A 56,388-nucleotide genomic window follows, 5' to 3' on the forward strand; every position below is an offset into this window, starting at 1 on the left:
GTCAGCCACCTCCGCCGGCTCCGCGACCGTCGACCGGGTCTGGGAGCGGCGCCGTCGAGCCGAGACACGGTCTCGGTGGTCTCGGCCCGCGTTGGGGGCGTTCGTCACGCTGGCCTTCGTGGTGATCGCCCGCCCCGACCTGCTCCCGGGCGGAATCCCGACCGCTCTCGCGGCAGTCGGCATCATCGCCGCGGTCGCGGTGACGGGGAGCGTCCTCTGGGCCCGGAGATCGAGCATCCGCGGACACAGCGGCAGCATCGAGGCCCCGCCGTCCCCCGGGCACCGCTGGTGGCGCAGCCCCGCCCTCGCAGGCCCGGCCCTGTACGCCCTCGCGTTCCTCGGCACCCTCACCGGGCTCTTCGACCACTGGCCGGTCGTCCTCGGGTGCGCGGTCGCAGTCGGCGTGGCGACCGCCACTGGCCTGGTGCCCCGCTACGAGTCCTCTGACCACGTCCACGGCGCCCGCCTCGAGTACCCGCCAGTGCTGACGGCCGGTGCGGACGCCGCTCTGGCGGACGGGGAGCTGACGCCGGACGTGCTGGAATTACTGGTTCTGCAGCATCACACCGGCGAGCGGCGCATCTCGTGGTGCGCGGACGTGCTCGGCACTGACGTGGACGACATCCGCGCCCGCATCCGCCGCGGCCGGCGCTGGCTCGAACTGCCCGCCACCGAGGTCCACGATCCCCCCACCGCGAACTGGGTCCGGCTCAGCTCCGACGGCCGCACGGCGCTCGGCTACCTCTGACCGACCGCCCACCGCCTCGGTGGCCATCGCGTCCCACCAGCGGTCTTGCCTCCTGCGGGGCTCGCGGCCGCTCCTGCCCCTGTCGTCTCGCTCCTGCGGATGGCGTCCCGCGCGCGAACCTGCCCGCCCAGAAGACAGCCGCGCGCGAACATGGCGTCTCGCGCGCACTTCGGGGAGGGCGAGACGCCATCGCGGGGAGCGGCTGCGTTGTGTGCGCGCATCAGCGGGAGCGAGACGCCATCGCGAGGAGCGGCTGCGTTCGACGCGGGCGGGCGCGGGCGGGCACCGGCGGGCGCGGGCGGGCTCGGGCGGGCACCGGCGGGCGCGGGCGGGCGCGGGCGGGCACCGGCAGGCGCACGAGCGGACTCCCGCGGCGGAGCCGGATCAGGCCGGAGCCGGATCAGGCCGGAGCCGTCACTCCCACTCGATGGTCCCCGGCGGCTTGCTCGTCACGTCCAGCACCACGCGGTTGACGTCCGGGACCTCGTTGGTGATGCGGTTGGAGATCAGCGCCAGCGTCTCGTACGGCATGCGCGTCCAGTCCGCGGTCATGGCGTCCTCGGAGCTGACGGGCCGCAGCACGATCGGGTGGCCGTAGGTGCGGCCGTCGCCCTGCACACCGACCGAGCGGACGTCGGCCAGCAGCACCACCGGGCACTGCCAGACGGTCGCGTCCAGCCCGGCGGCCGTCATCTCCTCGCGGACGATCGCGTCGGCGGCCCGCAGGGTGTCCAGCCGCTCACGGTCCACGGCGCCGACGATCCGGATACCCAGCCCGGGGCCGGGGAACGGGTGGCGGCCGACGATCGCCTCGGGCAGGCCGAGCTCGCGGCCCACCGCCCGGACCTCGTCCTTGAACAGCAGCCGCAGCGGCTCGACGAGGGTGAACTCGACGTCGTCCGGCAGACCGCCCACGTTGTGGTGGCTCTTGATGTTGGCCGTACCCGAGCCGCCGCCCGACTCCACGACGTCCGGGTAGAGGGTGCCCTGGACGAGGAAGTCGACCGAGGCCGCCTCGTCGCCGGAGCCCTGGAGCTCGAGCGCCTGGCTGACGGCACGCTCGAAGGAGCGGATGAACTCGCGGCCGATGATCTTGCGCTTGGTCTCGGGATCGGTGACGCCGGCGAGGTGACCGAGGAACACCTCCGAGTCGTCGAGGGTGATGAGCCGGGCGCCGGTGGCGGCGACGAAGTCGTTCTCCACCTGCTCACGCTCGCCCGCCCGCAGCAGCCCGTGGTCGACGAACACACACGTGAGCCGATCACCGATCGCGCGCTGGACCAGCGCGGCGGCCACGGCCGAGTCCACGCCTCCGGACAGGCCGCAGATCGCGTAGCCGTCACCGATCTGCTCGCGAACCGACTCCACCAGCTGCTCGGCGATGTTCGACGCGGTCCACGTGGGCTCGAGCCCGGCGACCTCCGTGAGGAAGCGGCTCAGCACCTGCTGCCCGTGCGGCGAGTGCAGCACCTCCGGGTGGTACTGCACGCCGGCCATCCGGCGCTCCGGGCACTCGAAGGCGGCGACCGGGGCACCGGCCGAGCTGGCGGTCACGGTGAAGCCCTCCGGGGCGGCGGTCACGGCGTCGCCGTGGCTCATCCACACCGGGTGGTGCTCCGGCAGACCGGCGTGGAGCACCCCGCCGGACACCGTCACGTCGGTGCGCCCGTATTCGCGGCTGCCCGTGTGGGCGACCTCGCCGCCCAGCGCGCCCGCCATCGCCTGGAAGCCGTAGCAGATGCCGAACACCGGCAGGCCCAACTCGAACACGGCCGGGTCGAGCCTGGGCGCGTCCTCGGCGTACACACTCGACGGGCCACCGGAGAGCACCAACGCCACCGGGTCCTTCGCCCGGATCTCCTCGACGGTCGCGGTGTGCGGGATCACCTCGGAGTAGATCCGCGCCTCACGCACCCGGCGGGCGATGAGCTGCGCGTACTGGGCGCCGAAGTCGACGACGAGCACGGGTCGCGGTGCCGCTGCCTCTGCGGTGAGCTGGGAGCTGGTCTGTACGTTCTCGGCCACGCGCCCGAGTCTATGCCCCGGACCCCGTCGACCGAACACCACCACTTCCCCCGCACAGGGGTCCACAATGAACTCCCACCACGTCGCCGGCCCGACACCGGGCTCAACGAGAGCGGGAGGGCCCCGATGGAACGCATGACCGGATTCGACGCGAGCCTGCTGTACCTCGAGACCGCCCCGCAGACCCTCGTCGTGGGTGCGGTCCTGTTCATCGACGTCTCCGGGCTGGAGGTCGAGTACTCCTTCGGCCGCCTCCGGACCGAACTCGGCCGCCGCATCAAGGAACTCCCCGAACTGCGCCGCAAGATCTACGACTCCCCGCTCAACCTCGGCCACCCCGCGTGGGTCGAGGAGTACGACCTCGACATCTCCGCCCACGTCCGCCGCGTCCAGGTGGACCCGCCGGGCGACGAACGCGCGGTGTTCGAGATGTGCGGCACCCTCGGCAGCCGCCCCCTCGACCGCACCCGACCCCTGTGGGAGATGTGGATCCTCGAGGGGCTCGACGCCCCCGACACCGTCGCCGTGTACTTCCGCGCCCACCACGCCGTCCTCGACGGGGCCAACGGCGCCGACGTCCTCCGCAAGCTCAGCACCGCCGGACGACCCGACTCCCCCCGCGACCTCGAACTGGTGCGCGTCCAGGCCGGCAGCGCCAACCCCGTCCGGCTCCTCGCCGGCGGCCTGTGGGACTTCACGGTGCGCCGCCCGCTGACCCTGGCGCGGCTCGTCCCCGAGGTCCTCACGCTGCCCCTGGCCCTGCACAAGGCCTCCGCAGCCACAGCCCCCGACGGTTCCGCCCCCGACGAAGACAGCCCGGGCGGCGAGAACGACGACCTCGTCGTCGTCCCCAGAGCCGCGCCGTTCACCGCACCGCGGACCCGCTTCAACGCCACGATCACCCCCCACCGCGCCGTCTGGGGCACCTCGCTCGACCTCGACGAGATCACCGAGATCAAGGAGGCCTTCGGCGTCACCGTCAACGACGTCTACCTCGCCGCGGTGGGCGGCGGACTACGCCGCTACCTCCGCGCCCACGACGACCTGCCCGACCCACCGCTCGTCGCGGTGGTGCCCGTCTCCACCCGCGACGCCGACGGCACCCACGGCAACAACCGCGTCACCGTCCTGTTCGCGTCCCTCGGCACCGACATCGCCGACCCCCTGGAACGCCTCCGCGCCATCTCCGCACGCACCCGCCGCGGCAAGAAGCAGACCAGGAGCGCCATGCGACCGGACCTCATCCAGGACGTCGCCGAGCTCGCCCCGGCGACCGCCCTGCAGTGGTTGATGCGGATCTACGGCGACTTCCACCTCGCCGACCTGCACCCCGTCGTCCACAACCTCGTCGTGTCCAACATCCCGGGCCCCGCCGATGAGCTCGACTTCCTCGGCGGACGGGTCACCCGCATGTACCCCTTCGGGCCGCTCATGCACGGCTCGGGCCTGTCCGTCACCGCCATGTCCGTCGACGGTCAACTCGACGTGGGCATCAACGCCTGCGAGCACCTCGTCCCCGACCCCGACCTCGTCGCCACCGGGATCCGCGAGGCCCTGGACCGCCTGCTCGAACTCACCCGCGAGCGGGCGCCCCGCCGCTAGAGACCTCCACGATCGGCAGACGCAACGCACCCGGCGCGTCCTCGGGCACCACCGGGCGCACCGGCCGGACCGGCGACAGCCGGCGGTAGGCCTCGCCCTGCGCCGGACGGGGATCCGCCTCGCCCTTGTTGGGCCACAGCGACATCGCGCGCTCCGCCTGGGCCGTGATGCTCAGGGCCGGGTTCACCCCGAGGTTCGCCGAGATCGCCGAGCCGTCCACGATGTGCAGGGTCGGGTAGTTCCACACCCGGTGATACGGGTCCACCACCCCGGTCTCCGGGGAATCGGAGATCGCGCAGCCACCGAGGAAATGCGCCGTCAGCGGGATGTTGGCGATCTCCCCCCACGTGCCGCCCGCCAGCCCGCCGATCTCCTCGGCGATCTTCCGGGTGGCCTCGTTGCCGGCGGGGATCCAGGTGGGATTGGGCTCACCGTGGCCCTGCTTGCTCGTGACGTACCGGAACGGACCGATCTTCTTGACGTAAGTCTGCAGTGAGTTGTCCAGGTTCTGCATGACCAGCGCGATCACCGACCGCTGGCTCCAGCGACGCAGGTTGAACAGCTGCAGGAACACCTTCGGGTCGCGACGGACCTCGTCGATCAGCACACGCCACCGTGGCAGCGGACCGTCACCGTCCGTGAGCAGGGTCTGCAGGATGGCGATCGCGTTGGACCCCTTGCCGTACCGGACCGGCTCGATATGCGTGTCGGGCCGGGGATGGAACGACGACGTGATGGCCACGCCCTCGGAGAAGTCCTGCTCCGGCTCGTAGTTCGGGCGCATCGCCCCGAGGATCGCCTCCGAGTTCGTGCGGGTCAGCCGGCCGAGCGCGTCCGACAGCCGGGGCAGGGAGCCGGAATCCTTGGCGTAGTGCAGCAGGTGCTGCGTCCCCCAGGTGCCGGCGGCCACCACGACCTGCTGGGCGGTGACGGTGGTGGTGCGCTTGCCGAGCCTCGTCCAGGCGCCGGTCCGCTCCAGCGTGACCTCCCACGTACCGTCGGCCCGCTCGCGCAGGTCGCTCACCGTGGTCCGGTCCATGATCCGGGCGCCCGCGCGCTCGGCCAGCGCGAGGTAGTTCTTCATCAACGTGTTCTTGGCGTTGTGGCGACACCCGGTCATGCACTCACCGCACTCGATGCACGCGTTGCGGTCCGGGCCGACGCCCCCGAAGTACGGGTCCGGCACCCTCTCCCCCGGCTTGCCCGTCCCTCCCGTCTTCTCGCCGAAGAACACGCCGACCGGGGTGTAGACGAAGGTGTCCTCCGCCCCCATGTCGCGGGCCACCTTCTTCATGACCTCGTCCGAGTGGGTGTGCGTGGGGTTGGTGACCACGCCGAGCATGCGGCGGCCCTGGTCATAGAACGGGGAGAGCTCCTCCTCCCAGTCCGTGATGTGCGCCCACTGCCGGTCCTTGAAGAACGGGCCGGTCGGCTTGTACAGCGTGTTGGCGTAGTTGAGCGAGCCCCCTCCGACACCCGCGCCGGCGAGGATCATCACGTCACGCATCATGTGGACGCGCTGGATCCCGAACAGCTTGAGCTTGGGCGCCCACACGTAGCGGTGGAGACGCCATGACGTCTTGGGCAGGTCGGCGTCCTCGAAACGGCGACCGGCCTCCACCACCGTGACCCGGTACCCCTTCTCGGTCAGCCGCAGGGCCGTCACGCTGCCGCCGAAGCCGGATCCCACCACGAGGACGTCGGTATCGGTCGCCCCGTCCGGGGCGTGGGTCGGGGACGACTGTGTGCGCGACGTCATGATGCAACTCCCAGGGGTGGTCGATGTTGTGGGTCACACTACCCGAGCAAGCCTAACTTACCCGACAGTAGCCCTCGATTTGTCCAGGGATGTGGCGACGCCCGCGCGGGTCAGACGCGGACGGACAGGTCGACCTTCTGGAACCCCTTGACGTCGGAATATCCGCACTTGGCCATCGCCCGGCGCAGGCCACCCATGAGGTTGCGGGTGCCGTCGGGGACGCTGGTCGGCCCCTGGAGCACCTCCGCCAGAGGCGCCAGGCCGGTCTCGTCCTCCACCTCCGCGACGTGCGCACGCGGCACCTTCGGATGCGCGGAGACCGAGTTCCAGTACACCCCGCGGCCCGGCGACTCCAGGGCCCCGGCCAGCAGCGGCCCCAGCACGACGGCGTCGGCGCCGCACGCCACCGCGCGGGCGATGTCCCCCGAGGTGTAGATGTCCCCGTCGGCGAGCACGTGGACGTAGCGCCCGCCGGTCTCGTCGAGGTAGTCGCGTCGCGCGGCGGCCGCGTCGGCGATGGCCGTGGCCATGTGGACCTCCATGCCGAGGACCGGCCCGGTGGTGGTGACGCCGTCGGCGCCGCCGTAGCCCACGATCACGCCGGCCGCCCCGGTGCGCATGAGGTGCAGGGCCGTCTTGTAGTCCACGACCCCTCCGGCGATCACCGGCACGTCCAGCCCGCCGATGAAGTCCTTGAGGTTGAGCGGGGCGTCCTCCCCGCTCACGTGCTCGGCCGAGATGATGGTGCCCTGGACCACCAGGAGGTCGATTCCGGCGGCGACCAGACCGGGGGTGAGCTCGCGCGCGTGTTGCGGCGAGACCCGCACCGCGACGGTGGCGCCCTCGTCCCGGATGCGGCCCACCGCCGCGGCGAGCAGCTCGCGATCGATCGGCGCGCGGTGCAGCTCCTGCAGACGGGCGACCGCGCGATGCCCGGTCACGTCGTCCAGAGCGAGCTCACGCAGGTCGGCGATCACCGCCTCCGGGTCCGCGTGGCGGGCCCACAGCCCCTCGCCGTTGAGCACGGCCAGACCGCCGAGCTTCGAGAACTCGACGGCCGAGGACGGGGACACCACCGCGTCCGACGGGTGGGTCATCACGGGGATGTCCATCTGGTAGGCGTCGATCTGCCACGAGGTCGACACCTCCTTGGAACTCCGCGTCCGGCGGGAGGGGACGATGTCGACCTCGCCCAGCCCGTACATCCGACGGGCCTCCCGGCCCATGCCGATCTCCACGACGTTGCGCACGCGCCCTCAGTCCTTGACGTTGTAGTTGGGGGCCTCGACGGTCATCTGGATCGCGTGCGGGTGGCTCTCCCTCAACCCCGCGGCCGTGATCTGGACGAACTGGGCGTTGTTCATCTCCGGGATCGTCGCCGACCCGGTGTATCCCATACCCGCCCGGAGCCCGCCGTTGAGCTGGTGCAGGACCTGCGCGACGTCGCCCCGGTACGGGACGCGCCCCTCGATCCCCTCGGGGACCAGCTTCTCCTCGGAGAGCACGTCGTCCTGGAAGTAGCGGTCCTTGGAGAACGACTTCTCCTGGCCGGGCTTGCCGCGTCCGCGCATCGCCCCCAACGAGCCCATGCCGCGGTAGACCTTGTACTGCTTGCCGTCCACGAAGATCAGCTCGCCCGGCGATTCCGTGCACCCCGCCAGCAGCGAACCGAACATGCAGGCCGACGCGCCGGCGGCGATCGCCTTGGCGACGTCGCCGGAGTACTGCATCCCGCCGTCGGCGATCACGGGGATGCCGGCCTTCTTGGCCGCCACCGACGCCTCGAGGATCGCCGTGATCTGCGGTGCCCCCACGCCCGCGACGACGCGGGTGGTGCAGATGGACCCGGGGCCGATACCGACCTTGATGGCGTCCGCGCCCGCGTCGATCATCGCCTGGGCCGCGCCGCGGGTGGCGAGGTTGCCGCCGATGACCTGCACGCGGTCACCGAGCTCACGCTTGACGCGCGCGACCATGTCGAGGGCGTTGCGGTTGTGCGCGTGCGCGGTGTCGACGACCAGCGCGTCGACACCGGCGTCCGCGAGGGCACCGGCACGTTGCCAGGCGTCCTCGCCGGTGCCGATGGCCGCGGCCACCCGCAGGCGCCCGTCGGAGTCCTTGGTGGCGTCCGGGTGCTTCTCGGTCTTGACGAAGTCCTTGACCGTGATGAGGCCGGTGAGTCGCCCGTCGCCGTCCACGATCGGCAGCTTCTCGATCTTGTGCCGGCGCAGCAGGCCCAGGGCGGCCTCGGCGGTGACGCCCTCGCGGGCCACGACCAGGGGCGCGCGGGTCATGACCTCGTCGACGCGGCGCGACTTGTCCATCTCGAACCGCATGTCGCGGTTGGTGATGATGCCCACCAGCTCGCCGCGCTCGTCGGTCACCGGCAGCCCGGAGATCCGGTAGCGGGCGCACATCTCGTCGACCTCGGCGAGGGTGTCGGAAGGGGCGCAGGTGACCGGGTCGGTCACCATGCCGGCCTCGGAGCGCTTGACCGTCTCGACCTGGGCGGCCTGATCGGCGACGGACAGGTTCCGGTGCAGGACCCCGATACCGCCCTGGCGGGCCATCGCGATGGCCATCCGCGCCTCGGTGACGGTGTCCATCGCCGAGGAGATCAGGGGCACCCGGAGGGTGATCTCCCGGGTCAGCCGCGTACTGGTGTCGACCTCACTGGGGACCACCTCCGAGGCCGCGGGGAGCAGGAGAACGTCGTCGAACGTCAGGCCCACCATCGCGACCTTGGTCGGGTCGTCGCCGCCGGTGCGCACGGGGCCTTGCGACTCGCTCATCTGCCGTCCTCCTGAGGGATCGTCTCGGTGCTGGGTTCGAGGATAGTGGGTCCGGGGGCCGTGGCTCGAACCGTCGGCCCCGTGAGACCGTGGTCACGGGTACGGTGGAGCATGTGAACGATCCCCTTCGGCACGGTATGCCGCCCGACCCGTTCGCCGGCGATCCGGATGACCCGGCCGCGGAGCTGGCCGAGCTCGATCCCGTCGACGACGGAATCCCCTCGGGCCCTCTCGACGCCGACGAGCGATGCGCGATCGAGGAGGACCTCGCGGACCTCGCGGAGTTCCGTCGACTGCTGGCCCCGATCGGGGTCAAGGGCGTCGCCGTCCAGTGCGAGGACTGCGCGGAGGAGCACTACCACGAGTGGGACATGCTGCGCGCCAACCTCATGCAGTTGCTCGAGGACGGCTCGCTGCTGCCCCACGAGCCGGCCTTCGACCCGATCCCGGACGACTACGTCACCTGGGAGTACTGCCGCGGTTACGCGGACGCGGTCCGCGCGCTGCGTCCCCGCCGCCTCAACTGGCGCCGCTGACGCGGATCCGCCGGACGACACCGGATCCCCGCCTCCCGACCCGGGAGGCGGGGATCTGTTCGTTCCGGTGAGCCGTCAGCTGGTCGGCGGCGCGGACGGCGGCGTCTGCTGCGGCGAGCTGGGCGGCTGCTGGGTCGGGGTGGGGACCTGGGTCACCGTCGTGCGGGACGGGGACGGCGGCCCGTCCAGCTGATCCTGTCCGACGTCCCCGCTCGGCCGCCCGGTGGTGGGCGCCAGGAAATCCTGGATCCGCTGCGTGTCGATCGGGATCTGGAGGGTCGTGGAGATGCGCAGACCGTCCAGCGGGAGCGGGATGACCGGCATCCCCGCGGGCGGCGGCGGGATGAGATTCGACGGCAGCGGCACCGGGACGCCCGGCACCAGGGTCGCCGCGCCGGGCGCGGGGGCCGGCGCCGGTGCGGGAGCGGGCTCGGGGGACGGGACCGTGCTCGGGGTCACCCGGCTGAGGTCACGCTTGATGGCGTCGCGACGCTTCATCAACTCCACGCGCTCCGAGGCGTCGGTCACCTCGTCGAGTCGCTCGCTCACCTCGTCGAGCAGCCGCTCGGCCTCCCCCCGGTCACCCTCGCGGGCGGCGAGGTCGGCGGCGGAGAGGAACTCGGTGAGGTCGTTGACCAGCTCGACGTCACCGGCGCGGTCGGAGAAGATCGTCTTGGACACGCCCCAGAGCGGGTCGCCGGGCATGGCGCTGTGGGCGGCGACGGACAACCCGCCGACGATCACGGCGGCCACGGCGGCGGCACCGGTCACCGCCTGCCAGAGCGCGGGGCGCCGTCCGTGGTGGTGGTCCCCGGCGGAGACCCACCCGCGCCGCGGCCACAGTCGGGACACGTTCGGGGCCAGCGCGACCTCGATCTCCTCGTAGCTCGGGAGAGCGGGGAGCTCGACGGCGTCGGTCTCGGCGCGCCAGTCGGCGAGCAGGGCGAGCAGCGGATCGTCACCCTCGGGGCGCTCCCCGCGTCCCAGGGCGTCGAGGAGAGCGTCGTCGCGGTCCACCTCCGGGTGGTCCGCGTCGGGCACGTCGAGCGAGGCGGCGTCGTCCCGTCGGCCGGGATCGACATCGTCGTCGTTCATCGCCATCGCTCCTCTCCATCCTGCTCGATCCGCGCCCGGAGCTGCTTCATCGCCCGGTGTTGGGCGACCCGCACGGCTCCGGCCGTACTGTCGACGATCTCCGCGGTCTCCTCCGCCGAGAGCCCGACCACGACACGTAGTCGGATTATCTCCCGTTGCTTCTCCGGCAGGGTGTCGAGAAGGCGGCTCACCGCTCGCGACACCTCGCCGTCGAGGACGTGGTCCTCCGGGCCCGTGTCGGTGGAGAGCACCTCGGGGAGGTACTCCACGGGATCGGACTTGTTCCGCGCGGCACCCCGATGGGCGTCCGCGACCTTGTGGGCCGCGATCCCGTACACGAAGGCCATGAAGGGGCGTCCCTGATCCCGGTATCCCGGCAGAGCCGAGAGGACCGCGATCAGCACTTCCTGGGCGACATCGTCAGCAGACAGGTTGGCCCTCTCCGAGCCACCGACGCGGGAGCGGCAGTACCGCACCACACCGGGTCGCACGAGCTCCAGCACCCGCGCGGCGGCGGTGCGGTCACCCTTGACCGCATCGGCCACGGCGAGTTCCAACTCGTCTGCTGTACCTGTCATCGGATTAGGAGGGCCACGCGTTACACGGCTGTGTTACGGGGCACGGCCTTTCTCTCGGGGCGCGACACTGGTCGCGACGGGTCCCACGCGCCGTCCCGGGGCGGGAGGCGCGGTCCGCGCTCAGAATAGGCGGGTGACCGGTGTGTCGGGGGCGTACTGCTGCGCGCCCAGCGTAACCGTTGCCGGTCGCGCGGGACCACACGACGGGCGCCGGACGGGGACGGGCCCCGCCCCCCGACGGTGCGGGGGACGGGGCCCGTGAGTCGCTCAGGCTCAGTGGGAGTGACCGGCGTGCGAGTGCGCGCCGGCGTCCTTCTCCTGCGGCTTCTCGACGATCGCGGTCTCGGTGGTGAGCACCATCCGCGCCACCGAGCAGGCGTTCACGACGGCCGAGGAGGTGACCTTCACCGGGTCGATGATCCCGGCGGAGACCAGGTCGCCGTACTCCCCCGTCGCGGCGTTGAAACCGTCGCGGGGGCCGAGGTCGGTGACCTTGCTCACGACGACGGAGCCGTCCTCGCCGGCGTTGGCGGCGATCCAGAACAGCGGCGCCGACAGCGCCTTGCGGACCACGTTCACGCCGACCGCCTCGTCGGAGTCGGCGGTGTCCGCCGCGAGCCGCTCCAGCGCGGCGGCCGCCTGCACCAGAACGGAGCCGCCACCGGCGATGATGCCCTCCGCCACGGCGGCCTTGGCCGAGTTGACGGCGTCCTCGACGCGGAGCTTGCGCTCGGTGAGCTCGGTCTCGGTGGCCGCACCGACGCGGATCACGGCGACGCCACCGGCGAGCTTGGCGATGCGCTCCTCGAGCTTCTCGCGGTCCCAGTCCGAGTCGGTCGCCTCCGCCTCGCGGCGCAGCTGCGCCACGCGGGCGTCGACGTCGGCCTGGTCGCCGGCGCCGTCGACGATGATCGTCTCGTCCTTGGACACGGTGACCCGGCGGGCCTGCCCGAGCACGTCGAGCCCGCACTCGGACAGCTTCATCCCGAGGTCCGGGCTGATGACCTGACCCTTGGTGACGATCGCGAGGTCCTCCTGGAACGCCTTGCGGCGATCACCGAAGTAGGGGGCCTTGATCGCGACGACCTTGAGGGTCTTGCGGATCGAGTTCACGACGAGGGTCGACAGCGCCTCGCCGTCGACGTCCTCGGCGATGATGAGCAGCGGCTTGCCGGTCTCGGCGACCTTCTCCAGCAGCGGGAGCAGGTCCGGCAGGGAGCTGATCTTCTCGCGGTGGAGCAGGACGAGGACGTCCTCGTAGATGGCCTTCTGCTCGTCCGGGTCGGTGACGAAGTACGGGGACAGGAAGCCCTTGTCGAAGGCGATGCCCTCGGTCACGGCGACCTCGGTGTGCAGGCCCTGCGACTCCTCGACCGAGACGACGCCGTTGACGCCGACGGCGTCCATCGCCTCGGCGACCATCCGTCCGATCTCGGGGTCCCGGGAGGACACGGTCGCGACCTGCGCGACGGCCTCGGAGCCCGAGACGGGCGTCGCGGCCGAGCGGAGGAACTCCACGACGGCGGAGGCGGCCTTGTCGATGCCCTTGCCCATGGCCATCGGGTTGGAACCGGCCGCCACGTTGCGCAGGCCCTCACGGATGAGCGCCTGGGCGAGCACGGTGGCGGTGGTGGTGCCGTCACCGGCGACGTCGTTGGTCTTGGTGGCGACGCTCTTGACGAGCTGCGCACCGAGGTTCGCGAACGGCTCCTCGAGCTCGATCTCGCGGGCGATGGAGACGCCGTCGTTGGTGACGGTGGGTCCGCCGAACGCCTTGGCGAGGACGACGTGGCGCCCCTTGGGGCCGAGCGTGACCTTGACGGTGTCGGCGAGTTCGTCGACACCGGCGAGCATGCCCTTGCGGGCCTCCTCGTCGAACGCGATCAACTTGGACATTGATGGAACTCCTGGAGGGAAGTGGGTGGTCGGGACGATCAGGTCCTGGGTGAGACACCTCCGCCCCGGCGGTGCCTGGCAGTGGCCGGCGCCGCCGGGGCGGGGTCGTCAGTGGTTCACGTCAGTCGATGACCGCGAGAACGTCGCGCGAGGAGAGGATCAGGTACTCCTTGCCGTCGTACTTGATCTCGGTGCCGCCGTACTTCGAGTAGATGACCTTGTCCCCCTCCTTGATGTCCATGGGGATGCGGTCGCCGTCCTCGTCGAACCGGCCGGGGCCGACCGCGACGACGGTGCCCTCCTGGGGCTTCTCCTTGGCGGTGTCCGGGATGACGAGGCCGGACGCCGTGGTGGTCTCGGCCTCGAGGGCCTCGACGAGAATCTTGTCCTCAAGCGGCTTGATCGCCACGATGATCCTCCCGTATGGGGTGTGGCCGCCCGGAACCCGGGCGACTCGGAGTGTGGTTCGAAGTACCGGGACGCCGGGGGCGTCCCGTGGATTCTGTACGACCCGGCCCGCCGCGTGCGCCGTCGCGGGTGACGCCCTCGGAGCACCGTGTCTATTGGCACTCTACACAGGCGAGTGCCAGCACTCAAGGAAACCGCGTGCAGGGTCCGCGGCGTGCCGACCTCCGGGGCGGGCCCGCCCGGCGGTGGGACCCCGGCCGGAGCCGGTCCCGTTGCGGTTCCCCCACCCGCGGGTAGGCTCGCCCGCACGAACGGACCCCGGCCACCACAACACCTCAGCCCGAACCGATCCCCCGTCGAGGACAGCGAGGCCCCCATGACCGCAGTCGCACCCCCCGAGATCGTCGCCGCGACGGTCGACGCGGGCGAACAGAAGGCCCTCGTCCCCGGCTGGCAGCTCGCGCTGCGTGGCTTCCTCGCCGTCTACCTGCTCGGTGCGGCCACCACACTCGCCGTCATGGCCTCCGACGCGACCGGCGTGGAGATCGTCGGGGCCGTGCTCTTCCCGATCGGCCTCACCCTGGTGGTCCTGCTCGGCCTGGAACTCGTGACCGGTGCGTACGGTCTCGTGCCGCTCGCCGCGCTCGAGGGACGGGTCCGGGTGCGGGACTGCCTGAGGGTGTTCGGCTGGATGATCCTCGGCCACACGGTCGGCGGCCTGGCCGCGGCGTGGATGATCACCTCCGTCCTCACCGGGATGGGCACGGAACCGGACGCCACCGGCGCCCAGGCCCTGGCCGACCTCGCCGTGGAGAAGACGGTCGCCTACAAGGAGGCCGGGCTGGTCACCGGGCTGGGCTGGGTGACGCTCAGCGCGGTGTTGTGTAACTGGCTGGTGGCGCTGGGCGTGATCATGTCCTTCTCCTCCTCCAGCACCTCGGGCAAGATCCTGGCGATCTGGCTGCCGATCCTCACCTTCTTCGCGCTCGGGTACGAGCACGCGGTGGTCAACCACTTCACGATCCCCGCGGGGATGATGCTCGGCGCGGACGTGAGCATCTCCGGCTGGCTGCTGTGGAACCAGATCCCGGTCCACATCGGCAACTTCATCGGCGGGTTCATCCTCGCCGGGCTCGGCCTGTACTTCTCGCAGCGGACCCGCGTCGACGGCGGCGGGGCGGCGCGGGAGTGATCAGGCCGATGACCGACCCCGAGTCGCCGGCGTATCCGTCCGGGGGCAACACGCTGGCGTTGATCGCGCTCGTCCTGGCCGTGGGCAACGTCGTCTTCGGCTCGTTCCTCGGCCTGTTCGTGCCGCTGGTGCCCGCGGTGGTCATGATCGTCGTGGTCGTCCTCGCCCACGTGGCACTGGCCCAGATCAGGCGGCGCGGCCAGGACGGTCGGGCGATGGCGGTCACGGCCCTGGTGATCGGCTACCTCGGCATCGCGTGGGTGCTGGTGCTGCTCGTGCTGGCGTTCACGTCCGCGGCGGTGGGGATGGCGATCCTGGGGTTCTGACCCCCGGGTCGCACCCCCTGGGTCCGCGGCCCCACCGCGCCCCCGGGTCGCGGCCCCCACCGCGGCTCACGCGACCTGTGTGACCTCCACCGGCAGGCCGGGGTCGGCGGCGACGGTCAGCGGGCTCGGGGCGGCCCCGGAGGCCAGGAGCGCGGAGGCCACCCCCACGACCATCGCGCCGTTGTCCGTGCACAGGCGTGGCCGCGGGACGCGCAGCGTGAGACCGGCCTCGGCGCACCGCTCGGCGGCGAGGTCGCGCAGCCGCGAGTTGGCCGCCACGCCGCCGCCGACGAGCAGGGTGCCCACCCCGAGATCGGTGCAGGCGCGGACGGCCTTCATGGTGAGCACGTCGGCCACGGCCTCCTGGAACGACGCGGCCACATCCGCCACCTCGAGCTGTTCGCCGTCCCGCTCGGCGGCCTCGATGCGTCGGGCCACCGCGGTCTTGAGGCCGGAGAAGGAGAAGTCGTGGCGGGCGTCCCGCGGGCCGGTCATGCCCCGCGGGAAGGCGATCGCCGCGGGATCCCCGGTGGCGGCCAGGCGGTCGATCACCGGGCCGCCCGGGTACCCCAGACCGAGGAGACGGGCCACCTTGTCGTAGGCCTCTCCGGCGGCGTCGTCGACGGTCGACCCGAGCTCCTCGACGGGCTCGGTGAGCGCGCGCACGTGGAGCAGCTGCGTGTGGCCCCCGGAGACGAGCAGGGCGACGCACTCGGACAGCGGCCCGCCGTCGAAGCCGGCGACGGCGACGTGTCCGACGAGGTGGTTGACGGCGTAGAAGGGCACACCCCAGGCGGCGGCGTAGGCCTTCGCGGCGGACGAGCCGACGAGCAGCGCCCCGGACAGTCCGGGGCCGATCGTGGTGGCGACGGCGTCGGGGCGGTCGATCCCGGCCTCGGCGAGCGCGGCGCGGACCGTGGGGACCAGGGCCTCGAGGTGAGCGCGGGAGGCGATCTCCGGCACGACGCCGCCGAAGCGGGCGTGTTCGGACATCGACGAGGCCACCACGTCCGACAGCAGCTCGGCGCGCCCGTCGTCGTGCACGCGCGCCACGGCCACGCCCGTCTCGTCGCACGAGCTCTCGATCCCCATGACGGTCCTCATCGGACGCTCCCCTCTCCCGTGTCGCCGATCGTGGTGCCGCGCGCGGGCCGCACCATGAGATGTGCGTCGGCCATGCTCGGCCGGTAGTACCGGGGCCGCAGGCCGACGATCTCGAACCCGTGGGCCTCGTACAGGGTGCGCGCCGGCACGTTGTCGGTCCGCACGTCCAGGACGACCGGGGCGGCCTCGGCGTCGGCCACCTCGAGCATCCGCCGCAGCAACGCCCGGCCGATACCGCGGCCCTGGTGTGCCGGGTCGACGCCGATGGTGTGGACCTCGTACTCGCGGTCCCCCTCGTGCCCCAGCCCGGCGAGGACCGCGTACCCGACCAGCGCGCCGTCGACGCGGGCGGCGAGGCACGTGGTGTGGCGCGAGCCGATCTCGGACAGGAACGCCGCCGCCGACCACGGGCCGTCACCGGGGAACAGCAGGGTCTCCAGTTCGGCGCAGCGCATGGCGTCGTCGGGGCCCAGCGCGTCGTGGACGACGCCGGTCGGGTCCGCGGTCATCTCCCCACCCCGCGCAGGGCGGCGGAGGGGTCGACGCGCCGGGGCGGTACCGCGTCGGGTCGACGCAGGTAGAGCGGTTCGAGCGGGGCCGGGGTCGCGTCGGTGAGCAGCGCGTCGGCGGCGGCGGTGACGAGCCCGGCGGGCGCGGGCGAGGAGATCGCGTCGAGCACGCGGGGAGCGACGGCACCGGCGTCGTCGGCGGTGCGCGCGACGGCACCGGCGTCGTCGGCGGTGCGCGCGTCGGCGCTGGTGTGCGCGTCGGCGCTGCTGTGCGCGTCGTGGGCGTCGGTGACCTCGCGCAGGCGGGCGGGGTCGCCCACCAGGTGGTCGACGCCGGTGAGGTCCACCGCCGCGGCGGGGCCGACCGTGGGGCCCGACGTCCGCACGCCCCGGGGTGAGTAGTGGGCGTGGTACGCCTCGCGGCGACGGGCGTCGGTGACGACGACGAGGTGTCCCGAGGCCCCGGCGGCGCGCGCGGTGGCCGCGAGCCCGTCGAGCGAACACACCCCGTGGACCGGTCTGCCGAGGGCGTCGGCGAACGCCGCGGCGGTGGCCATCCCCACCCGCAGCCCGGTGAACGGTCCCGGACCGGTGCCCACGACCACGGCGTCGAGGGCGTCGGCGGTCAGACCGGCGTCGGCGAGGCACTCCAGGATGTGCGGGGTGAGCAGCTCCGCGTGGGCGCGGGCGTCCTCGGTGACGCGGGTGGCCAGCGTCTCGACGCGGGGCCCGGCCTCGCCGGGCGCGAGGCGGCACACCCCCGCGGTGACGAAGGGGGTGGAGGTGTCGACGGCGAGGACCAGCACGGGCTCAGGGTACCGCCGGGCCGGCGGTGCGACCGGACGCGAGGCCCCGGCTCCAGGCGGCCGTGCGGATGTCGGCGCCCTCGGGGCGACGCAGGGTCACCACGAGCGGCGCCTCGACGAGCGAGTCCACGAACCCGGCACCCCACTCGACCACCACGACGTCGGTGTCGAGGGCGGAGTCCAGGTCGAGGGACTCGAGCTCGTCGGCCAGGTCGCCCGTCGAGGGGGACCCGCCGTCCGGGTCCTGCCCGCCGAGCAGCCGGTAGGCGTCGACGTGGACCAGCCCCGGCCCGCCGGGGGCCGTGGGCGGGTGACGCCGCGCGATGACGAAGGTCGGCGACGTCACCCGGCCGCGGACACCGAGACCGGCGGCGATGCCGGCCGTCAGGGCGGTCTTGCCCGCGCCGAGGGGCCCGTCGAGGACCACCACGTCGCCGGCGCTCAGGAGCCCCGCCAGTTCCACGCCGAGCGCGCGGGTGTCCTCGACCGTGGGCAGGTCGCGCCGCCCCGGGACCTCGATCGTCATGAGGCCCGGTTCCCCTCGGTACGGCCCGCGCGCTCGCGGCGCCGCCACTCGATGATCGCGTCGGCCACGAGGTCACCCAGCACCTCGGACACGTGCGCGGGCTCCTCGAGCATCACCATGTGGCCCGCGCCGGGCACCACGACGAACTCCGCGTCGGGCAGCTCCTCGACGATGTCGACCGACCGGTCCAGCGGGGTGAGCAGGTCGCGGTCGCCGGTGAGGACGGTCGTGCGGACCTCGCGCAGGACGGGCATCGCGGCCGACTCGTCGTGCCGGGTGAGGGTCTCGAAGAAGTTGGCGATGGTCAGCACGTCGGTCGACGCGATGAGCTTGTCGACGAACCGGGCGACGGTCGGGCTGATCGTGGCGGGGTCGCCGAACGACCCGCCGTAGATGAACGGGGAGATGACCGCGCCGAGCGCGCGACGACTGTTGGTGAACACGCCGGGACTGCGACCGGCCAGCCCGGCCAGGCGGGCCACGCTCTTGTTGTCCAGCACGGCCCCCAGGCCGGCCCGGGACAGCTCGGCCACGGCGGTGGAGACCAGACCCACCCCGAGGACGCGCTCGCGCACCTCGCCCGGGTGACGGGCGGCGTACCCCATGACAGTCATCCCGCCCATCGAGTGGCCGATCACCACGACGGGACCGGTGGGCGCGGTCGCCGAGATGACGGTGTGCAGGTCCCGGGACAGCTGGTCGATGGTCGAGTTCTTCCGCGAACTCATCCCGCTGAGACCGTGGCCACGCTGGTCGTAGAAGACCATCCGGATCTCGGAGCCGAAGCGGTCCGCCAGGTGCCGGCGCTGGAAGTGCCAGGTGTCCATCGACAGGGTGTAGCCGTGGACGAACACGACGGTCATCGGGGCGTCGGTGGGCCCGGCCTCGCGTACGGCGAGCGGCACCCCGTCGGTCGCGGCGACCATGGACCCCCGGTCGACCCCGAGCTCCCACATGTCCTCACCGGCCCACGGGTCGTTCGCGCGCCGGCCGGGCAGGAGGGTGACCACGGACCCCAGGGTCGCGGCGCCGAGGGCGCTCAGTCCCGCGCGCAGGCCACCGGGCGTCCGGATCCGCTCGGCGACCGCCTCCGCGGCGTCGGGCGTGCCCCCGGCCAGCCCCGGCGACGGGACCTCGGTCGGAGTCCCGGCCGGCGCCCGCTCGGGTCGTCTCGGGAACCGCAGCCGGGGCCCACCGCGCCGCCGGCCGCCGACCTCGTCGTCGTCGTCGTCGCTCATCGACTCCCCCACGCCGCCGGGGCGTGGGCGCCGCGCACCAGGTGGTGACGCGCGGCGCGGCCGCGCACCGCGGTGACCACCTCGTAGTGGATGGTCCCCAGGGTCCGCGCCCACTCGGCGGCGGTGGGCCCACCGTCCGCGCCGGTGCCGAACAACACGGCCGTGTCCCCCGCCCGCACCGCCTGACCGGGGTCCGGTCCCAGGTCGACGACGAACTGGTCCATGCACACCCGGCCCACGTTCGGATAGCGGCGCCCGCCGATCGAGACGTCCAGGCGGCCCGACAGCAGACGCCACACGCCGTCCGCGTACCCCGCCGCGACGAGGGCGACCGTGGTGTCGTGGGGTGCGTGCCACGTGTGCCCGTAGCTCACGCCCTGCCCCGCGGCCAGGCGCTTGACCATGAGCACCTCGGCGGAGAACGTCATCGCGGGCACCAGATCCACCTCCAGGCCCTCGACCGGGTTGAGGCCGTAGAGCGCGATCCCCGGCCGCACCATCTCGAACCCGTCCTCCGGCCGCGTGAGCGCGGCCGCCGAGTTGGCGTGGTGGTTGACCGGGCACTCCAGACCCCGCGCACGCGCCTGCGCCACGCACTCGTGGAGCCGGGCCACCTGCAGGTCGATGACCGGGTGGCCCGGGTCGTCGGCGTGGGCGAAGTGGGCCATCAATCCGGTGACCTCGACCAGGCCGCCGGCCGTGGCCGTCACGAGACGCTCCAGCACGCCCGGCCACTCCTCCAGCGCGATGCCCGACCGGGCCAGACCCGTGTCGATCTTGGGGGTCACCCGCGCCCGGCGACCCGTGCGGCGCGCCGCCTGCAGGACCGTGTCCAGGTGGGCGGGGCTCGGGATCGCGAGGTCGACATCCGCCTCGATCGCGGCCCGGACGTCATCGGAGGCGGAGTAGAGCCACGCGAGGATCTCGGCGTCGATGCCCGCCGACCGCAGCTCGAGTGCCTCCGCGATAGTGGTCACGCCCAGCGCGTGCACGCCCCCGCGAAGCGCGGCCAGGGAGACCGGGACGGCGCCGTGCCCGTAGGCGTCGGCCTTGACCACCGCCATGACGCGCGCCCCACCGGCGGACCGGACGAGGACGCGACTGTTGTGCTCGATCGCGTCCAGATCGATCTCCGCGCGGCACGGTGAAGGGGGGACAACGGGACCCATTCTGTCAATTCTGCCAAAGAGCGTCACCGGGCACCCATCGCCCGCCCCCGCAGCGCCGAGATCGCCCCCGGGACCGCGGCCAGCAGGTCGGACGCCCCGATCGGCGCGCCCCCTCCGGCGTGGCGGTGCGCCGCCCGGCGGGCCGCCGCTCCGTGCACCACGGCCCCCGCGGCCGCCGGCCACGCCGCGGATCCCCCCGCCGCCCCGACGCTCGCCAGCACCGCGCCCACGATCCCGGACAACACGTCGCCCGAACCGGCCGTCGCGGCCCAGGAGGAGCCGCAGTCCACGGCGACCGTCGTCTCGCCGTCGTCGACCAGGGTCACCCGGCCCTTGAGCAGCACCGTCGCCTCGATCCCCCGGTCCCGCAGACCGGCGACATACCGGCGCAGCGCCCCGGGGCGGTCGCCGCGGTCCCAGCCGCCGGTGAGCCGGTCGAACTCCCCGGCGTGCGGGGTGAGCAGCACCGGCGCGGTGGCACCGCGCAACAGGACCGGGTGCGCCGCGAGGCACGTGAGGGCGTCGGCGTCGAGGACCGTCGGGCACCCGTGGGCCAGGACCGCGTCGATGTCCGCCACCGCGTCCGGGCCCGTCCCGCCGCCGGGCCCCACCACCCACGCCTGCGCCCTGCCGGCCTCGGCCACCGTCGGGTGACACACGACCTCCGGCCGCGAGGCGAGCACCGCCTCCGCGCCCGATCCCACGTACCGCACCATCCCGGACGTGGCCGCCACCGCCGCCGACACGCACAGCACCGCCGCCCCGGGATAGCGCTCCGACCCGGCCCGCACCGCGACCACGCCCTGTGAGTACTTGTCGTCGTGCGGTCCCGGGACGGGCCAGCCGCGGCCCACCTCCACCGGGTCGGGCCGCATCACCACGCCCGGGCCCGGCCGGGGTTCGGCCGCGCCGATGTCCACCACCTCGACCCGTCCGCACTCGGGCGAGGCGAGCAGGTGCGCGCGGCGCAGCATCCCGAAGGTGACGGTCAGGGTCGCCCGCACGTGCGGGTCGTGGACGGTGCCGGTATCGGCGTCGACCCCGCTGGGCAGGTCCACCGCCACCCACGGCACGCCGGCGGCGTCCATCGCGGCGACCACCCGGGCCGCCGGGTCACGCAGGGGGCCGCCACCGCCCAGTCCCGCCACGCCGTCGATCGCCACGTCGGGGACCGCGAACCCCCGGCCGGTGTCCTCCGTGCGGCGGATCCGTCCGCCCGCGCGCCGCAGGGCGGCCAGACCGCGCTCGTGCACCCTGTCGGGCGACAGGAGGACGGCCTCCACCCGGCAGCCGCGGGCGCGGAGCACGGCGCCCGCGTACAGGGCGTCCCCGCCGTTGTCCCCGCTCCCCACCAGCAGCAACACCGATCGGCCGTAGACACCGCCCGTCCGCTCGCGCAGCAGCGCGGCCGTGTGGTGGGCCACGCCCGCCGCGGCGCGTCGCATCACGGCGTCGGGGTCCCCGACCGCGGCGGCCGCCTCGATGAGCGGACGCTCCGCGGCCCGGACGACCTCGACGGGGTGCGCGCGCCTCATGATCTCCCTACCGGGGGCGGGTCACTCCACCGTGACGGACTTGGCGAGGTTGCGCGGCTTGTCCACGTCGTACCCGCGGGCTGCCGCCACCTCGGCCGCGAACGCCTGGTACGGGATGGTGGCCAGCAGCGGCTGCAGCAGCGTGGTGGACGCCGGGATCGGGATGAAGTAGTCGGACAGGGGCCGGACCACCTCGTCGCCCTCTTCCGCGATCACGATCGTGCGCGCGCCACGGGCCCGGATCTCCTGGATGTTGCTCACCAGCTTGGAGTGCAGCACCCCGCGGCCCTCGACCGGCGGCATCACCACGAAGACCGGCATGCCCTCCTCGATGAGGGCGATCGGGCCGTGCTTGAGCTCGCCGGCCGGGAAGCCCTCGGCGTGCATGTACGCGAGCTCCTTGAGCTTGAGGGCACCCTCGAGCGCCGTGGGGTAGCCCACGTGGCGCCCCAGGAACAGCACCGACTTGGAGTCGGCGAGCTCGCGGGCGATCCCGCGGACCGGGTCGAGGGAGTCCACGACCTTCTGGATCTCCTCGGGCATCCGCTCGAGCTGACGGAACTCGGCCGCCACCTCGTCCGGGTACTTGGTGCCCCGGGCCTGCGCGAGCGCGAGACCCACCAGGTAGTTCGCGGTGATCTGCGCGAGGTACGCCTTGGTCGACGCGACGCCGATCTCGGGCCCGGCGTGCGTGTACAGCACCGCGTCCGCCTCGCGCGGGATCTGCGAGCCGTTGGTGTTGCACACCGCCAGGACGCGGGCTTTCTGGGACTTGGCGTGGCGGACGGCCTCGAGGGTGTCCGCGGTCTCGCCCGACTGGGAGATCGCCACGACCAGCGTGGAGCGGTCCAGCACCGGGTCGCGGTACCGGAACTCGGAGGCGATCTCGACCTCACATGGCAGCCGCGTCCAGTGCTCGATCGCGTACTTGGCGACCATCCCCGAGTGGTAGGCGCTACCGCACGCCACGATGAACACCTTGTCGATGTCCCGCAGGTCCTGGTCGCTCATCCGCTGCTCGTCCAGGACGATGCGGCCGTCCTGGAAGTGGCCGAGCAGGGTGTCCGCGACGGCCTTGGGCTGCTCCGCGATCTCCTTGAGCATGAAGTAGTCGTAACCGCCCTTCTCGGCGGCCGCGAGGTCCCAGTCGATGTAGAAGGGGCGCCCCTGGGAGGGCTCGCCGGCGAAGTCGGTGATCTCGTAGCCGTCCGCGCGCAGGACCACCACGTTGTCCTGGCCCAGCTCGACCGCGTCGCGGGTGTGCTCGATGAACGCCGCGACGTCGGAGCCGAGGAACATCTCCCCCTCACCGACGCCCAGCACCAGCGGGGTCGAGCGCCGCGCCGCGACCAGGACGTCCGGGTGGGCGGCGTGGCTGAAGACCAGCGTGAACGCGCCCTCCAGGCGGCGCAGCACCGCGCGGCAGGCGGCGACGAAGTCCCCGCCCGTCCCGCCGCACTCCATCTCGCGGGTCAACAGATGGGCCGCGACCTCGGAGTCGGTGTCCGACTCGAGCTCGACCCCCGCGGCCTCGAGCTCGGCGCGCAGCGGCGCGAAGTTCTCGATGATGCCGTTGTGCACGATCGCGACGTCCCCCGAGACGTGCGGGTGCGCGTTGCGGTCACTCGGCCGGCCGTGCGTCGCCCACCGGGTGTGCCCGATGCCGGTCGAGCCCGGGAACCCACCCTCGCCCGCGGCCACGAGCGCGGCCTCGAGGTTGGCGAGCTTGCCCTCCTTCTTCTCGACGCGGGAGGCCCCGGCCCCGTCGAGGACGGCGACGCCCGCGGAGTCGTAGCCGCGGTACTCCATCCGCCGGAGGGCCTCGACGACGACAGGGAGGGCGGGGCGATGCCCGACATATCCGACGATTCCGCACATGGGCGACAAGTGTAGCCACCACGTCCGACAGGCCCGGCACCCTTCGCGCCCCCGAGGCGATACTGTGGCCATCGTGGCCAAGAAGACCAAGGAACTGCACGCCAGGGTGGGTCGGCGCGGACCCTACGCCGTCGACAGGGGTGATCTCGGGTTCACCGGTACCCCCGGCGTCGTGTTCGTCCCGCGTGGTGCCCCGTCGCCCGCGCCCGTCGTGGGGTGGGCCCACGACTGGACCCGGGGGCCGGACCACTACGTCGACACGCTCAAGCATCTCGCGTCGTGGGGGTTCGTCGTGGTCGCGCCGGCCACCGATCTCGGGCTGCGCCCGAACCACCAGCATTTCGCGGACCACCTGTCCGCGGCGATCGAGGACACCCTCCACGCCACCCTCGGCCGCGGGTCGGTGCGCGCGGATCCGCGCCGCATCGGTCTCGCCGGCCACGGCCTCGGCGGCGGCGTCTGCGCGCTGCTGGCCTCCCAGCGCACCGACATCGACGCGGTCGCGATGGTGTTCCCCACCGAGACGGTCCCCGCGGCCGCCGACCGGGCGATGACCGTCGACTCCCCCGCGCTGCTGCTCTCGGCCGCGGGCGGTGTCCACGCCGAGGACGCGCGCGCCCTGCACCTGGCCTGGCGCGCTCCGCTCGCCCACCGGCGTCTGGACAAGGCGATCGAAGGCGGGCTGGTGGAACGCAACGCGCTGATCGAGCGGATCGGCCTGGCCGACCCGGACCGCCGCACCCACCGCACGGTCCGGCCGTTGCTCGCGGGCTACCTGCTGGCGACCCTCGCCGGCGACGAGACGTACGCAGCGTTCGCCGATCCCACCGCGACGTTCAAGGACACCGTCGCGGTGACCGACGAGATGCTGGAGGACTCGGGGGACGACCCGCTGACCACCACGCCGCCGGCGCTCAAGCTGCTCAAGTCCTTCACCGGCGGCTGACCCGGCGGGCCGCTACCGGCCGGGCTGCGGCCGGCCGGGCTGCGGCCGGCCACCGGTCCGCCCGGGAGGCCGGGCCCGGCGGCGGTGCGGGTCAGACGGCGGCGACGACGCCGGCGAGCCGCTCGGCGACCTCGCCGGCGAGGTCCGCGTCCTCGGCCTCGACCATGACGCGGACCAACTGCTCGGTCCCCGACGGGCGCAGCAGGACCCGGCCCGTCGCGCCGAGCCGCAGTTCCTCCACCGCGACGGCGTCGCCGACCGCCGGGGAGGCCACGACCGCCGCCTTGTCCTCCACGGGCACGTTGACGAGGACCTGCGGCAGGACCGTCATCACGGACGCCAGCTCGGCGAGGGAGCGCCCGGTCTCGGCCATGCGGGCCATGATGCGCAGGCCCGTCAGCACCCCGTCGCCGGTGGTCGCGTGGGCGGGGAGCACGAGGTGCCCGGACTGCTCGCCGCCGAGGCTGTACCCGCCCTCGCGCAGCCGTTCGAGCACGTACCGGTCCCCGACCTTGGTCTCGGTGACCTCGATACCGGCCTCCCGCATCGCGACCTTGAGCCCGAGGTTGCTCATAATGGTGGCGACGAGCGAATTGCCCGCCAGCTCGCCTGCGTCGCGCATGGCCAGCGCCAGGATCGCCATGATCTGGTCACCGTCGACGACCTGACCGGCGGCGTCCACGGCCAGACAGCGATCGGCGTCGCCGTCGTGAGCGAGCCCGAGGTCGGCGCCGTGCTCGCGGACCGCCGCGCGGACGTCGTCGAGGTGGGTGGAACCGCAGTTGTCGTTGATGTTGTAGCCGTCGGGGCTGGAGTGGATCTCGATGACCGTCGCCCCGGCCTCGCGGTAGGCGCGGGGCGCGGCGACGCTGGCGGCGCCGTTGGCGCAGTCGACGACGACGACGAGCCCGTCCAGCCGGGAGGGTGTGGCGTCGAGCAGGTGGCGGACATAGCTGTCCAGGGCGTCCTCGGGGGCGGCGCGGGAGATCCGGCCGATCGCGGACCCGGTCGGCCCGGTGATGGCGCCCTCGGTGAGCGCGGCCTCGATACGGTCCTCGACCTCGTCACCGAGCTTGTGACCGCCCGCGGCGAAGAACTTGATGCCGTTGTCCGGCATGGCGTTGTGGGAGGCGGAGATCACGGCACCGAGGGCGGCGCCGTGGCCGGCCGTCAGGTGGGCCACGGCCGGGGTGGGGATCTCCCCCACCAGGAGGACGTCGACCCCCTGGCTGGCCAGGCCCGCCGCGAGGGCGGCCTCCAGCATCTCCCCCGACACCCGCGGGTCGCGGCCGACGACGGCCAGGGGGCGGGCGCCGGCGCTTCCGGACGTGGGGCCGTTCTCCGTCGCGAGGACCGCGGCCGCCGCGGCACCGAGTCGGACCGCGAGGTCGACGGTGAGGGTCCGGTTGGCGAGCCCACGGACCCCGTCGGTGCCGAACAGTCGCGTCATGTCGTGTGATCCTCCGGGGTCGTGTGGTCGCCGCCGCGGGGCGGGTCGGGAATGACCGGGTCAGGATAACCCTGCCCGGCTGCTCGCTCGGTAAATGGACCAGAGCAGGCCCCCGCGTCGCGGGAACCTGCTCTGGGGGCGCGATCCGGGTGGATCAGCGCTTCGAGTACTGCGGGGCCTTGCGGGCCTTCTTGAGGCCGGCCTTCTTGCGCTCGACGGCGCGGGCGTCACGCGTGAGGAAGCCCGCCTTCTTGAGCGCCGGGCGGTCGTCCGGCGAGTACTGGGTCAGCGCACGGGCGATGGCCAGGCGCAGCGCGCCGGCCTGGCCCGAAGGGCCGCCACCGTGGAGCAGCGCCACGATGTCGAACTGCTCCTCGCGCTCGACCAGGACCAGCGGCGACTTGACGAGCTGCTGGTGCACCTTGTTCGGGAAGTACTCCTCGAGGGAGCGCCCGTTGAGGGTGAACTGGCCGGAGCCGGGCAGCAGGCGGACGCGGGCGACGGCCTCCTTGCGGCGGCCGACGGCCTGGGCCGGGCCGGAGGAGACGACGGGCGCGAACTGGGCGTCGACGTCGGCGACGAAGTCGGTGCCGCCGGCGTAGTCGGCCTCGCTGTAGTCCTCGGCGACCTCGGCGGCGAGGTCCGCCACCGTGTCGTCGGCGACCTCGGGGGTGATGTTCTCGTCGGTCACTGGGCCACCTGCTTGATCTCGAAGGGCACGGGCTGCTGGGCGGCGTGCGGGTGGTCCGGACCCGCGTACACCTTGAGCTTGGAGGCGACGGCACGGCCGAGCTTGTTGCTCGGGAGCATGCCCTTGACGGCCTTCTCGACGACGCGGTCGGGACGCGTGTCCATGGCCTTGCCCAGGGTCTGCGACTTCAGCCCACCGGGGAAACCGGAGTGGCGGTGCTGCACCACACGGTCGCGCTTGTTGGACGAGATCGCGACCTTGTCGGCGTTGATGATGATGACGAAGTCGCCGGTGTCGGCGTTCGGGGCGAACTGCGGCTTGTGCTTGCCACGGAGGATGTTGGCGACCTGGACGGCGAGTCGACCGAGCACCACGTCGGTGGCGTCGATGACATACCAGGCGCGCGTCACGTCCCCGGGCTTGGGGGTGTACGTGGACACAGGCAATACCTCTGTCTGTCTAGTGGGCTGCCGGCCGGTGGACGCCCTCCCCCTCGGACGGCGGCCGGTGGTGACCCGTTCGAGGCGGTCCACCGCCACCGGTGAAGGTGACGACACGGACGCCGACGGTCAACAGTACCGTCCGACGCCCACCCGCTCCAAGTCGGCGGTCACGGCCGTCCGGCCCATCGGCTAGACTCTCCTGCGGTTCCCGCCCTCGTAGCTCAGTGGATAGAGCACGGCTCTCCTAAAGCCGGTGTCGGAGGTTCGATTCCTCTCGGGGGCACCACAGGTGCCGCGCGGCCCGGCGCGGTTCCCGACCCGGCGGCGCCGGGGCCGGGACCCCGGCGCCGCCGCTCGGTGCCGCCGCTCGGTGCCGCCGCGGGGCGCCGGTGCGTCAGCGCCGCAGGGTGCCGGGTCGTCAGCGCCGCAGCGTGGCCGAGAAGGCGCTCGTCAGCGCGAGGATCGGCAGCCCGATGAACAGGTGCACGATCGCGGCCGCCAACCCGTCGAGGAACGGCACGGTCACCAGCAGGGGAAGCGCCACGGCGGCGACGATGAGCAGCCCCACCGTCCACGAGTAGAACTGCTGCGGATTGGCGGTGCCGATGAGCAGGAGATACCAGAGCAGTCCGGCGAGGATCGCCGCCACGGCGCCGTAGACGGCGTACATCGTCGGGGTGTTCCCGCCGTTGGCCCACTGGTGGCCGAACCGGGAGAACACGGCGTCGACGACCCAGGCGATCAGCCAACCCGCGATCGCCGCGACGAGAGCGGTGGCGGCCACGCTGCCGACGAACTTGCCCACGTCGATCGCGGGTCCGCGCCGGGGCTCCACGTAGCCGTCGTCGTACCCGGCCTCGCCCCCGTAGCCGTCGTCATAGGCGGGGTCGTACGCCCGGTCGCCGCTCATCCGCGAGTAGGCACGCGAATCGGGCTGCTGCCCCATGCGTCGGGTGTGGTCGTCCTGTCCGGGATACATCTCTACCGCCTCCGAATCGGTGTGGTGCCCACCGAGGGTAGTCCCTCGGTGGGCACGACGAGGCCCGCCCGACCGTCCGGAGACGATCGGGCGGGCCCGCGGGTGGTCGGATCAGTGGGCGATGGTCTTCTCCACACCGACACCGGTGAGCGAGCGGACCTCCATCTCGACCCGCTTCTCCGGGAACTCGTCCTTCTTGCCGATGAACGTCCCGATGATTCCGAGCAGGAACGCCAGCGGGATCGACACGATGCCCGGGTTCGACAGCGGGAACAGGGAGAAGTCGACGCTCGAGATCATCGACTTCTCGCTGCCGGAGACGGCCGGCGAGAGGGCGATCAGCACCAGGGTGCTGATGAGGCCGCCGTACATGGAGAACAGCGCGCCGGTGGTGTTGAACCGCTTCCAGAACAGCGAGTACAGGATCGTCGGCAGGTTGGCCGAGGCCGCGATCGCGAAGGCCAGGGCCACGAGGAAGGCGATGTTCTGCCCCATCGCACCGATCCCCATGACGATCGAGACGATGCCGATCACCACGACCGTGATCCGCGAGACCCGCAGCTGCGACTGCTCGGTCGCCTGGCCGTGCTTGAGCACCCCGTTGTAGATGTCGTGCGCGAACGAGGCGGACGCGGTGATGGCGAGTCCGGCGACCACGGCGAGGATCGTCGCGAAGGCGACGGCCGAGATGATGCCGAGGAAGATCTCGCCACCCAGGGCGAACGCCAGCAGCGGCGCCGCCGAGTTCACGCCGCCCGGGGCGTTCTCGATGACCTCGGGCCCCACCATCGCCGCGGCACCGAAGCCCAGGACGAGGGTGAACAGGTAGAAGCCGCCGATGAGCGCGATGGCCCACGTGACCGACCGGCGGGCCTCCTTGGCCGTGGGGACGGTGTAGAAGCGCATGAGCACGTGGGGCAGACCGGCGGTGCCGAAGACCAGCGCGATCGACAGCGAGACGAAGTCGAGCTTGGAGGTCTCGGTGGCGCCGTACTGCAGACCCGGCTGCAGGAGGTCCTTGCCGGAGTTCGCGACCGCCTCCCCCAGCAGCGCGGAGAAGTTGCCCCGCGCGGCCACCAGGACGAGGAGGCACATGATCAGCACGCCGCCGACCAGCAGGACCGCCTTGACCATCTGGACGTAGGTGGTGCCCTTCATGCCGCCGACGAGCACGTAGACGATCATGAGGATGCCGACCACGGCGACGACGATCGACTGCCCCGTGGAGTCGTCGATGTTCAGCAGGAGCGCGACAAGGCCGCCGGCGCCCGCCATCTGGGCGATCAGGTAGAACAGGCAGACGGCGAGGGTGGCGAGGGCGGCCGCCATGCGGACGGGCCGCTGGTTGAGCCGGAAGCTGAGCACGTCGGCCATCGTGAACCGGCCGGTGTTGCGCATGAGCTCGGCCACGAGCATGAGGGCGACGAGCCAGGCGACGAGGAACCCGATGGAGTAGAGGAATCCGTCGTACCCGTTGATCGCGATGGCCCCCGCGATGCCGAGGAACGACGCCGCGGAGAGGTAGTCACCGGCGATGGCGAAACCGTTCTGCGGACCGGTGAAGCTGGAACCACCGGTGTAGAAGTCCTTGGTCGACTTGGTGGACTTCGACGCCCGGAGCACGAGCGCCATCGTCACCACGATGAACACGGCGAACACCGACATGTTGAGCAGGGTGCTGCCGACCTGCTCGCCCGGCGCGAGTTCGCGGATGTTGATGAGCCAGTCCATCAGGCGACCCCACCTTCCAGTTCGAGGCGGATGGATTCCGCACGGGGATCGATCTCACGGTTGGCGAACCGGATGTAGAGGAACGTGATGAGGAAGGTCGTGACGAACTGCCCCAGGCCGATGATCAGGCCCCAGGTGATGTTCCCGAAGACCTTGGTCGCCATGAAGTCCGTCGCGTAGACGGCCAGGATCACGTAGAGGAAGTACCAGACGAGGAAGGCGATCGTCATGGGGAACACGAACGCCCGGAACTTGCTGCGCAACTCCTGGAAGGCGGGGCTGCCCTGCATCGCCGTGAATTCCGCCGCTTCCGGGGTTCGCCGCGATGCGCCCCCCGCCGGCGGATCGGTTGGTTGGGACACGGAGGTCCTCCGTTTCGGGTTCTCGACAGCACACCCCTGTAGTGATGTGCTTCACAGACAGTGACGGGGGAAGTGTGACACGTGACACACGGCGCCGCAGACGACTCCCCGGGAACGTGTGTCACTGGCGGAAACTCCTTGGTGAAGCCACCCCCATCGGTGGGGGGTACTCACCTCAGAACGGGGTTGCTCCCGAACCCGTGCGCGTCGGCTCTCGCGCCGGCCCGGGGCCTCAGGGGCCGGCCACCCCGCGCCGGACCGCGGCCTCAGGGGGTGGCGGCCCCGCGTCGGCCGATCGCCTCGGCGAAGACCCGGACGATCTCCTGCGGCGTCCGCGCGACGTGACTGCTGCCGCCGGTCGCCCGGGCGATCTCGGCGAGGGTGCCGGACCCCGTGTCGTCGAGGAGGCTGACGGTCACGACGAGCACCGGCCGCGCGGGATCCACCAGCTCGCCGAGCCGGGCGGAGAACTCGGCCTCGGTCAGGTCCGAGGTGGCGTCGTCGGCTCCGTCGGAGATGACGATGATCGAGTTCACCATGTTCGGGTCGTATCCCGACCGGACCATGGCGTAGGCGTCGAGGACGGATCGGAAGAGGTCGGTCCCGCCGCCCACCAGCGAGGGCAGGGAGGTGAGCGCCCCGGCCAGCGCGTCGCGATGGGTCCCCCCGGGGGTGGTGGAGTCGAGCCGCTGCAACGCCGCGACCTCGGCGTAGGGGAGGCCGTCGCGGCCGGCCGCGCCTCCGAAGGCCCAGAGCCCGAGCTCCGCGTCGTCGGGGAACTGCCCCAGCCCGGCCCCGGCGGTCTCGACGAGCGCCTGGATGCGGGTCCGGTCCGTCCCCGCGACACCGAAGCCCATCGACCCGGAGGTGTCCACCAGGACGAGGGACCGGCCCGGCATCGACAGGAGACGCCACCGTTGGAGGGTGCTGTGGAGTCGGTCGGCGTCGCGGACGACCAGTGCCTCGACCTCCCCGACCCCGGCGCCGTCGGCGAGAGGGGCGCGGAAGGCGGTCCGGAACGCGTCGTCGGCGAGTCCGGCGACGACCTCGTCCGCCGCGGTCGCGTCGCGCAGCGCCTCCGCGGCCCCGGTCACCTCGGCGCGCCGCGTCGGATCCTGGGTGGTCACCGCGAGCGGGTAGGTGAGGTAGACCGCGCCCGTGTCGGGGGCGAGCACCTCGAGCCCGGCATCGGGGGCGGCGCGCTGCGCGAGAACCGCGTCCCGTTCGGTGACGATCGCCGCGCCGCCCTCCTCGACCACCCTGGCGAGCATCTCCTGCGCGGCGGGCGGGACCTCCATGCGGGCCGTCTGTCCCTGCGCCAGCATCGCCATCGACGCGGCCAGCGCCTCCGGGCCGGCCCGCATCGTCTCGACCTCCGACGTCGCGGCCAGGATCGGGGCGTCCGCGACGCCGGAACGGACGGGGTCGCCCATCATCAGGCCCGGAGCGGTGAGGGCGGCGCTCCAGGTGCTCAGGTCGACCTCGGTGTCACGCGCCGCGATGATCACGGGGGTCGCGGCGAGGGAGTTGAGGACGGTCTCGAACGGGATCTGGACGTCCTGCGACATCCGGGCGAGCCGCACCGCGGAGTCGGGAACCCAGATGTCGGGAAGTGCCTCGGCCGAGACCGCGCGGGAGATCATGTCCGCGGAGGAGACCGGCGCGACCTCGTAGGCGTAGCACCCGTCGGCGTGGTCCGTCAGCGCCCGGACATGGTCGACGATGTCGGGTTCGGCCGCGATGCTGATCCGCGGCTCGGACCCGCAGAAACCGGCGACGCCGGCTCGGGACAAGCCCGAGACCACCAGTCCCACGACGAGCAGCACGGCGACGATGGCCGCCCCGATGAGGACGACCCGCCGGGCCGTCCGGTTCCCACTCTGTGGCGACGCGCTGTGCCTGGCCATCGGTGGCACTCCCCCCGGTCATGCGGTACCCGGGGCCGTGCCAGACGCCCACGTCAGGCGGATCCGGGTCGGGCGCGGAGAATCGTACCCGGGACGGACGGTCCGCGGTGCCCGCACGTCGGGCCCCGCCGAGACCGTGCCCCACCTGCGGTGCGGCGCTTCAGCGTCCGCGGAAGACCGGGGGCCTCTTCTCGGCGCGGGCGGCCCGTGCCTCCGCCATGTCCTCGCTGCTCCACGCGCGCTGCTGGAGCTCCGTGTGTTCGTCCCGCGGCAGCAACCGGGCGTCGTCGTCGTTGATGACGGTCTTGATGTGGCGCAGGCTCAACGGCGCGAAGCGGGACAGCTCGCCCGCCAGCTCCATCGCCGTCTCCATGTCACCGATCTCGTTGGCCAGGCCGATCCGGGCGGCTTCCTCCGCTCCGACGGGGCGCGCGGTCATGAGCACCGACCGGGCGTGACCGCCACCCACGACGTTGGCGAGCCGCTTGATCGTCCAGTTGTCCAACGCCAGGCCCACCTTGACGACGGGCACGGTGAACACGGCGCCGGGCACCACCACGCGCAGATCGGCCGCCAGCGCGAGCTGGACACCCGCGCCGACCGCGGGTCCGTTGACGGCCGCGATGACGGGGACGGGCACGGACTCGACCGCCCGGAGCATGCCGGCGTGCGCGTCATAGAAGTCGGAGTTGTACACCCCGCCGGACAGGTCCGCGCCCGCGCAGAAGGCGGTCCCCGCGCCCGTGATGACGATCGCCCGGACGGGGTCCTCGGCGTCGGCCTGCGCCCCGGCCGCCTCCACCGCTTCGCGGAGCGCGGTACACACCTCCGCGTCGAGGGCGTTGCGGGTCTCGTGGCGGTCGATGGTGACGACGACGACTGCGCCGTCCCGACGGGTGACGATCATGGTGACGGTGACTCCTCTTCGAGACGGGGGTACGCCCACGCACCCCGACGGCCACGATACCCGCTGGTAGGTGGGCCCACCGTACGATGCGGACATGGCACGAACCGGCGCTCTCCAGATCCTCGACATGGTCCTCGACGCGGACTCGTTCCGGCCCTGGGACGACGCCCCGGTGCGGCCCCCACAGGTGGACTCGGTCCCCGGTTACGCGGACGCGCTCGAGCGGGCGGCGGAGAAGTCCGGGGTCGACGAATCGGTCATCACCGGGGAGGGAACGCTCCTCGGACGGCGGGTCGTCATCGTCGCGTGCGAGTTCGATTTCCTCGCCGGGTCCATCGGGATCGCGGCCGCCGAGCGGATCGTCTCGGCGATCGAGCGGGCCACGGCCGAGGGCCTGCCGATCCTCGCCTCGCCCACCTCCGGTGGCACCCGGATGCAGGAGGGGACGATGGCGTTCCTGCAGATGGTCAAGATCTCCGCCGCCGTCGCGGGACACAAGAACGCCGGGCTGCCCTACCTGGTCTACCTGCGGCACCCGACGACCGGCGGCGTGTTCGCCTCGTGGGGCTCCCTCGGTCACGTCTCGGTGGCCGAGCCCGGGGCCCTCATCGGTTTCCTCGGGCCGCGCGTCTACGAGGCGCTCTACGACGCCCCCTTCCCCGACGGCGTCCAGGTCTCGGAGAACCTCGCCCGCCGCGGGATGATCGACGGCGTGCTCCCCCCGGAGGGGTTGCGCGACCTCACGTCCCGGGCGTTGCGGGTCCTGTGTCAGGACCCTCCGTCGGAGGACGAGCCGGCCGCACCCCACGGGCCGGTCCCCGAGCCGGAGTCCGACGACGGAGTCCCGCCGGATGCGTGGGACTCCATCACCCGGACGCGCCGCGCCGACCGCCCGGGGGCGCGTGCGTTCCTCGACCGCGTCTCCCCCGACCGGGTGCCGCTCTCCGGCACCGGACAGGGCGAGGACAGCGGGTCCCTCCTGCTGTCCCTGGTGAGGTTCCGGGGCCAGTCCGCGGTCGTGCTCGCCCAGGACCGGGACGCCGAGAGCGAGAAGAGCCCCCTCGGCCCGTCCGCCCTGCGCTCCGCCCGACGCGGCATGCGCATCGCCGCGGAGATGGGTGTGCCGCTGGTGTTGCTGATCGACACCCGGGGCGCGGCCCTGTCACGCGAGGCGGAGGAGGGTGGCCTGGCGGGCGAGATCGCCAGGAGCCTGGCCGACCTCGTCACCCTGCCCACACCGACCGTCTCCGTGATCCTCGGACAGGGCACCGGGGGCGCCGCGTTGGCCCTGCTCCCCGCCGACAGGGTGCTGTGCGCCCGGCACGGGTGGCTCGCGCCCCTGCCCCCGGAGGGAGCCAGCGCGATCCTCCATCACGAGACCACGCGGGCCCCGGAGGTCGCCCGGTCCCAGGGCATCACCTCGGCGGACCTGTCGAACGCGGGGATCGTCGACGTCGTCGTCCCCGAGCGACCCGACGCGGCGGACGAGCCGGAGGCGTTCTGTGACCGGATGGCGGACGCCGTCGCGTCAGCGCTGCTGGAGGTGCGCCGGCGTCCCCCTGAGCGGAGGTATGCCGAGCGGATGATGCGGTATCGGGAGCTCGGCCTCGCACTAGAGTGAAACCTGTCACAGCCCGTCGGCGCGGTCGGCGGGCCCACTCCCGGACGTGAGGGGAACACTCGATGTCGGACTCGACGACCTCGACCTACGACGCCGCCCACCGGCTCTCGATCAGCGATCCCGACGCCTTCTGGCTGGACGTCGCCGGGGACATCGACTGGACCACGCCGCCCACGACCGCGGTGGACGGGAGCCGGCCGCCGTTCTACCGGTGGTTCCCGGACGGCGAACTGAACACCTCGTACAACTGCGTCGACCGGCACGTCGCCGCCGGGCGGGGTGATCAGGCCGCGTTCATCTACGACTCGGCGGTCACCGGGGTCAAGGAGACGATCACCTACGCGCAGCTGCTGACGCAGGTCGAGGAGTTCGCGGGCGCGCTCGCCGCGGAGGGTGTGGGGCGTGGCGACCGGGTCGTCATCTACATGCCGATGGTCCCCCGCGCGGCCGTGGCGATGCTCGCGTGTGCCCGTCTCGGCGCGGTGCACTCCGTCGTGTTCGGCGGGTTCGCCGCGCCCGAGCTGGCGATCCGCATCGACGACGCCCGCCCCAAGGTGATCGTCACCTCCCACGGCGGCATCGAGCCCACGCGCAAGGTGCCCTATTTCCCCATGGTCGCCAAGGCGCTGGAGCTCACCACCCACACGCCCGTGGCCGTCATCGTCGCCCCACGCCACGACCAGTTCCCCGACGAGACGTTCCCCGAGACCCCGGGGACCACCTGGAGCTACTGGGATGACGCGGTGGCCGAGTCCGAGCCGGCGGCGCCGGTGGCGGTCAAGGCCACCGATCCGCTGTACATCCTCTACACGTCCGGTACGACCGGCCTGCCCAAGGGCGTCGTCCGAGACAACGGCGGGCACGCCGTCGCCCTCGCGTGGTCGATGTGGAACGTCTACGGCATCCGGCCCGGGGACGTGTGGTGGACCGCCTCGGACGTCGGCTGGGTGGTCGGCCACTCCTACATCGTCTACGCCCCCCTTCTGGTCGGGGCGACGTCGATCATCTACGAGGGCAAGCCGGTCGGGACGCCTGACGCCGGGGCGTTCTGGCGCGTGGCGTCCGAGCATCGCGCGGTGGCCCTGTTCACGGCGCCGACCGCCGTGCGGGCGATCCGCAAGGAGGACCCCGAGGGCCTCGAGATCGCGGGGTACGACCTGTCGGCCATGCGCACGCTGTTCTGCGCCGGCGAGCGCCTCGACCCGGACACCTATCAGTGGGCCACCGACAAGCTCGGCAAGCCGGTGGTGGACAACTGGTGGCAGACCGAGACGGGGTGGCCCATCGCCTCCAATCTCCGCGGCCTGGAGCCGATGCCGATCAAGGCCGGTTCCCCCACGGTCGCGGTCCCCGGGTACGACCTCCACGTGCTCGACGGCGACGGCAATCCCCTGCCTCCCGGCGAGGAGGGCAACCTGGCCATCAAGCTGCCCATGGCCCCGGGCACCCTGGCGGGCCTGTGGGAGGACGACGAGAGGTTCGTGTCCTCGTACATGTCCGTCTTCGACGGCTACTACTCGACCGGCGACGGCGGGTACGTCGACTCCGAGGGCTACGTGTTCGTGATGGGACGGACCGACGACGTCATCAACGTCGCCGGCCACCGGCTGTCGACCGGGTCGATGGAGGCTGTGATCGCCCGGCATCCCGCCGTGGCGGAGGTCGCGGTGATCGGGGTGAAGGATCAGCTCAAGGGCCAACGACCCGTCGGGTACGTGGTGCTCAAGTCCGGGCAGGTCCGCGACCCCGAGGAACTGCGCGCCGAGTTGGTGGCGATGGTCCGCGACGAGATCGGGGCCGTGGCCACCTTCCGCGACTGCACGGTGGTCCAGGGTCTGCCCAAGACGCGCTCGGGCAAGATCCTCCGCAAGACGATGCGCCAGATCGCCGACGGCCAACAGGACGTGGCGGTGCCGTCGACCATCGAGGACCCGGCCGTCCTCGAGGCACTCACGCCGTTCCTGCGTCAGCAGGGATAGGAGCTCGTCGCTCCGCTCCCAGCCATGGCGTCTCGCCCCCGCGGATGCCTGCTGGTCCCACAGCCGCTCCCGGCTATGGCGTCTCGCCCCCGCGGATGCCCGCGCGACCCACAGCCGCTCTCGGCTATGGCGTCTCGCCTGCCCCGCGGCGGGCGCGGGACGCCATGGCGAGGGGCGGCTGTGGCCCAGGCGGCTGTCGCTCAGAGCGGCAGAACCCCGGGCGGCTGCGGGCCCAGGGCGGCTGCGGGCCCAAGGCGGCAGAACCCCGCGCGGCTGCGGGCCCAGGGCGGCAGAACCCCGGGCCGCTATGGCTCAGCGCGGCGGCACCCCGGGCGGCTGCAGAACCAGGCCCGCGGCGCTCGGGGCGGCCACGTCAGGTGAACAGATGACGGCGCCCCGCCCTCCGGAGTCGGAGGGCGGGGCGAACCGCGATAAACCTGGGGTCAGGCGTCGAGCAGGTCGATCACGAAGACCAGGGTCTTACCGCCGAGCGGATGCAGCGCCGCGGAGGTGCCGTACGCCTTGTCCGGCGGGATCACCAGCTGACGGCGCCCGCCGACCTTCATTCCCGGGATGCCCTCCTGCCAGCCCTGGATGAGGCCGTTCAGGGGGAAGGTGATGGACTCACCGCGATCCCAGGAGGAGTCGAACTGCTCACCGGTCTCGTAGTCCACCCCCACGTAGTGCACGGTGACGTTACCGCCGGCGACCGCCTCGGCTCCGTCCCCCACCGTGAGGTCCTCGGTGACGAGGTCGGTGGGCGCGGGGCCCGTCGGCATGTCGATCTCGGGCTTGTCCATGATGTTCTCCTGGGGTGGGAATCCCGGGTTCAGCGCTGGCTGATCGGGGTGAAGCTCCGCTCGGCCGGGCCGGTGTAGACCTGGCGCGGGCGGTTGATCTTGGTGGACGGATCCTCGCGCATCTCACGCCAGTGGGCGATCCAGCCGGGCATGCGACCGAGCGCGAACAGCACGGTGAACATGTCGGTCGGGAAGCCCATCGCGCGGTAGATGAGGCCGGTGTAGAAGTCGACGTTCGGGTAGAGCTTGCGCTCGACGAAGTAGTCGTCGGCCAGCGCGGTCTCCTCGAGCTTGAGGGCGATCTCGAGCAGCGGGTCGTTGCTCTGCGACAGCAGCGCGTGGGCGTGCTTCTTGGCGATCTGCGCGCGGGGGTCGTAGCTCTTGTAGACGCGGTGACCGAAGCCCATCAGCTTGACGCCGTCGACCTTGTTCTTGACGCGGTCCATGTAGTCGGTGGCGTCGCCGCCCTCCGACTCGATCCGCTCGAGCATCTCGAGCACGGCCTGGTTGGCGCCACCGTGCAGCGGGCCGTACAGGGCGTTGATGCCGCCCGTGATCGAGGAGTACAGCGGCGCCTCGGAGGAGCCGACCATCCGCACCGTGGAGGTCGAGCAGTTCTGCTCGTGATCCGCGTGCAGGACGAGGAGCATGTCGAGGGCCTCGGCGACCTCGTCGGTGACCTCGTAGTCCGGGCCGAACGTCATGCGCAGGAAGTTGCGCACGTACCCGAGCGACGGATCCGGGTCGATCGCGTCGTGGCCGTTGCGGATGCGCTCGATGGCGGCCGCCAGGGTGGGGCCGCGGCCCAGCAGGCGCGCGGTCGCCAGGTCGACGGCCTTGGGGTCGTCGATGTCCAGGTCGTCACCGTGGGTGCCGAAGAGGCTCACGCCGGCGGACAGGACGGGCATCGGGTGGGTGTCGCGGGGGAAGGCCTGCAGCAGCGGCATCATCTGGCCGGGCAGCGCGGTCTCCCCGAGCACCTTGTCGGTGAACTCGGCGAGCTGGGCCTCGGTGGGGTCCTCGCCGTAGATGAGGAGGTAGGACACCTCGAGGAACGAGGCGTTCTCGGCGAGCTGGTCGATCGGGTACCCACGGTGCCGCAGGATGCCCTCGTTACCGTCGATGTAGGTGATCGACGACGTGCACGCGGAGGTGTTGACGAACCCCACGTCCAGGGTGGTCATCCCGGTCTCGGCCAACAGCGAGCCGAGCTGGACGGCGTCACTACCGCAGCTCGCCTCCATCACGTCGAGTTCGAGCTCACCGCCGGGGTAGGACAGTGTTGCTTTGCGGTCCGAACCGTTCGAGCCTGCGGTCACGCGATTCCCTCTCCGACGACTGGTCCCGGCGGTTCAGTGCCGCCACGAATGTGCTGTGCCACACCCTACCGTGACGGTTGTATCCGACTCGAAGGGAGTTCTCCTGTCCTCCCCCCGGCGCCCCGGAGGCGCCGTCACGGCTGGAGCCGTCGGGCGGTCCACCGGTCGCCGTCGCGCAGGCACTCGACGCGGTCGTGGAACCGATCCGGCCCGCCCTGCCAGAACTCGACCCGGTCCGGCGCGACGCGGTACCCGCCCCACCTGTCGGGCATGGGGATCTCCTCGACGTCGGCCAGGCGCCGCCGCGCGGTCTCGAACAACGACTCGAGCTCGGCCACCGTCCGCGCCGGTCGCGACTGCTCCGACGCCCAGGCGGCGATCTGCGACCCCCGGGGCCGGGTGCGCCAGTACGCGAGGCTGTCCGCCCGGTCGATCGGATGGCAGGGCCCCTCGATGTGCACCTGACGCTCCGCGACCAACCAGGGGAAGGTCACCGACGCGTACCCGGTCTCCGCCAACTGGACGCCCTTGCGCGACGTCGTCGTCGTGAAGAACGTCACCCCACCCTCGTCGACGCCCTTGCACAGGACGGTGCGCGTCGACGGGCGCCGGTCGGCACCGACGGTGCCGAGCACCATGGCGTTGGGCTCGCGGACACCGCGCCGCCCCGCCTCGTCCATCCACTCGGTGAACAGGGGCAACCACCCGTCGGCGAGGTCGGCCACGTCGAGCCGCTCGTGCAGGCCGTACCCGACGCGCATGGTGTCGAAGTCGGTGGGTTCCAGGACCGGTTCCTCCATGACCCCCGACGGTACTCCGGGATCGCCGCCGGGCCGGACTACCATGGGACGCGTCCCACCCCACGAGACCGAAACGGCACCCCAAGAGCATGAGCGATCAGCTGCCCACCATCCCCGCCGACCTCAAGCCCGCCGACGGCCGCTTCGGCTGCGGCCCCTCCAAGGTCCGCCCCGAGCAGATCTCGGCCGTCGCCGACGCAGCGACCTCGGTGATGGGCACCAGCCACCGTCAGGCGCCGGTCAAGGACGTCGTGGGCCGCGTGCGCGACGGCCTGTCCTCGCTGTTCTCCCTGCCGGAGGGCTACGAGGTCGTGCTGGGCAACGGCGGCACCACCGCCTTCTGGGACGCCGCCGCGTTCGGCCTGGTGCGGGAGAAGTCGCTGCACCTGACCTACGGCGAGTTCTCCTCCAAGTTCGCCAAGGTCACCGGCGCCGCGCCGTTCCTGGCCGACCCGATCGTCGTGTCCGCCGATCCCGGTTCGGCGCCGGAGCCGACCTCCGACCCGTCCGTCGACCTCATCGGCTGGGCGCACAACGAGACCTCGACCGGCGTCATGCTGCCCGTGAGCCGCCCGGCGGGCTCGGAGAACGCGCTCGTCGCGATCGACGCCACGTCCGGTGCCGGCGGTCTGCCCGTCGACATCACCGACGCCGACGTCTACTACTTCGCGCCGCAGAAGTCCTTCGCCTCGGACGGTGGCCTGTGGGTGGCCGTCATGAGCCCGGCCGCCCTGGCGCGGGTCGACGAGATCGCGGCCACCGACCGCTGGTGCCCCGACTTCCTGTCGCTGCCCACGGCGGTCGACAACTCCAAGAAGAACCAGACGTACAACACCCCGGCCGTGGCGACGCTGCTCATGTTCGCCTCGCAGATCGAGTGGATGAACGACCAGGGCGGCCTGGACTGGGCCGTGGCGCGGACCAAGGACTCGTCCTCGCGCCTGTACGAGTGGGCCGAGGCCAGCGACTACGCCACCCCGTTCGTCGCCGAGCCCGCGCACCGCTCGCAGGTCGTGGGCACGATCGACCTGGCCGAGGAGATCGACGCCGCGAAGGTCGCCAAGACGCTGCGCGCCAACGGCATCGTCGACACCGAGCCGTACCGCAAGCTCGGCCGCAACCAGCTGCGCATCGGCATGTTCCCGGCGATCGAGCCGGAGGACGTCACGCAGCTGACCCGGTGCATCGACCACGTGGTCGGCCAGCTCTCCTGAGCCGCCCCCGCCCGCACCGGCCCCGGCCGGCGCGACGCCCACTTTTCCGCAGCCCACCCGGCCCGTCCGCGCGCCGGGTGGGCTGCGCTGCCCTACCATGTGGGGACGCGCCCAGGCCCCGGGCGGCGGTGGAGGTCGGGTCGCCGACGGGGCCGCGAGGAGTCGAGGAGGCGGCATGCGGAAGCTGAGGATCGTCGGTGTGGACACCGAGTCGTCGGTCGTCGAATGCGAGGTCCCGGACTCCGGCGAGAAGTTCTCCCTGCCGCTCGACGACCGTCTCCGGGCCGCCGCGCGCGGCGAGTTCGTGGCCGGCGGGTCGGACCGCGCGCCGGTGACCGGCACGTTGCGGCCCCGTGAGATCCAGGACCGGATCCGGCACGGGGCGTCGCCGGAGGAGGTCGCCGCGGACGCGGGGGTGCCGATGTCGCGCATCGAGGGTTTCGCCGTGCCCGTGTTGCTGGAGCGGGCCAACGCGGCCGAGCTCGCGCGGGCGGCGCACCCGGTGCTGCCGGACGGGCCGGCGCTCAACACGCTCGCCGACCGGGTGGGGGCCGCGCTGGACCGGCGCGGTGTGGATCCGGACCTGGTGACGTGGGACGCGTGGAAGGACCGCTCGGGCGGGTGGGTGGTCCGCACGTCGTGGCCGGCCGGCCTGTCGGATGACGCGAGCGCCACGTGGTCGTTCGTCCCCGATTCGCACGGGGGTTCCGCGCGTGCCCTGGACGAGGAGGCCGAGCGGATCCTGGACCCGTCCCGCGCCACGGAGCTGCGGTCGGTGTCGGCTCCTCCCCCGTTGCCGCCGGGTCCGCCGCCGATCCGCGCGGTGCCGCCGCCCACGTCGGTGACGCCGCCCGCCGGCCCCGTGCGCCCGGCCGTCGAACCGCCGCGTGTCGCCGAGCCGTCCCGCGGCGCCGAACCGTCCCGTGTCGCCGAGCCGCCGTCGGACCCCGGCGCGCGCCCGTCCGCCGCGCCGGCCGCCCGGGGCGAGGGTGCCGCACCGGCCTCCGGTGGTTCCGCTGCCGGGGACGACGACGACGAGGACTTCCTGCAGCCCACGCCCACGGAACCCGAGCGGCGCCCCTCGCGCCGTCATCCCACGATGCCGTCGTGGGAGGACGTCCTGCTCGGGGTCCGCGGTAAGGACGACTGAGTCACGGACATGGGCTATCACGTCGCGACCTTCTGGTACCTGGCGACCGACGATCCGGCGGCGCCCTTCCGGGCGGGTCTCCCGTCGGATCCCGGCTTCGCCCGTCGACTGCTGTCCCGCCTGTTCCCGACGGTGACCGTGGCGTCCCTGGGGGCGTTCCCGCTCAACCGGTCGGCGTCCGCCGGCCCGGGCGAGATCTATGTGGGGTCCTTTCCCGGACTCACGGTGGTGCAGACCCCCGTCGAGGGCCCGGTCGTGCCGTCGGCCGCGGCGGACACGTGGCTCCGCCTGGTCGAGGCGCCCACGGTGCTGCTGTTCGCGCAGGATCCCGAGGACGGGGTGAGCGGGTTCGCCCGCTGGGAGGCCGGGAAGCTGGTCCGGGCGTTCGCGGGGACCGATGACCGGATCGTCGAGGACGAGGGCATGCCCCTGCCGTTCGAGCGGCCCTACTGGGCGGGCGAGTTCCCGATCGACTCGGCGGTCGGCAACCCCCTGGCGTTGCCGTTCTCGCCGTCGTCCCTCCTCCACGCCGCGCACCGGGACTGGCTCGGCTTCGATCTCGAGCCGGGTGGCCTCGATGTGCCCGTGCACGGCTTCGCGACCGACGGCCGCCGCGAGGTGCGGCAGCACACGCCGCCGGCGGGTCCGGCCCTGCACGTGGCGGGCATGCCGGGGCGCGCGGAGCTCCACGCCGCCTCCCGTCGCGCCGCCGGCTCCGACGAGGACGGCGGGCCGGCGGGTGCGGGTGCGGCGTCGCCGTACGAGGACGACGACTACGAACGCCTCCCCTCCGGCTCGGGCCCGCGTCGGGCCGCGCGCGTGGACAGGGTGCGGGGGCTGGCCGGCGTCGTCGGCGACGCGGTCCGCCGGGGTGCCGGCGCGGTGTCCGATCGCATGCGCCGCCGCCGCTCGGGGTAGCCGCTCCCACGATCTGCCGGGATGCACGTCCTCGGGATCAGTCGCGCCGGGCCCGCTCGTAGAACGCGACCGCGGCCGCGGTCGCCACGTTGAGGGAATCCGTCCCGGCCGTCATGGGGATGGCCGCCCGCACATCGCAGGCGCGCATGGCGTGCTCGGTCAGTCCGGGTCCCTCGGCCCCCAGCACGAACGCGACCTTGTCGGCGTCGACGGCGCGGGACAGGGGCGTCTCGGCGGACGGGGTCAGCGCGACCGTGCGGAACCCGCGTGCGCGCAGGTCGTCGAGGCCTCGCTGCCAGGTGGTGGGGGTGCCGGGCAGGTGCGCGAACGGCAGCCGCAGGACGTGTCCCATCGACACGCGGACGACGCGCCGATAGAGCGGGTCACCGGTGGCGGCGCCGAACAGCACGCCGTCGACCCCGAGGGCCGCGCAGTTGCGGAAGATCGCGCCGAGGTTCTCCGGGTCGTTGACGCCCTCGAGCACCACGAGCGTGCGCGCGGTGTCCACGACCGCGTCCACGGCCAGCGGGGCGGGGCGGTCGGCGGCGGCGAGGATGTCCCGGCTCGACCGGAAGCCGATCACCTCGCTGAGGACGTCCTTGGTCGTGCGCAGGTAGACGGCGTCCCGGGCCCGCTCGTCGGCGTCCCAGCCCTCGCCGGCCGCCTCGCGGCGCAGCTGCTGCAGGCGGGCGTCCGTGCCGAGCAGGACGTGGGGCCGGAAGCGGGACAGCAGCATGCGGCCCACCACGTAGGTGCCCTCGGCGATCACCAGCCCGCGTCCGCCGGGCAGATCCGGCCGGCGGTCGGAGTTGTTGAGATCGCGCAGGTCGTCCAGCCGGGGGTCGGCGGGATCGGAGACGTCGACGACCTTCACCGTTGGGGTCCCCTCTCCCGCCGACCGCTCAGGCCAGCGCGTCGGTGATGGGCCCGATGCCGAAGTAGACGACGAACGCGGCCGCGACGATCCACAGGATCGGGTGGACGGTGCGCGCCTTGCCGGTGGCGGTGGCCATGACGACCCAGGCGATGAAGCCGATGCCGATGCCGTTGGCGATCGAGTAGGTGAACGGCATCGCGACGATCGTGAGGAAGGCCGGTAGCGCGACGGCGAAGTTCGTCAGATCGATCTGCTTGATCTGGGCGATCATCAGCGCGCCCACGATCACCAGCGCGGGCGCGGCGGCCTCGACCGGGACCACCTCGTAGAGCGGGGTGAAGAACATCGCGAGTAGGAACAGCGCGCCGGTGACGATGTTCGCCAGGCCCGTACGGGCGCCCTCGGCGATGCCGGAGGCCGACTCGAGGAAGACCGTGTTCGACGACGACGAGGTCAGTCCGCCGGCGACGGCACCGAAGCCCTCGACCACGAGGGCGCTCTTCATGTTGGGCAGGTTGCCCTTGGAGTCCATCAGCTCGGCCTCCTTGCCGAGGCCCGTGAACGTTCCCATGGCGTCGAAGAAGTTGGCCAGCAGCAGGGTGAAGACGAACAGGCCCGCGGCCAGGGGCCCGATGCGGGTGAACGCGCCGATGAGGTCGACGTTGCCGATGAGGGCGAGGTTCGGGATCCCACCGAGCGAGTCCGGGATGACCGGAACCGCGAGGCTCCACCCGGTCGGGTTCGGCTCGCCGTCCACGAAGGACGGGCCGGCGTCGGCGAAGGCCTCGACGATGACGGCGAAGACGGCCGTGACGACGATGCCGATGAACAGCCCGCCGCGGATCTTCCGGGCGACGAGGACACCGCACAGCAGGAGGCCGACGACGAAGACGAAGGTCGGCCAGGATGCGATCGAGCCGCCGATCCCCAGCCCGACGGGGACGGTGGTGTTGGCGGCGTCCGGGAGGCGACGCACGAACCCGGAGTCGACGACGCCCACCATCGCGATGAAGAGGCCGATACCGACGGCGATGGCGGCCTTGAGCTCGGTGGGCACCGCGTTGAACACGGCGGTGCGGAACCCGGTGATGGCGAGGATGACGATGATGACGCCCTCGATGACTATCAGGCCCATCGCCTCCGCCCACGTCACCTCGCGCGCGATGGTGACGGCGACGAGCGAGTTGATGCCGAGGCCCGTCGCGAACGCGAACGGGTACCGCGCGATGGCACCGAACGCGATGGTCATCACACCCGCGGTGAAGGCCGTCACGGCGGCGATCTCGACGATCGAGAGCTGGTTGCCCTCGACGTCGGTGCCGGAGCCCAGGATCAGCGGGTTGAGGATGATGATGTAGGCCATCGCGAAGAAGCTGACGAGCCCGCCGCGGACCTCGCGCCCGATCGTCGAGCCCCGCTCGCTGATCTTGAAGTAGCGGTCTACCGCCCCGATCTTGGCGGGGGGCTGCGACACGGCCCCGGTGCTCTGCGACATCTGGCGACCTTCCTGGTCTCGGGTGGGGAACCGTCATAGAGTAACCGGCCACCTGCCTGCGGTAGCGTCGCGGTCATGACGGACGAGACGACGGACACGCAGGTACCGCCGATCCCGACCTACCTGTTGGACCCTCGTCCGGTCGTGATCCTCGGGACCCTGGCGTGGACGCTCGCCCTCCTGGCCCACATGCTGATGACCGATGTCGACATGCGCACGGTGGTGTTGTGCGCGGTGGGGATCGGCGTCGGGGCGCTCGGGTCGCTCGTCTACGCGCTGCAGCGCCGCGCGGTCCTGCGCGGCAGTGCGGGAGCCCAACAGGGGTTGGACTTCGACACGGTCTGACCGACCGTCAGTCCTCGGCCTCGTCGCGCGGGGGCGCGGACTCCCCCGCGGTCGTGGCCTCGCCCGAGGGCCCGGCGGACTCCTCCGCGGTCGTGGCCTCGCCGGAGGGCCCGGCGGACCCCGCGGCCGTGGCCTCGCCGGCGGACTCCGCGGTCGTGGTCTCGCCGGCCGCGTCCGCCCCGGCGGACCGGGCGCGAGCGGTGGCGGCGAGCTGCTGCGGCAGGACGATCACGTCGACGGCGGCGTCGTCGTACGCCTCGGGTACCGGCGGGGTCGAGTCACCGGGCACCCGGACCTCGCTGTGCGCCCCGCAGCCGTACTCGAGGTGCACGGTCTGCCCGTCCGCGGCGTACTCGTTGGCGCAGATCCCGAACATCGTGCCGAGTGAACCGGCGACGGGCACCAGGAAGCCACAGGTGCCGCAGTGGTGCTTGGCGCCGCGGGCGATCTCGGACTCGGGCCCGCGCTCGGCGGCCCAGCGTTCGGCGGCGGCCGAGCGCCCCTCCCGGCTCAGGTGGCGGGGGCGGCCGAGCCCGATGGGCCCGGCGGCCTCGTCGAGCGCCTCGTCTCCGCTGGAGGTGTGGCCGGGTACGAGCCGCTCGTCGTCCTCCGCCGGCGGCAGCAGGTCCCCCGGGCCGAGGTCGCCGGGCCGGATGCGCTTCTCCCACGGCACCCACTCGGGGGCGACCAGCGCCTCGTCGCCGGGCAACAGCGCGATCTCGTCGACCGTCACCTCGCCGCCCGGGACGAGGGCGAGCACGCACGCCCAGTACCAGCCGCGGTACCCGGGCAGTTCCGAGGCGAAGCGGTGGGTGGTGGTGAACGCGGCCTCCACGGTGACGCCGAGATGCTCGCCGACACCGCTGGTGGCGAACTCCTCGGTCGCCGCGCGCGCCACGTCCACGCCGGAGGCCAGCCGCTCGCGCAGCGCGGCGTCGAAGCCCGAATTCTCCTCGGCGTCCGCGACGGCCGCGCCCTGATCCGTGCCTACCTCGGTGTTCACGCCTCCCATTATGCGCATCTGCGTGGGGAGGACACGGTCCGGCCCGTCGTGCGGCATCCTGGGGGCATGCGCAGCGTCCGCCGCCCGGTCGGCCCCCTCCTGGTATCCCTGAGCCTGATCGCCGCGTCAGCCGCGTGCTCGGGAGACGGCGGGGGCGAGCCGGCCTCCGCCACCTCGGCGAGCACCTCGCTGGCCTCCTCCAGCGCACCCGCCGGCGCGTCGTCCGCCGGGGCGACGGCCCCGCGCGTCCCGGTCGGCCCCTCGGAACCCCGTCCCGCGCGCGGGTCGGTCGAGGTGGTGCGCACCCTGGAGCACGACCCCACCCTGTTCACCCAGGGGTTGCAGGTGGTCGGGGGCGAGATCTACGAGTCGACGGGCAGGTACGGCGGTTCCGTGGTGCAGCGCCGCCCGCTCGACGGCGGGGACGCCGTGACGGTGAAGATGGAGGACGACGAGTTCGGCGAGGGCCTGGCCGTCACCCCCGACACGGTGTGGACGCTGACCTGGCAGAACGGGGTCGCCCACAACCGCGATCCGCAGTCTCTCGAGGTCCGGTCCGAGGTGGGGTACCAGGGCGAGGGCTGGGGTCTCTGCTCCGACGGCTCGGGGCTGGTGATGAGCGACGGCAGCGAGACCCTGACCTTCCGCGACCCGGTGACGTTCGAACCGACCGGCACCGTCACCGTCACCTCGGGCGGGACGCCGGTGAGGAACCTCAACGAGCTGGAATGCGTGGACGGCGACGTCCTGGCGAACGTGTGGATGACCGACGAGATCGTCCGGATCGACCCGTCCACCGGTGAGGTCACGGCCATCTACGACGCCTCCGGGCTGGGCCGCCCCCGCCCCGCGGACCCCGACGCGGTGCTCAACGGGATCGCGGCGCTACCCGGGTCGGAGAACGTCCTGGTCACCGGCAAGCTCTGGCCGGAGATGTACGAGGTGCGCCTCGTTGGCTGAGCGCCCCCGGACAGCGGCACGGCGCGCCGCGGCGACCGCCGGTCGGGGCGTCCGGCGGGTCTTCCACGCCGATGGCGCTGACCGCTCGGGCCTGGCGCCGCTGAGCTACGTCACCGTCGCCAACTTCGCGTGCGACGCGATCCTCGCGGTCGCGTTGGCGAACACCCTGTTCTTCTCGGCGGCGACCGCGGAGTCGCGCGGCAACGTCGCGCTGTACCTGCTGGTGACCGTCGCGCCGTTCGCGCTGGTGGCGCCCGTCATCGGCCCGGCGCTCGACCGGTTGCGCAGCGGTCGGCGGCTCACCGTCTCGCTCACGTTCACGCTGCGCGCGGTGCTCGCGGTAATCCTCGGCCTCAACTTCGACACCTGGCTGCTCTACCCCCTGGCGTTGGGCATGCTCGTGCTGTCCAAGACGTTCGGCGTGGTCAAGGCGTCCATCACGCCGCACGTGCTGCCCCCGGCGCTGGACCTGGTCCGGACCAACTCGCGGCTGACGGTGCTCGGGCACGTCGGCGGCAGCGTCGTCGCCGGGGCCGCGGCCGGCGTCGTCGCGTGGATCTGGGACTCCCCGACCGCGCTCTGGCTGCTGGCGGCGGTCGCGCTCGTGGCGGCCTACGTCGCCATGACCATCCCCGCCCACGCCGAGGCGTCGGAGGACGAGGAGTCCGCCACCCTGCGGATCGAGCGCGCCGGGTCGCTCACGAGCGGCCTGCGCGCCGTGCTCACCCGGCCGCTCGGGAGGAACGTCCTGGCCAACCTGTGGGCGGTGTCGCTCGTCCGGTTCATGACCGGGTTCCTCACCTTGTATCTGGCGTTCGTCGCCAAGGCTCAGGAGGACGCCTCCGCGCTGGAGCAGGCGGGCCTGCTCGCGATCGCGGGCGCGGCGGGCGGTTTGGGCACGTTCGCCGGTAACGCGGTCGGCGCCCGCCTGCCCCTGGGCCGACCGGGCCGCATCACGAGCACGGCCGCGGGGGCGGCGTTGGCCACGGCCGTCGTGGCCGCCGCCCTCGGGACGCTCTGGGCCGCCGCCGTGCTGGCTCTGGTCGCCGCGGTGTGCAGCGCGCTGGGCAAGGTCGCCCTGGACGCGTCCATCCAGACGGACATCCCCGACGCCGCGCGCTCGTCCGCGTTCGGCCGGTCCGAGACCGCGCTGCAGCTGGCGTGGGTCGGCGGCGGGGCGCTCGGGGTGCTGCTGCCGCCGGACTTCACGGTGGGCTTCTCCGTGATCGCCGCGGTCGGCGCCCTGCTGTTCGCGCAGTCGCTGCTCACCGCCCGCGGCTCCACGCTCGTGCCCGGCCTGGGCGGCAACCGGCCCCGGTTCCCGGGCGGGCCGCGCGACCCGGGTTCGGCCCGGACCCGCCTGCTCGGCAGAATGGAGGAGTGAGTTCCCACAGCGATGCCCCGTCGACCGGTCCCCGTGTCCGCCCCGTCACCTGGGCGATCCTGGCGTGGATGATCATCATGATCTCGGCGATCGTCGGCGCGTGGCAGGGCTCGGAGTCCCGGTACGGGGCGCTGCCCGAGATCACCGTCGCCACGGACCGGGGCCACGTGAAGGTCCTGCCGTTCACCGCGACCGACCTGGACGGGACCACCTACACCAACCCGGTGGGCGAGTTCCGCATCCGGGACGAGCACACCCTCTCGGTCCGGCTCCCCGGCGAGCTGCGCTCCTCGACGATGGACGTCTACGAGGTCCGTGCGAACGGCGTGCGGGACTACACCGTGGAGGCGGACGGCCCGGGCCAACTGCTCATCCCGGTGACCACCCCGGAGGAGGGCCGGATCGAGGGCCTGGCCATCCGGTCGGTGGCGATCGTCTACGCCGCGGACGGCTCCGAATCGATCCTCAACGGCGAGTGGTCGGTCGGGTTCACCTACGAGGACTGACCTCCCGCGCAGACCCGCCCCGCGGGACGACGGGGCCGGGCGCGCCGGCCCGGCGCCCGCCGCGCGGGGTCAGGCGTCCAGCTCCCGTGCGACCGCGCGCAGTACGGACGCCACCCGGCTCGAGACCTTGTGGTCGGGCCGGTGACCGCGGCGCAACTCCGGCTGGACGGTCGACTCGAGGACCTTGATCATGTCCTCCACCATCCCGTGCAGCTCGTCGGGCGAGCGCCGGGGGCCACCGCGCGGGGCGCGCTCCTCGGCGACGGCCGGCTCCTCGTGCACGACGACACGCAGCGCCTGCGGGCCACGGCGTCCGGAGACCATGTCGAACTCCACGCGCTGGCGGGGTCGCAGGGTCTCCACCCCGGCCGGGAGCGCGTCGGCGCGGACGTAGACGTCCTCGCCACCCTCCTGGGACAGGAAGCCGAACCCCTTCTCCGCGTCGTACCACTTGACCTTGCCGCTGGGCACCGCGAACCACCTTCCGTCCCGGGCGCGCACGAGCGCGACCGACAACTCCACTGACGCCCAGAGACTACCCTCGTGCACGTTGGTGCCGGCCGCGAGGCGAGCGGTACCCTCCCGTGTGTGACCTCCGACGATCGACGCCCCGCCGACGACCCCTGGACACCCGACGCGCCCGCCCCCGGCGAGGGGGCCGGTCCCGCGCGGCCGCGTCGCCGCGGATTGTTCGTGGCCGCCCTGGTGATCTTCTCGATCGGCGTCGTCTTCACGATCGTCGCCGCGCTGACCCCGTTCGTGCTCGGCCGTGACGCGCCCACGATCCTGTACCTCGGCGCCATGTTCTTCACGCCGATCGGGTTCCTGCTGGGTCTGGCCTACGCCATCATGGGCTCCCGGCCGCCGAAGGTGTGACCAACCCCACCCGCCGGATAACACCCCAGGTAACGAGCAGATAACGAGCGGCGACTTCCGGCCGCGCGACGTCCTTTTATTTCGGAATGGTGACGATCCGGCATCGAGCCGTTATTGTTCCGTAGCAGACTCGTCAGCGAGTCGGCATCGGCCGCACACACCGAACCCCGCCCTGCGGCCGACGCCCTCAATGACCGTTACCCGGGCGGGGACGGGGGACCCGATCGGGCCCACCACGGGCCCGGCGGCCGCGAGGTCGCCTTGGGGTGAAGCCGCCGACGGCGGCCGGACGCACTCGTTCCGAACCCGACAGCTCACCCCGTAGGCACAGAGTGAAAAGGACTGACGCGTACATGACCTCGTACACCGGACGCCACCGCGCCGCCACCCCCTCCTCCGCGCCCAGGAACGCCGTGAAGGTCGTGCTCGCCGGCACCGCCTTCTCCGCCGCGGGCCTCGCGCTCGCCCCGGCCGCCAACGCCGCCCCCGACTCCGACTGGGACCGTCTGGCCCAGTGTGAGTCCGGCGGCAACTGGGCCATCAACACCGGCAACGGCTACCAGGGCGGCCTGCAGTTCTCGCCGAGCACCTGGGCCGCGTACGGCGGCACGCAGTACGCGCCGACGGCCAACCAGGCCACGCGCGAGCAGCAGATCGCGATCGCCGAGAAGACCCTCGCCGGTCAGGGCTGGGGCGCCTGGCCCGCCTGCTCGGCCAAGCTGGGCCTGAACTCCGCGCCGACCCCGCGTGACCTGTCGGCCCCGAAGCCGGCGCCCGCCCCGCGCCCGCACGCCGACACCGCCGCGCCGGCCGCGCCCGCGGGTGTCAGCGCCGCCGACCACGTCGCCACCCTCACGGCGTTCGCCCAGAGCCGCGGTGTCGCCCTGCCGATCACCGAGAGCTACGAGGCCAACAAGGCCGCCGTCGACGCCGCGTACGCCGGCAACAAGGACCTGGTGGACGGCTTCTTCGCCACCTACCTGGGCAACTGACCCCAGCGGAACCCGCTGACCGGTCCCCCGGACCACGAGAAAGGGCCGCCACCCCCTGCAGGGAGTGGCGGCCCTTCTCGTTGCTCGGCGCCGCGCCGGGCGATCAGCTGTCAGGCCACCCCGGGGGCACCGTTGACCACGGTGTGCGGGTGGATGTAGCCCAACTCCTCCTGCGGCAGCGGGAAGGTCTCCTGCCCGAACGGGGAGAGTCCTCCCGCGACCAGCGCGGCGAGTTCGGTGACCGGGTGCTCGCCGAACGAGGCGTCGGGCCAACCCGGGTTGTCATAGGTCAGATTCTTCTTGGCAGCCACGTGCGTAGTCTCTCACCTCCGCGCCGATTCGGCAGCAAGTGGGTCGGTTACCCCTCGGACCGGTTCTCATCCCCGGCGCGGGCTCACTAGGCTGGGACGGATCATGCCGAGCTCCCGAGCCTCCTCCCGCGGTTCCGCCCCGCGGGGCGCCGCCGCCCGCCAGGGTGCCGCCCGCCCCGCCGCCGCCGATGCGCCGGACTTCCCCGCCTGGCTGGCCGGGCTGCCCGACGACTCGCTCGTGCGGGTGTGCGAGCTGCGCCCGGATGTGGCCACTCCCCCTCCGGCGTCGCTGGAGGTGCTGGCGTCGCGTCTGCGCCTGCCCGCCTCGACGGCGCGCGCGGTGGGGACGCTGTCGTGGCCGGAACTGTTGGTGTTGGCCACGGCCGCCGCGGTGGGCGCCGATTCCGGGGCCGTTCCCCTGGGCGCGGTGTCGTCGCGGTTGGGGGTCGACGACGACGAGGTGGTCTTCCGCTCCGCCGTGACCCGTCTGCGGGACCTCGTCCTGTTCTGGGGCGGGGAGGACACCGTCCGGTTGGTTCCCGTCACGGCGGTGGCGGCCCGGTCGGCTCCGGTGGTGGCGCCGCACCCGGGCGAGCCCGCGGGGGCGGCTCTCGAGGAGGCGTGGGCCGGGTTGTCCTCCGCCGCGTCGGGGGTTCTCGAGGCCATCGCGCGGGGCCGTATCCCCGCCGGGGCTTTGGGGGCGGGCGCGTCGGAGTCGGTGCGCGCGGCCGCGTCGGAGCTCGCCGCGGCGGGGCTGGCGGAGTTGACCGGGGAGGACGACGCCGAGCGGGTCGTGCCCCGCGCCCACGCCCTGGACCGCGCACGCCACGGGGCCCGTGACGACGGGTCGTCGCTGCTCCACCCGCCGGCGTGGGCCGTTCCGCGCGCCGGGGGGCGTCCCGACCGGGCGCGTGAGGTCGACGCCTCCGGCGGCGTGGCGGCCCTGGACCTGTTGCACCGCTGCGACTCGGTGCTGGCGGCGCTGTCGAGCGCGCCGGCGGCGACCCTCAGGGCGGGCGGCGTGGGGGTCCGCGAGTTGCGCCGGGTGTCCCGGGCGTCCGGGCTCGAGGAGTCCGAGCTTCCCCTGCTGCTCGAGGTCCTCGCGGCGGCCGGGCTCATCGCCGTGGGCGACACCGAGGTGGGCGATCTCGAGTACGACTCGGTGTGGGCGCCCACCGAGGCCGCGGACGTGTGGACGGCGCGCGAACCCGCCCGCCGCTGGGCCGAGCTCGTCGTGGCGTGGTGGTCGATGCCGCGCACCCCGTGGCGGGTCGGCTCCGAACTCGAGGGCGGCGGGACCCTCCCCGCGCTGGGTGACCCCGTCGGCCCGCCCGGGCCGACCGAACGCTCCCGGGTCCTTAAGGCCCTGGCGGCCCTGGACCCCGCCGCGGAACCACCCGAGGCGCTGCTGTCCGAGGTGGTGCGGTGGTCGGCGCCGGTGTGGTTCTCGCGCGCGGGTTCCCGGCCCGTCTCGGAGACCGTGGCCGAGGCGCGACGGATGGGACTCGTCGTCGGGACCGTGGCCACCTCCGCCGCCCGGCACCTGGTCGCCACCACCCACGGTGCGGCCCCCGGGGCGGGGGCCCCCGGCGGCGCGTCCTCCGGCGCGGCGGGCGCCCCGGTCGAGGAGCTCGAGCCGATCCTCACCGCGGCGCTGCCCGACCCCGTCTCGGAGGTCATCGTCCAGGCGGACCTGACGATCCTCGCCCCCGGTCCCCTCACGCCTGATCTCGCGGCGGAGTTCGCCCTGCTCGCCGACGTCGAATCCGCCGGCGCCGCCACGACCTACCGCGTCACCGAGACCTCCCTGCGCCGCGCGCTCGACGCCGGACGCACCGCGGCCGGGATCCGCGATCTGCTCGCCCGCACCTCCGTCACCCCGGTCCCGCAGTCGCTCGACTACCTCATCGAGGACGTCGCCCGCCGCCACGGCCGCCTGCGGGTGGGCACGGCCCTGTCGTTCCTCCGCTGCGACGACCCCTCGCTCGTCGCGCAGGTCCTCGTCTCCCCCGTCGCCGAGAGCGCTGCGCTGCGCTCGGTCGCCCCCACCGTCCTGGTCTCCCAGGCCCGGCCGCTCGACCTGGTCGAGGCGTTGCGCGCCCACGGGTTCGCGCCGGTCGTCGAGGACACCTCGGGCGCGGTCGTCGCGCTGTCCCGGCCGGCCGCCCGGGTCAGCGCGTCCCGCACCACCCGCGCGCCCCGCGTGCCCACGCGCCCGCCCACCACGTCCGAACTGCGGGCGGCGGTCGCGGCGATGCGCTCGGCCGACCGGGTCCGCTCGGCCCGCGGTGCCACCGCGGGGGCGTACACCGGCGAGGCCGCCATCGCCCGCCTCCACGAGGCCGCCGGCACGGGCACCGCGGTCACCGTCTCCGTGGTCGACTCCGCGGGCCGCTCCACCGCCCGACTGGTCGTGCCCGCCACCGTCGGCGGCGGCCGGATCGAGGGCATCGAGCCCGACTCGGCCGAGCCCGTGGTCCTCCCGCTGCACCGGGTGATCTCCGTCTCCGACGTCGAACCCACCCGCTGACCCGGATTTCTGGACAATGGAGGGTCGGGCCCACGCGGGCCCGGAGAAGACCCCGAGGAGGCCCCAAGTGAGCGGTGGACCGCTGATCGTCCAGTCGGACAAGACCGTGCTGCTCGAGATCGACCACGAGCAGGCCGCGGACGCCCGGCAGGCGCTGGCCCCGTTCGCCGAACTGGAGCGCGCGCCCGAGCACGTCCACACCTACCGGATCACCCCGCTGGCGCTGTGGAACGCGCGCGCCGCCGGGCACGACGCCGAGCAGGTGGTCGACGTGCTCGTCACCTACTCCCGCTTCCCCGTGCCGCAGCCGCTGCTCGTGGACATCGCCGAGACCATGGCCCGCTACGGCCGGCTGCAGCTGGTCAAGAGCCCCGTCCACGGTCTGACGCTCGTCTCGCTTGACCCCGCCGTGCTCGCCGAGGTCAAGCGGCACAAGAAGATCTCCCCCATGCTCGGCGCCGACATCGACGCGGACACGGTGGTCGTGCACCCCTCCGAGCGGGGCCGCCTCAAGCAGGAGCTGCTCAAGGTGGGCTGGCCCGCCGAGGACCTGGCCGGGTACGTCGACGGCGAGGCCCACGAGATCGCGCTGTCCACCGAGGAGCAGCAGTGGGAGCTGCGCGACTACCAGCAGATGGCCGCCGACTCGTTCTGGGCCGGCGGCTCGGGCGTGGTCGTGCTGCCGTGCGGCGCCGGCAAGACGATGGTCGGGGCGGCCGCGATGGCCAAGGCCAAGGCCACCACGTTGATCCTCGTGACCAACACCGTCGCGGGGCGGCAGTGGAAGCGCGAGCTGCTCGCCCGCACCACGCTGACGGAGGACGAGATCGGCGAGTACTCCGGGGAGCGCAAGGAGATCCGCCCGGTCACCATCGCCACCTACCAGGTGATCACCCGCAAGACCAAGGGCGTCCACCGGGCGCTGGAGCTGTTCGACTCCCGCGACTGGGGGCTGATGATCTACGACGAGGTGCACCTGCTGCCGGCGCCCGTGTTCCGGATGACCGCCGACCTGCAGTCCCGCCGCCGCCTCGGCCTGACCGCCACGCTCGTGCGCGAGGACGGCCGGGAGGGCGACGTGTTCTCCCTCATCGGCCCCAAGCGCTACGACGCCCCGTGGAAGGACATCGAGGCGCAGGGCTGGATCGCGCCCGCCGACTGCGTCGAGGTGCGGGTGACCCTCACCGAGAACGAGCGGATGCTGTACGCGACCGCCGAGGCCGAGGACAAGTACAAGCTGTGCTCGACCGCCCGGACCAAGATCCCGGTGGTGAAGAAGATCCTCGCCCGCCACGCGGGCGCCCCGACGCTGGTGATCGGCGCCTACCTCGACCAGCTCGAGGAACTGGGAGCCGAGCTCGACGCGCCCGTCATCCAGGGGTCGACGTCCAACTCCGAGCGCGAGAAGCTGTTCGACCGGTTCCGCAGCGGCGAGATCTCCACACTCGTGGTGTCGAAGGTCGCCAACTTCTCCATCGACCTGCCCGAGGCCAGCGTCGCCGTGCAGGTGTCGGGGACGTTCGGTTCACGTCAGGAGGAGGCCCAGCGGCTCGGCCGGCTGCTGCGACCCAAGCACGACGGCGGCCAGGCGCACTTCTACTCCGTCGTCTCCCGCGACACGCTCGACGCCGAGTACGCCGCGCACCGGCAGCGGTTCCTCGCCGAACAGGGGTACGCGTACCGGATCGTCGACGCCGACGACCTGCTGGGGCCGCCCATCCCCGAGGTGGGCTGAGCCCGCCCTGCCCGCCGCCGCGGGCGGGGCGGGGGGACTCCCCCTCGGGCGGGGCGGCGGGACTCACCCTCGGGCGGGGCGGTCGCGGTAGCTGGGATACTGGGGCCATGTCCGCAGATCGCGCCCCCCGCAACCCGCACGAGCAGTACCGTCTCGCCGACATCCCCGTCGACGACGCCTGGGTCCGCAAGCACAACGAGAGCCTGGCCGAGGTGCGCCGCCTGCAGTGGTCCGCCGGCCTCCTCGGGGTGATCGTGCTGGCCGCCGGCATCGGTCTGCTCGTGTACGCCGAGTTCGCGGCCTGGGGCTGGATCGTCGCGGTGATGGCGGCCGCGTTCGCGATCGGTTGTCTGGCGATGATCGGCTACATCCCCCGCAAGATGGGCTCGATGCAGCGCACCTACGCCACCTCCGAGCTCGTCCCCGCCGTCATCG

Annotated in this window: 52 protein-coding genes, 1 tRNA gene and 1 riboswitch (2 of these 54 cut by a window edge); of the genes, 21 read left to right on the forward strand and 32 right to left on the reverse strand. The window is 72.7% G+C overall.

All coding sequences use genetic code 11. The features are described 5' to 3' along the window. Positions 1–748 carry the 3' portion of a hypothetical protein gene (locus RWK90_RS15395; protein WP_314038499.1) on the forward strand. It extends 2 nt beyond the left edge of the window, so only the last 748 of its 750 coding nucleotides appear in the window; the start codon is cut by the window's left edge — 1 of its three bases falls inside, at position 1; it ends in the stop codon at positions 746–748. 414 nt (positions 749–1,162) lie between these two features. On the opposite strand, the gene guaA is transcribed toward RWK90_RS15395, so the two are convergent. Continuing rightward, entirely contained in the window at positions 1,163–2,773 is a 1,611-nt protein-coding gene (gene guaA, locus RWK90_RS15400) for a glutamine-hydrolyzing GMP synthase (protein WP_314038500.1), read from the reverse strand. Positions 2,774–2,899: 126 nt separating this feature from the next. Here guaA and RWK90_RS15405 point away from each other — a divergent pair, with 126 nt between their 5' ends. After that, the gene (locus RWK90_RS15405) at positions 2,900–4,375 is read left to right on the forward strand and encodes a wax ester/triacylglycerol synthase family O-acyltransferase (RefSeq protein ID WP_314038501.1); all 1,476 of its coding nucleotides are present in this window, start codon (positions 2,900–2,902) and stop codon (positions 4,373–4,375) included. Here the strand turns inward: RWK90_RS15405 and RWK90_RS15410 are convergent. The 3 genes from RWK90_RS15410 to guaB all read right to left on the reverse strand — a co-directional run bounded on the left by RWK90_RS15410 (position 4,347) and on the right by guaB (position 8,926). Next, complete coding sequence (locus RWK90_RS15410) at positions 4,347–6,134, reverse strand: GMC family oxidoreductase (RefSeq protein WP_314038502.1); 1,788 nt, start codon at positions 6,132–6,134, stop codon at positions 4,347–4,349. The two genes, RWK90_RS15405 and RWK90_RS15410, sit on opposite strands and share 29 nt — an antisense overlap. A gap of 110 nt (positions 6,135–6,244) precedes the next feature. Then, complete coding sequence (locus tag RWK90_RS15415; RefSeq protein ID WP_314038503.1) at positions 6,245–7,384, reverse strand: GuaB3 family IMP dehydrogenase-related protein; 1,140 nt, start codon at positions 7,382–7,384, stop codon at positions 6,245–6,247. A gap of 6 nt (positions 7,385–7,390) precedes the next feature. Then, a complete protein-coding gene (guaB, locus tag RWK90_RS15420; RefSeq protein ID WP_314038504.1) occupies positions 7,391–8,926 on the reverse strand; it encodes an IMP dehydrogenase in 1,536 nt (511 codons plus the stop codon). A 113-nt stretch (positions 8,927–9,039) separates the two neighbouring features. Between guaB and RWK90_RS15425 the strand changes: the two genes are divergently transcribed. Beyond that, positions 9,040–9,462, forward strand: coding sequence for a DUF5319 domain-containing protein (locus RWK90_RS15425; RefSeq protein WP_396230350.1), 423 nt, complete (start codon positions 9,040–9,042; stop codon positions 9,460–9,462). A gap of 75 nt (positions 9,463–9,537) precedes the next feature. Here the strand turns inward: RWK90_RS15425 and RWK90_RS15430 are convergent, their stop codons facing one another. The 4 genes from RWK90_RS15430 to groES all read right to left on the reverse strand — a co-directional run bounded on the left by RWK90_RS15430 (position 9,538) and on the right by groES (position 13,446). Further along, the gene (locus RWK90_RS15430) at positions 9,538–10,557 is read right to left on the reverse strand and encodes an anti-sigma-D factor RsdA (protein ID WP_314038505.1); all 1,020 of its coding nucleotides are present in this window, start codon (positions 10,555–10,557) and stop codon (positions 9,538–9,540) included. Next, positions 10,554–11,135, reverse strand: coding sequence for a sigma-70 family RNA polymerase sigma factor (locus RWK90_RS15435; RefSeq protein ID WP_314038506.1), 582 nt, complete (start codon positions 11,133–11,135; stop codon positions 10,554–10,556). The genes RWK90_RS15430 and RWK90_RS15435 overlap by 4 nt, the downstream gene beginning before the upstream one ends. A gap of 273 nt (positions 11,136–11,408) precedes the next feature. Further along, complete coding sequence (groL, locus tag RWK90_RS15440; protein WP_314038507.1) at positions 11,409–13,031, reverse strand: chaperonin GroEL; 1,623 nt, start codon at positions 13,029–13,031, stop codon at positions 11,409–11,411. A 121-nt stretch (positions 13,032–13,152) separates the two neighbouring features. After that, on the reverse strand, positions 13,153–13,446 hold the full coding sequence (gene groES, locus RWK90_RS15445) for a co-chaperone GroES (protein WP_314038551.1): 294 nt from the start codon (positions 13,444–13,446) through the stop codon (positions 13,153–13,155). Positions 13,447–13,815: 369 nt separating this feature from the next. Between groES and RWK90_RS15450 the strand changes: the two genes are divergently transcribed. After that, on the forward strand, positions 13,816–14,631 hold the full coding sequence (locus RWK90_RS15450) for a formate/nitrite transporter family protein (protein ID WP_314038508.1): 816 nt from the start codon (positions 13,816–13,818) through the stop codon (positions 14,629–14,631). 8 nt (positions 14,632–14,639) lie between these two features. After that, positions 14,640–14,957, forward strand: coding sequence for a DUF4190 domain-containing protein (locus RWK90_RS15455; protein WP_314038509.1), 318 nt, complete (start codon positions 14,640–14,642; stop codon positions 14,955–14,957). 66 nt (positions 14,958–15,023) lie between these two features. Here the strand turns inward: RWK90_RS15455 and tsaD are convergent, their stop codons facing one another. From tsaD to glmS, 8 genes are read right to left on the reverse strand one after another with little or no spacing between them, the layout of a single operon-like run. Next, entirely contained in the window at positions 15,024–16,061 is a 1,038-nt protein-coding gene (gene tsaD / locus RWK90_RS15460; RefSeq protein ID WP_314038510.1) for a tRNA (adenosine(37)-N6)-threonylcarbamoyltransferase complex transferase subunit TsaD, read from the reverse strand. Then, positions 16,058–16,570, reverse strand: coding sequence for a ribosomal protein S18-alanine N-acetyltransferase (gene rimI, locus RWK90_RS15465; protein WP_314038511.1), 513 nt, complete (start codon positions 16,568–16,570; stop codon positions 16,058–16,060). Before rimI ends, tsaD begins: the two co-directional genes overlap by 4 nt. Then, entirely contained in the window at positions 16,567–17,376 is an 810-nt protein-coding gene (gene tsaB / locus RWK90_RS15470; RefSeq protein WP_314038512.1) for a tRNA (adenosine(37)-N6)-threonylcarbamoyltransferase complex dimerization subunit type 1 TsaB, read from the reverse strand. The genes rimI and tsaB overlap by 4 nt, the downstream gene beginning before the upstream one ends. Before the next feature lie 4 nt (positions 17,377–17,380). After that, positions 17,381–17,902: a tRNA (adenosine(37)-N6)-threonylcarbamoyltransferase complex ATPase subunit type 1 TsaE gene (locus RWK90_RS15475; RefSeq protein WP_314038513.1), complete on the reverse strand. Its 522-nt coding sequence runs from the start codon at positions 17,900–17,902 to the stop codon at positions 17,381–17,383. Further along, positions 17,899–19,140: an alpha/beta hydrolase gene (locus RWK90_RS15480; RefSeq protein WP_314038514.1), complete on the reverse strand. Its 1,242-nt coding sequence runs from the start codon at positions 19,138–19,140 to the stop codon at positions 17,899–17,901. Before RWK90_RS15480 ends, RWK90_RS15475 begins: the two co-directional genes overlap by 4 nt. Then, entirely contained in the window at positions 19,137–20,309 is a 1,173-nt protein-coding gene (gene alr / locus RWK90_RS15485; protein WP_314038515.1) for an alanine racemase, read from the reverse strand. Before alr ends, RWK90_RS15480 begins: the two co-directional genes overlap by 4 nt. A gap of 23 nt (positions 20,310–20,332) precedes the next feature. After that, positions 20,333–21,844, reverse strand: coding sequence for an NAD(P)H-hydrate dehydratase (locus RWK90_RS15490; RefSeq protein ID WP_314038516.1), 1,512 nt, complete (start codon positions 21,842–21,844; stop codon positions 20,333–20,335). A 21-nt stretch (positions 21,845–21,865) separates the two neighbouring features. After that, entirely contained in the window at positions 21,866–23,722 is a 1,857-nt protein-coding gene (gene glmS / locus RWK90_RS15495; protein WP_314038517.1) for a glutamine--fructose-6-phosphate transaminase (isomerizing), read from the reverse strand. 73 nt (positions 23,723–23,795) lie between these two features. Between glmS and RWK90_RS15500 the strand changes: the two genes are divergently transcribed. Then, a complete protein-coding gene (locus RWK90_RS15500; RefSeq protein ID WP_314038518.1) occupies positions 23,796–24,668 on the forward strand; it encodes a chlorophyllase/cutinase-like alpha/beta fold protein in 873 nt (290 codons plus the stop codon). Positions 24,669–24,759: 91 nt separating this feature from the next. Here the strand turns inward: RWK90_RS15500 and glmM are convergent, their stop codons facing one another. From glmM to rplM, 3 genes are all read right to left on the reverse strand, one after another. Next, the gene (glmM, locus tag RWK90_RS15505) at positions 24,760–26,118 is read right to left on the reverse strand and encodes a phosphoglucosamine mutase (RefSeq protein ID WP_314038519.1); all 1,359 of its coding nucleotides are present in this window, start codon (positions 26,116–26,118) and stop codon (positions 24,760–24,762) included. Positions 26,119–26,272: 154 nt separating this feature from the next. Then, a complete protein-coding gene (gene rpsI, locus RWK90_RS15510; RefSeq protein ID WP_314038520.1) occupies positions 26,273–26,809 on the reverse strand; it encodes a 30S ribosomal protein S9 in 537 nt (178 codons plus the stop codon). Continuing rightward, positions 26,806–27,249: a 50S ribosomal protein L13 gene (gene rplM / locus RWK90_RS15515; protein ID WP_007627425.1), complete on the reverse strand. Its 444-nt coding sequence runs from the start codon at positions 27,247–27,249 to the stop codon at positions 26,806–26,808. The genes rpsI and rplM overlap by 4 nt, the downstream gene beginning before the upstream one ends. Before the next feature lie 213 nt (positions 27,250–27,462). Here rplM and RWK90_RS15520 point away from each other — a divergent pair. Continuing rightward, positions 27,463–27,538 (forward strand) — tRNA-Arg (locus RWK90_RS15520). A gap of 132 nt (positions 27,539–27,670) precedes the next feature. On the opposite strand, the gene RWK90_RS15525 is transcribed toward RWK90_RS15520, so the two are convergent. The 5 genes from RWK90_RS15525 to RWK90_RS15545 form a co-directional block, all read right to left on the reverse strand. After that, positions 27,671–28,231: a hypothetical protein gene (locus RWK90_RS15525; protein ID WP_314038521.1), complete on the reverse strand. Its 561-nt coding sequence runs from the start codon at positions 28,229–28,231 to the stop codon at positions 27,671–27,673. A gap of 111 nt (positions 28,232–28,342) precedes the next feature. After that, positions 28,343–29,962, reverse strand: coding sequence for a cation acetate symporter (locus tag RWK90_RS15530; RefSeq protein ID WP_314038522.1), 1,620 nt, complete (start codon positions 29,960–29,962; stop codon positions 28,343–28,345). Further along, on the reverse strand, positions 29,962–30,252 hold the full coding sequence (locus RWK90_RS15535; protein ID WP_314038523.1) for a DUF485 domain-containing protein: 291 nt from the start codon (positions 30,250–30,252) through the stop codon (positions 29,962–29,964). Before RWK90_RS15535 ends, RWK90_RS15530 begins: the two co-directional genes overlap by 1 nt. A gap of 338 nt (positions 30,253–30,590) precedes the next feature. After that, positions 30,591–32,231, reverse strand: a complete 1,641-nt coding sequence (locus tag RWK90_RS15540) for a substrate-binding domain-containing protein (RefSeq protein WP_314038524.1) — start codon at positions 32,229–32,231, stop codon at positions 30,591–30,593. Positions 32,232–32,391: 160 nt separating this feature from the next. Continuing rightward, positions 32,392–33,138, reverse strand: a complete 747-nt coding sequence (locus RWK90_RS15545) for an enoyl-CoA hydratase (protein WP_314038525.1) — start codon at positions 33,136–33,138, stop codon at positions 32,392–32,394. A 94-nt stretch (positions 33,139–33,232) separates the two neighbouring features. On the opposite strand from RWK90_RS15545, the gene RWK90_RS15550 reads away from it, so the two are divergent. Both RWK90_RS15550 and RWK90_RS15555 read left to right on the forward strand, forming a co-directional pair. Continuing rightward, on the forward strand, positions 33,233–34,759 hold the full coding sequence (locus RWK90_RS15550) for a carboxyl transferase domain-containing protein (RefSeq protein WP_314038526.1): 1,527 nt from the start codon (positions 33,233–33,235) through the stop codon (positions 34,757–34,759). A gap of 62 nt (positions 34,760–34,821) precedes the next feature. Beyond that, complete coding sequence (locus RWK90_RS15555) at positions 34,822–36,738, forward strand: AMP-binding protein (RefSeq protein WP_314038527.1); 1,917 nt, start codon at positions 34,822–34,824, stop codon at positions 36,736–36,738. Between the two features lie 443 nt (positions 36,739–37,181). Here RWK90_RS15555 and RWK90_RS15560 read toward each other — a convergent pair whose 3' ends face one another. From RWK90_RS15560 to pdxH, 3 genes are all read right to left on the reverse strand, one after another. After that, positions 37,182–37,538, reverse strand: a complete 357-nt coding sequence (locus RWK90_RS15560) for an FKBP-type peptidyl-prolyl cis-trans isomerase (protein WP_007628879.1) — start codon at positions 37,536–37,538, stop codon at positions 37,182–37,184. A gap of 29 nt (positions 37,539–37,567) precedes the next feature. Next, on the reverse strand, positions 37,568–38,857 hold the full coding sequence (locus RWK90_RS15565) for a citrate synthase (RefSeq protein ID WP_314038528.1): 1,290 nt from the start codon (positions 38,855–38,857) through the stop codon (positions 37,568–37,570). A gap of 134 nt (positions 38,858–38,991) precedes the next feature. Continuing rightward, positions 38,992–39,657 (reverse strand): pyridoxamine 5'-phosphate oxidase, encoded by a 666-nt coding sequence (gene pdxH, locus RWK90_RS15570; RefSeq protein ID WP_314038529.1) that lies wholly within the window; start codon positions 39,655–39,657, stop codon positions 38,992–38,994. An 89-nt stretch (positions 39,658–39,746) separates the two neighbouring features. Between pdxH and serC the strand changes: the two genes are divergently transcribed. From serC to RWK90_RS15585, 3 genes are all read left to right on the forward strand, one after another. Continuing rightward, on the forward strand, positions 39,747–40,871 hold the full coding sequence (gene serC, locus RWK90_RS15575; protein ID WP_314038530.1) for a phosphoserine transaminase: 1,125 nt from the start codon (positions 39,747–39,749) through the stop codon (positions 40,869–40,871). A 175-nt stretch (positions 40,872–41,046) separates the two neighbouring features. Next, positions 41,047–42,021, forward strand: coding sequence for a septation protein SepH (gene sepH / locus RWK90_RS15580; protein ID WP_314038531.1), 975 nt, complete (start codon positions 41,047–41,049; stop codon positions 42,019–42,021). A 9-nt stretch (positions 42,022–42,030) separates the two neighbouring features. Then, on the forward strand, positions 42,031–42,939 hold the full coding sequence (locus tag RWK90_RS15585) for a DUF6928 family protein (RefSeq protein ID WP_314038532.1): 909 nt from the start codon (positions 42,031–42,033) through the stop codon (positions 42,937–42,939). Positions 42,940–42,976: 37 nt separating this feature from the next. On the opposite strand, the gene RWK90_RS15590 is transcribed toward RWK90_RS15585, so the two are convergent. Both RWK90_RS15590 and RWK90_RS15595 read right to left on the reverse strand, forming a co-directional pair. Next, positions 42,977–43,813: an RNA methyltransferase gene (locus RWK90_RS15590; protein ID WP_314038533.1), complete on the reverse strand. Its 837-nt coding sequence runs from the start codon at positions 43,811–43,813 to the stop codon at positions 42,977–42,979. Between the two features lie 28 nt (positions 43,814–43,841). Next, a complete protein-coding gene (locus RWK90_RS15595) occupies positions 43,842–45,311 on the reverse strand; it encodes an NCS2 family permease (protein WP_314038534.1) in 1,470 nt (489 codons plus the stop codon). Between the two features lie 75 nt (positions 45,312–45,386). Here RWK90_RS15595 and RWK90_RS15600 point away from each other — a divergent pair, with 75 nt between their 5' ends. Continuing rightward, entirely contained in the window at positions 45,387–45,656 is a 270-nt protein-coding gene (locus RWK90_RS15600) for a DUF2530 domain-containing protein (RefSeq protein WP_314038535.1), read from the forward strand. Between the two features lie 7 nt (positions 45,657–45,663). On the opposite strand, the gene RWK90_RS15605 is transcribed toward RWK90_RS15600, so the two are convergent. Next, positions 45,664–46,668, reverse strand: coding sequence for a DUF3027 domain-containing protein (locus tag RWK90_RS15605; RefSeq protein ID WP_314038536.1), 1,005 nt, complete (start codon positions 46,666–46,668; stop codon positions 45,664–45,666). A 57-nt stretch (positions 46,669–46,725) separates the two neighbouring features. Here RWK90_RS15605 and RWK90_RS15610 point away from each other — a divergent pair, with 57 nt between their 5' ends. Genes RWK90_RS15610 through RWK90_RS15620 form a run of 3 tightly spaced genes read left to right on the forward strand, consistent with a single transcriptional unit; the run spans position 46,726 to position 49,509 of the window. Then, the gene (locus RWK90_RS15610; RefSeq protein WP_314038537.1) at positions 46,726–47,619 is read left to right on the forward strand and encodes a glutaminyl-peptide cyclotransferase; all 894 of its coding nucleotides are present in this window, start codon (positions 46,726–46,728) and stop codon (positions 47,617–47,619) included. Beyond that, positions 47,612–49,003: an MFS transporter gene (locus tag RWK90_RS15615; RefSeq protein WP_314038538.1), complete on the forward strand. Its 1,392-nt coding sequence runs from the start codon at positions 47,612–47,614 to the stop codon at positions 49,001–49,003. Before RWK90_RS15610 ends, RWK90_RS15615 begins: the two co-directional genes overlap by 8 nt. Continuing rightward, positions 49,000–49,509 carry a DUF2771 domain-containing protein gene (locus RWK90_RS15620; RefSeq protein ID WP_314038539.1) on the forward strand — a complete coding sequence of 170 codons (510 nt, stop codon included), beginning with the start codon at positions 49,000–49,002 and terminating at the stop codon, positions 49,507–49,509. Before RWK90_RS15615 ends, RWK90_RS15620 begins: the two co-directional genes overlap by 4 nt. Before the next feature lie 69 nt (positions 49,510–49,578). Here RWK90_RS15620 and RWK90_RS15625 read toward each other — a convergent pair whose 3' ends face one another. Continuing rightward, positions 49,579–49,980 carry a cold-shock protein gene (locus tag RWK90_RS15625; RefSeq protein WP_314038540.1) on the reverse strand — a complete coding sequence of 134 codons (402 nt, stop codon included), beginning with the start codon at positions 49,978–49,980 and terminating at the stop codon, positions 49,579–49,581. A 117-nt stretch (positions 49,981–50,097) separates the two neighbouring features. Between RWK90_RS15625 and RWK90_RS15630 the strand changes: the two genes are divergently transcribed. Together RWK90_RS15630 and RWK90_RS15635 are read left to right on the forward strand one after the other, a co-directional pair. Beyond that, positions 50,098–50,385, forward strand: coding sequence for a hypothetical protein (locus tag RWK90_RS15630; RefSeq protein ID WP_314038541.1), 288 nt, complete (start codon positions 50,098–50,100; stop codon positions 50,383–50,385). A gap of 182 nt (positions 50,386–50,567) precedes the next feature. Next, a riboswitch (cyclic di-AMP (ydaO/yuaA leader) is annotated at positions 50,568–50,727 on the forward strand. 11 nt (positions 50,728–50,738) lie between these two features. Further along, positions 50,739–51,377 carry a transglycosylase family protein gene (locus RWK90_RS15635; protein ID WP_314038542.1) on the forward strand — a complete coding sequence of 213 codons (639 nt, stop codon included), beginning with the start codon at positions 50,739–50,741 and terminating at the stop codon, positions 51,375–51,377. Between the two features lie 110 nt (positions 51,378–51,487). Here the strand turns inward: RWK90_RS15635 and RWK90_RS15640 are convergent, their stop codons facing one another. Continuing rightward, positions 51,488–51,688: a hypothetical protein gene (locus RWK90_RS15640; protein ID WP_314038543.1), complete on the reverse strand. Its 201-nt coding sequence runs from the start codon at positions 51,686–51,688 to the stop codon at positions 51,488–51,490. Positions 51,689–51,791: 103 nt separating this feature from the next. On the opposite strand from RWK90_RS15640, the gene RWK90_RS15645 reads away from it, so the two are divergent. From RWK90_RS15645 to RWK90_RS15655, 3 genes are all read left to right on the forward strand, one after another. Beyond that, a complete protein-coding gene (locus tag RWK90_RS15645) occupies positions 51,792–54,218 on the forward strand; it encodes a helicase-associated domain-containing protein (protein ID WP_314038544.1) in 2,427 nt (808 codons plus the stop codon). A gap of 67 nt (positions 54,219–54,285) precedes the next feature. Next, positions 54,286–55,953 carry a DNA repair helicase XPB gene (locus tag RWK90_RS15650; protein WP_314038545.1) on the forward strand — a complete coding sequence of 556 codons (1,668 nt, stop codon included), beginning with the start codon at positions 54,286–54,288 and terminating at the stop codon, positions 55,951–55,953. Positions 55,954–56,060: 107 nt separating this feature from the next. Further along, on the forward strand, positions 56,061–56,388 hold the 5' end (the start) of the coding sequence (locus RWK90_RS15655) for a DUF3239 domain-containing protein (RefSeq protein ID WP_314038546.1). 359 nt of this gene lie beyond the right edge of the window; the window shows 328 of its 687 coding nt (coding positions 1–328); it begins with the start codon at positions 56,061–56,063; its stop codon lies beyond the right edge, outside the window.

It is taken from the genome of Dietzia sp. CH92 (assembly GCF_032248695.1).
Classification (GTDB): domain Bacteria; phylum Actinomycetota; class Actinomycetes; order Mycobacteriales; family Mycobacteriaceae; genus Dietzia.

What these genes read in the sequence shown, in the direction of transcription:
- RWK90_RS15635 (WP_314038542.1), top strand. Translation starts at nt 50,739, where the DNA reads ATGACCTCGTACACCGGACGCCACCGCGCCGCCACCCCCTCCTCCGCG.
- RWK90_RS15430 (WP_314038505.1), bottom strand. Translation starts at nt 10,557, where the DNA reads ATGAACGACGACGATGTCGATCCCGGCCGACGGGACGACGCCGCCTCG.
- RWK90_RS15480 (WP_314038514.1), bottom strand. Translation starts at nt 19,140, where the DNA reads ATGAGCGACGACGACGACGACGAGGTCGGCGGCCGGCGGCGCGGTGGG.
- RWK90_RS15550 (WP_314038526.1), top strand. Translation starts at nt 33,233, where the DNA reads ATGGCACGAACCGGCGCTCTCCAGATCCTCGACATGGTCCTCGACGCG.
- RWK90_RS15610 (WP_314038537.1), top strand. Translation starts at nt 46,726, where the DNA reads ATGCGCAGCGTCCGCCGCCCGGTCGGCCCCCTCCTGGTATCCCTGAGC.
- rimI (WP_314038511.1), bottom strand. Translation starts at nt 16,570, where the DNA reads ATGACCGCGGACCCGACCGGCGTCGTCCACGACGCGCTGGGCCCCGAC.
- tsaD (WP_314038510.1), bottom strand. Translation starts at nt 16,061, where the DNA reads ATGAGGACCGTCATGGGGATCGAGAGCTCGTGCGACGAGACGGGCGTG.
- RWK90_RS15475 (WP_314038513.1), bottom strand. Translation starts at nt 17,902, where the DNA reads ATGACGATCGAGGTCCCGGGGCGGCGCGACCTGCCCACGGTCGAGGAC.
- RWK90_RS15435 (WP_314038506.1), bottom strand. Translation starts at nt 11,135, where the DNA reads ATGACAGGTACAGCAGACGAGTTGGAACTCGCCGTGGCCGATGCGGTC.
- RWK90_RS15555 (WP_314038527.1), top strand. Translation starts at nt 34,822, where the DNA reads ATGTCGGACTCGACGACCTCGACCTACGACGCCGCCCACCGGCTCTCG.
- RWK90_RS15605 (WP_314038536.1), bottom strand. Translation starts at nt 46,668, where the DNA reads ATGGGAGGCGTGAACACCGAGGTAGGCACGGATCAGGGCGCGGCCGTC.
- RWK90_RS15455 (WP_314038509.1), top strand. Translation starts at nt 14,640, where the DNA reads ATGACCGACCCCGAGTCGCCGGCGTATCCGTCCGGGGGCAACACGCTG.
- guaB (WP_314038504.1), bottom strand. Translation starts at nt 8,926, where the DNA reads ATGAGCGAGTCGCAAGGCCCCGTGCGCACCGGCGGCGACGACCCGACC.
- alr (WP_314038515.1), bottom strand. Translation starts at nt 20,309, where the DNA reads ATGGGTCCCGTTGTCCCCCCTTCACCGTGCCGCGCGGAGATCGATCTG.
- pdxH (WP_314038529.1), bottom strand. Translation starts at nt 39,657, where the DNA reads ATGGAGGAACCGGTCCTGGAACCCACCGACTTCGACACCATGCGCGTC.
- RWK90_RS15490 (WP_314038516.1), bottom strand. Translation starts at nt 21,844, where the DNA reads ATGAGGCGCGCGCACCCCGTCGAGGTCGTCCGGGCCGCGGAGCGTCCG.
- RWK90_RS15535 (WP_314038523.1), bottom strand. Translation starts at nt 30,252, where the DNA reads ATGCAGGGCAGCCCCGCCTTCCAGGAGTTGCGCAGCAAGTTCCGGGCG.
- RWK90_RS15645 (WP_314038544.1), top strand. Translation starts at nt 51,792, where the DNA reads ATGCCGAGCTCCCGAGCCTCCTCCCGCGGTTCCGCCCCGCGGGGCGCC.
- RWK90_RS15405 (WP_314038501.1), top strand. Translation starts at nt 2,900, where the DNA reads ATGGAACGCATGACCGGATTCGACGCGAGCCTGCTGTACCTCGAGACC.
- RWK90_RS15525 (WP_314038521.1), bottom strand. Translation starts at nt 28,231, where the DNA reads ATGTATCCCGGACAGGACGACCACACCCGACGCATGGGGCAGCAGCCC.
- RWK90_RS15595 (WP_314038534.1), bottom strand. Translation starts at nt 45,311, where the DNA reads ATGTCGCAGAGCACCGGGGCCGTGTCGCAGCCCCCCGCCAAGATCGGG.
- RWK90_RS15410 (WP_314038502.1), bottom strand. Translation starts at nt 6,134, where the DNA reads ATGACGTCGCGCACACAGTCGTCCCCGACCCACGCCCCGGACGGGGCG.
- glmM (WP_314038519.1), bottom strand. Translation starts at nt 26,118, where the DNA reads ATGACGCGACTGTTCGGCACCGACGGGGTCCGTGGGCTCGCCAACCGG.
- sepH (WP_314038531.1), top strand. Translation starts at nt 41,047, where the DNA reads ATGCGGAAGCTGAGGATCGTCGGTGTGGACACCGAGTCGTCGGTCGTC.
- RWK90_RS15545 (WP_314038525.1), bottom strand. Translation starts at nt 33,138, where the DNA reads ATGATCGTCACCCGTCGGGACGGCGCAGTCGTCGTCGTCACCATCGAC.
- RWK90_RS15450 (WP_314038508.1), top strand. Translation starts at nt 13,816, where the DNA reads ATGACCGCAGTCGCACCCCCCGAGATCGTCGCCGCGACGGTCGACGCG.
- RWK90_RS15560 (WP_007628879.1), bottom strand. Translation starts at nt 37,538, where the DNA reads ATGGACAAGCCCGAGATCGACATGCCGACGGGCCCCGCGCCCACCGAC.
- RWK90_RS15585 (WP_314038532.1), top strand. Translation starts at nt 42,031, where the DNA reads ATGGGCTATCACGTCGCGACCTTCTGGTACCTGGCGACCGACGATCCG.
- serC (WP_314038530.1), top strand. Translation starts at nt 39,747, where the DNA reads ATGAGCGATCAGCTGCCCACCATCCCCGCCGACCTCAAGCCCGCCGAC.
- groL (WP_314038507.1), bottom strand. Translation starts at nt 13,031, where the DNA reads ATGTCCAAGTTGATCGCGTTCGACGAGGAGGCCCGCAAGGGCATGCTC.
- RWK90_RS15540 (WP_314038524.1), bottom strand. Translation starts at nt 32,231, where the DNA reads ATGGCCAGGCACAGCGCGTCGCCACAGAGTGGGAACCGGACGGCCCGG.
- RWK90_RS15600 (WP_314038535.1), top strand. Translation starts at nt 45,387, where the DNA reads ATGACGGACGAGACGACGGACACGCAGGTACCGCCGATCCCGACCTAC.
- RWK90_RS15530 (WP_314038522.1), bottom strand. Translation starts at nt 29,962, where the DNA reads ATGGACTGGCTCATCAACATCCGCGAACTCGCGCCGGGCGAGCAGGTC.
- glmS (WP_314038517.1), bottom strand. Translation starts at nt 23,722, where the DNA reads ATGTGCGGAATCGTCGGATATGTCGGGCATCGCCCCGCCCTCCCTGTC.